This window comes from Nostoc spongiaeforme FACHB-130 (assembly GCF_014698475.1).
GTDB lineage: Bacteria > Cyanobacteriota > Cyanobacteriia > Cyanobacteriales > Nostocaceae > Nostoc_B > Nostoc_B spongiaeforme.
The window spans coordinates 1-51,405 of the sequence record NZ_JACJTB010000047.1; the positions used below are offsets into that span (position 1 = coordinate 1).

Genomic DNA, 51,405 nt, shown 5'->3' on the forward strand with positions numbered 1-51,405 from the left:
TTTACCAGCCTGGGGTCGCCGAATGTTTTCCCCTGAGACTCTTGTGCATGAATTAAAATTGGGTTTTCCATCTGTTTTTTCTCCTCACTTTCCTTGTCTTACTAATAGACATCTATTTATGTGTACAACTTAATTTAACTGGTCTGTTATGCCTGAAACCCTTGCAGCTACCACTTGTGTGTACACCGTAGGCAAGCGGGGAGGGGAGCGTTTGCGTAAGCAAATGCGGGGTGGGGTTCCGACTGTATGCTTATGCAGATGGTCGAAAGCTGGCGATAAAAGAAGGTAAGCTGGCTAAATTTGGGGTTCGTGTCCCAGAAGAAAGTGAGTATCCAACGGTTTGTCCTTTTTCAGTCGATTAAATTCTCGATGAGGATTTCTACGGGTTGTAATTGCTTGAGTAAATCAGTTTAGCAGATTTGATTAACAAACAGACTTCACAAAAGCGACAACCAAAATGGGCGGTTAGAAACCGCTTCTACACAGACAAAACCCACCTCCGTGGGTTTCAAACCATGATTTTTTGTTAGTCCCCGCAAATAAAAGATGCGTAGGCGCAGCCCGTCGTAGACATCGCTAGATATCTGCAATTAATTTTTTTATCTTCTTCATAAGAAATGCTGAAAATTTAATCAACTAAACTAAGCTTTAATTTAAATGGTTACTCTTTTGCTGCAATTGTGGACTCATGTGTAGCAATTGCTGTTTAAGCCATAATAAATGCTTAAAAATAAACAAGTTATTCAAAAATTATGCCAGATACTAAACCGCGTGACGTGCAGATACTACCAATTGCGACCGATACAACTGTAATGCGATCGCGCAGTTGGGCAAGGTTAAGATTTGAAATAGAATATGCTCTAGCTAAAGGGACTACGGCTAACTCTTATTTGATTCAAGCAGATAAAATCGCTTTGATTGACCCCCCTGGGGAGACTTTTACGCAAATTTATCTGGATGCGTTGCAACAGCGTATTGATGTGACAGCAATTGATTATGTCATTCTCGGTCACGTCAACCCTAACCGCGCCGCCACTTTAAAAGCTTTATTAGAAATTGCACCCCAAATTACCTTTGTTTGTTCTAACCCAGGGGCGATAAATTTACGTGGTGCTTTAGAAAATCCCGATTTACCAATTATGGTGATGCGGGGGGAAGAAACTCTGGATTTGGGTAAGGGACATAACCTGCAATTCATTCCTACACCCAATCCCCGTTACGCTGATGAACTCTGCACCTACGACCCCCAAACCGAAATTCTCTACACAGATAAGTTATTTGGGGCGCATATCTGCGGCGACCAAGTTTTAGATGAAGGCTGGGAAATTATCAACGAAGACCGCCGTTATTATTATGACTGCCTCATGGCTCCCCATGCGCGGCAGGTGGAAACAGCACTAGAAAAACTCGCGGATTTTCCAGCACGTTTGTATGGTACAGGACACGGGCCTTTAGTACGTTACGGCTTAATTGAGCTAACCAAAGCTTATCGTCAATGGAGTCAACAGCAAACCTCGGCTGACTTGACAGTGGCGTTAATTTATGCCTCAGCGTATGGAAATACTGCCACCTTAGCCCAAGCGATCGCCCGTGGCATTACAAAAGCTGGTGTGGCGGTAGAATCAATTAACTGCGAATTTACTGAACCAGAAGAAATCCGCGCGGCTGTGGAAAAGTCGGCTGGTTTTGTCATGGGTTCGCCAACCCTCGGCGGTCACGCACCAACACCTGTACAAACAGCTTTAGGGATTGTTCTCTCCACCGGAACAAACAATAAACTGGCGGGTGTCTTTGGTTCCTTTGGTTGGAGTGGTGAAGCCGTCGATTTAATTGAAAGCCGACTCAAAGATGCTGGCTATCGCTTTGGGTTTGATACCATCCGCGTCAAGTTTAAACCTGATGATGCGACTCTGCAATTGTGTGAAGAAGCCGGAACCGATTTTGCCCAAGCACTGAAGAAAGCGAAAAAAGTACGGACTCAAAGTGTCCCCGCGACCAATGTCGAACAAGCAGTAGGACGCATCGTTGGTTCCTTGTGCGTGCTGACAGCCAAGCAAGAAGATAGAGCCAGTGCTATGTTAGCCTCATGGGTAGCCCAAGCCAGTTTTAATCCACCAGGGTTAACTATTGCTGTTGCTAAAGAACGGGCAGTAGAACCACTGACCCACTCAGGTAACGAATTTGTCCTGAATATTCTTAAGGAGGGCAGTCACATAGGGTTGATGAAACATTTCCTCAAACCCTTCGGCCCTGGTGAAGACCGATTTGCTGGTGTCGCCACTGAAGAAAGTACAAACGGTTCCCCTATTTTGGCAGATGCTTTAGCCTACTTGGAGTGTAAAGTGCAGAACCGTATGGAATCGGGAGACCACTGGTTAGTTTATGCCACCGTGGAGGATGGTAAGGTATTAAATCAAGATGGTGTGACGGCTGTGCATCATCGTAAGTCGGCTACGCATTATTAAGTGCTGAGTGCTGAGTTAAAAGTGTTGAGTGTTTCTTACTCAGCACTTTTTTAGTAAGAATGACATGGGTAAACTTCATCACATCGAGTATAAAGAGTGATTACGATTTACTTTTGTGATGTTGGGGTGGTCTGTGTTCAAATTTCTCACTAAACTCGACTATTTATTAAAAGAAACCTTTTTAGGATTATTGCGTGGTGGCTGGATGAATTGGGCAGCCGTTAGCACTGTGGCTGTATTATTATTTTTGTTCGGCTTGAGTTTGCAAACTTCTTGGCAAGTAGAAAAACTCCTCAATCAATTCGGTAGCCAATTAGAAGTTTCAGTATATTTAGAACCAGGAGTAGAAGCCAAAAGCATCGAACATTTAGTCGTGAAAATGCCGGAAGTGGTTTCGATGCAAAGCATTTCTAAAGAAGAAGCTTGGCCAAAATTAGTCAAGGATTTGGGAATTGCAGATATTGATGGTGCGACTCAGCAGCTAGGGGAAAATCCTTTAGTGGATGAGATGAAAGTCAAAGCGCGTAACTCTCAAGCTGTACCAGTTTTAGCTACAAGTCTGGCTAAATTACGGGGAGTTGAGACCGTTGAGTATGTCGATGAAGCTGTAAAACGCATCGCTCAGTTGCATCGAGGTTTAAACTGGTTTACTGTGACAATTACCAGTATTTTGACTTTAACTGCGATCGCTGTTACTACTACCACCATTCGCCTCATTGTGCTGGCGCGAAAGCGGGAAATTGAAATTATGCAGCTAGTCGGCGCAACTTCCGCCTGGATTTACCTACCGTTTATTTTACAAGGAATTTCCTTTGGTTTAGTTGGTGGTGCGATCGCTTGGAGTTTTATTTCCGTCATCGAACAATTTTTAGGCAAATTACTCGCTAATCAACCAGAGTTTATCCAATTCCTTGCCAATGGTTTGCAACTTGCACCCACACAAATCTTATTATTACCTCTGATTCTCTTAAGTTTCGGTGCAACGGTAGGATTAATAGGAAGCTTATTTGCTGTACATCGATTTGCTAAGGCTTAGTCTCTTGTCAAAAGTTCTCTATTATATTAATCAAATGACAAATGACCAATGACCAAGGACAAATAACATGACATCTCAATGGGAATATTTATTAAAAAATCTTGGTGAATGGCAAGGTTCATTCACCAGATTTTCACCTCAAGGTGTGCTGTTGAACGATGTTAAAAGCGTAGTTTCTTTAGAAGGGTTGAATGATAATAAAACTATTCACCAAGTTGTTAGCCGCGAAGGTCAAGAAGATTTAGTTTTAGAATACAGTTCACTATCTAAAGCAACACTTTTTTTTGAAAATGGTGCATTTTCACAAGGTTCAATTCAGTTAGCACCATTTACCGAATTTGGTGCAGAACTAAGTTTAATTTATGAAAATCGCCGCGTACGTTTAGTGCAGTTATTTGATAAAAACGGTCAACTTGATAAAATAACTTTAATCCGAGAACATTTAGCCGGAACCGAACCAGTAGAACATCCTCCCTTAACGGTCAATGATTTATTGGGAGAATGGCACGGTGAAGCAATTACAGTATATCCTGACTGGCGATCGCCAGATACTTTCTCTTCAACGTTAAAATTACATTTAGATGATACTGGACGTTTAGTGCAGAGTTTAACTTTTGGCGAAAGAACTATCACTTCAACAGCGACTATTAAAGATTCAATCATTCACTTTGACCAAGACCCACAAAAGCAAGTACAAATTTTATTATTACCTAACGGTGCTTCTGCAACATCGCCCTTGCAAGTAAAATTACGTCAACCCTTATTTTTAGAAGTTGGTTGGTTAATTCAGCCTAACTTACGCCAGCGCATGGTTCGCAGCTATAACGATAAAGGTGAATGGGTTAGTCTTACATTGGTAACTGAACAAAAGGTGTAGAAGAATTTGTTTACCATTCCTACTACGAAAAATAATTATGAATTGCCCTTTGCGATCCCACTAAATGAGCGCCCCAATGAATTTCAAAATGAAAACGCCATTCCCATACTGCTTCCATAAGATAACTATGCTCGTAAAGTATAAGACCTCGTTTGAGGTCTTGATAAATATCATTTAAATCATCGATAAGACTGTTAGTTACAGGTTGATTATCTTCTATATTTAGTGGTTCAAACACATCCCAATAATTATCAATAGGTAATATCTGAAACCGCTTATAAACACTACTTAATTTGTAAGATGAGCGAATATCGTCTACTTCTTTGCCACAATTAATATCGGACAAATCAATTTCAAGTAAATCAATTATACCTAAATGAAGTTCAGCTAAAAGTTTTCGAGCCGTTACCATTTCTTGCTCTGGATCGCTGCTAGAAGCTTCTGCCCAATCACAATACTTACGAACAGTATCAGCAAATTTTTGAATTTTTGTTTTTGTATATAAATTAGACAGTTCCATAAAAGAATTTTTGCCTATTATAGGAATCCTAAATTATTTATGAAATTCTCTTTCTTCTCTTTCTTCTCTTTCTTTGTGTCCTTTGCGTCCTTTGCGGTTCGTTAAAAAGAATATTTTTTACAACTCAGATAGGATTGCTATAACAATAACTCAATTGACAGGAATGCTCCACCTTAAATCAATCTTGTAAATGAATGCTATCAATCAAAAGAATAGCCAGCAAAGAAAATTTCACTCGGCTGGTTGTCTGCATAAACAATGATATATCTTGCTGTACCTCTATCAATACTGTGCCAAAATTGATTTCTGCCATTAGGATTTGTGTTACCAAGAAGCACTGACTCTATCATTTCATGAGTGGGTTGCTCAGTTCCAAATAAAGTCATAAGTTCTGCTGGAGGTAGTAGAAAAGCAGTGTTAAAAACTTCGCCAAGTATTTGATAAAATTCTTCTCCACCTCGTAACGCTTTTTTAAACTCATCTCTTGATAGTGGACATGGCCTATCATCAACTCGAAGAATATCAAGAATTGAACGTGTGCCATCTGCCTCAGAGGCTTCTAGTGCTGCTTCAATGGAGATATGCTGCGCTCCAGGAGCAGGAGAATTTTCTGTAATCGGAAAATCAAGCAATGGTATTGCAGGATTATATCTACCTGCTTGAAATTCTCTTTGGCGGAGCTTCTGTAATGCTGCATTCAGATCAGGTTGATAATTTGTGTAGTACCAGTAAACTTCTGCACCCATAAAAATTGGTCGCTAAATTTCAGGAATGAGCAACATCATGCCCTACATTCTTACACCAAAGAACAGGGACGCTGCAACGCTTTATGAAGTAAAGTTTGATATTCTTCATCGCCAATACCGTAAGCACCAAAGCGTTCTAAATGCGGGTTCATCATTTGAGCGTCAAACAGGACAAATTGTTTTTGACGCAATCTTTCCACTAATTTGACCATTGCTACTTTTGAGCCTTCGGGGATGCGGTAAAACATCGATTCACCGATGAAAGCACCGCCAATTATTATTCCTAAAATACCGCCTGCGAGTTCATCACCTTGCCAAGTTTCAAAACTGTGAGCAAAACCTGTTTTATGCAGTAAAAAGTAAATTTCTTTTAATTCATCTGATATCCAGGTTGTTTCTCGGTTCGCACATCCATCAACAACAGCCGGAAAATCGCGGTTAATTGCCACTGTAAACCGTTCTTGATTCAAAACACGCTGCAACGACTTAGGATAGCGGAATCGCTGATCTAGAGGAATCAAAGTCCGATCGCGGCTACCATACCAACCCAAGCCATGAGCGTCATCAGCCATGAGAAAATAACCTTGGGCATATCCTTGAATAATTGCAGCGATATCATATTGCATAGATAGATCAAAATAAAATAAAAAAATTCAGAGGAACGCAATTTGATGCGATCGCCATCCTCTGCGCTCCTCTGGGATATATTTAGCATGACTCTGCATTTACCAAAATGACACAACCAATCCCATCCATTACCCTACCACCAGCTAACAACCCCCTCCTTGAAGGTGAGTGGTTACAAGAGCGTTTGTTGCGGTGGTTAGATGCAGAATTTATCCCTGAAGCAGTCAACCAAACGATTGCTCAACGAGCCGCGCAAATTTATGTACGCCAACGTATGGAAGGAGAAAACGACTTGGGTTCTCTGGTAATTGCCATTGTCACAGAGATGCAAGGGTTTGATTTTTCCAAAAGCTTTTATGGAGAGTTTGCGATCGCTAACGCCGTCAGCGATCTACTCTTAGAAAGTCTGGGTATAGACCGTTGCTGTGGTCAATAATTTTGTCATTTGTCATTTGTCCTTTGTCCTTAGCAATAACCAATGACTAATGACCCTTCGGGTTCGCCAGTTGCTCATGGGGGAAACCCCCAAGACCGCACTGGCTCACCAATGACCAATGACCAATGACTACCAACTAGACTTAACAACTCCAGGTAATAAACCTTCGTGCGCCCACTCCCGCAGAACGTTCCGAGACAGTCCAAAGTCACGGTAAACACCTCTAGGACGACCAGTTACCCAACAGCGATTGCGGCGACGGTTGGGCGCACTGTTCCGGGGTAGTTGTTGAATTTTACGGTGAGCGTCCAGTTTCTCTTCTAAAGATTCTGCCTGTTTGAACTCTTCCATCAGAGTTTCCCGCTTTTCCGCATACTTTGCGACTAATTTGGCGCGTTTTTTCTCGCGCTCAATCATACTTTTCTTCGCCATACATTCTAAATAAAGACAGCATTTTCCATTCTACAGTGTCAGAATCAATTCTAGGGATAGTTTTGATATTAAAGGGAACAGGGAACAGGGAACAGGGAACAGGGGTTTTACGAAGACTGTTACTCCGTCTCAGCGATCCTTCAGAATCACTGGCGGGTCTAGGAAACAGCTATGGCGTTATGTTACCTGCTTGAAAAATCTGTTGGGCGGTTAAAATCAGTTCTGGGAAGGTTGGAGACTGAATCAGCTCATCCCCTTGAAACTTTTTAACTTGATACTCGCCTTCATCTAACGAGAAAATCAAAATAGTGGCTTGTTTCGGTTTCCCAATAAATTCTCTACCACCCAAAGCGGCGTAATCAACAAGCCAGTATTCTGGTATTCCTATTGCTTCGTACTCGCCACGTTTCTTAAAGTAATCATCCCGCCAATTCGTACTAACGACCTCAACAATTAAAGGCACTGAGGCTCCGTAGATCACAGTAGATTGCTTTTGCCAAAGAGGTTCATTGATCAAGTTTTGCCGATTCAGCAATAGTATATCTGCTGAGTAAGCAGATTCATTTTCTGGTGGTTTTACTAGTGCTGTTTTCGGTCTAAAGTATGGCAGTTGTAAGCGTTCATACTCCACCACTAACTTAGTCACTAAAAAGCCTATAACTTCTTCATGTCCTCCCAATGGCTGCGGCATTTTAATGATGACTCCATCATGCAATTCATAACGCCCATCTTCTGGTTTACATTGAGTAAATTCTGCAAATGTGACTAGCTTGCGTTGGGCTTGAATCATTTTCCCTTCTCTTGAGCATTAAGATATCAGTTTTTCAGTACTTATCCAAATTATTTGTCAGATGTCGGACACAAATCAGCCAACTCACAAGCTGAACAAGCGGGAGAACGGGCTTTACAAATAGCACGACCATGATAAATTAGCCGAATTGACCAATTTTCCCAATCTGGTTGGGGTAATAATTTCATTAAATCTTGTTCAATTTTAATGGGTTCAGCATGTTTAGTTAAACCCAGGCGTTGACTGAGGCGCTTAACGTGAGTATCTACAGTTACTCCAGCATTGATCCCATAAGCGTGAGCTAAAACTACATTTGCTGTTTTTCGCGCCACGCCAGGTAATTTTAATAGTTGCTCCATTTGATTAGGAACAACCGAATCAAATTCAGTCGCAATCATTCGACAGGCGGCTTGAATATTTTTAGCTTTGTTGCGATAAAACCCTGTAGAACGCACCAAGTTTTCTAATTCTTCTAAATCAGCATTGGCTAAACTGGCTGCATCGGGAAAGCGACCAAATAAAGCTGGTGTAACTTTATTGACGCGCTCATCTGTACATTGTGCGGAAAGAATCGTTGCAACGAGTAATTGTACAGGTGTTGAGTAGTTTAATGAGCAAGTTGCATCTGGGTATAAATGCTTGAGGCGTTGGAGAATTTCTAACGCTCGTTGTTTTTTTGAGGGAGATTTGCGGGTGGTCATAAAAAAAGGCAAAAGTAAAAAGGCAAAAGTAAAAAAATAATTGCCTATTTACTCAGAAATTAGTAAGTAAAAAATAAATTAGCCTGCACGGGCAGGCTTGGTTTGATTAGCACCAGACTTGAGTCTGAGTGCTTTAATTTTGTACCATGACTACTGAGTAGTTAACTGGATGGTTTCTTTGACAATTAAGAAAATACCTAAACCCAAAAGTAGGACTAAGCCAGTTTGCATTACACCTTCTTGAATGCGGTTAGGTAAGGGTTTACCGCGTAAACCTTCAATTAATAGAAAAGCTAGTTGTCCGCCATCTAATGCTGGGAGGGGCAATATGTTGATAATGGCTAAGTTAATGCTGATAATTGCGGCAAAAGATAACAAGTTTGTGCTGTCATCGGCGGCTAATTTTGCACCAACTTTGACGATATTAACTGGGCCAGAAACTTGTCCGATGGTTTGTTGGAAGTTGGTAATTAATTGTCCAAAACCATTAAGTGTGCCGACAAATAATTGTTGGAAGCGGTTAGCTGCAATGCCAAAAATCTCAAAAGGATTGCTAGGGCGACGAAAAACAGGTTTACCATTTGGCCCTAATTGAATACCAACCAAGCCTTTACCATCTGCGCCTAGTGTGGGAGTTAATTTCAGAGAAACTTGTTGATCTTTCTGCTGAACTTTGAGGGAAATTTCCTGATTGGGATGGGTTTGAATTTCTTTGGTCAAGATAGCTGTGGACTTGTCGGAAGCTGGAAGTTCTTGACCGTTAATGGCTAAAACGATATCACCTTCTCTAATTCCGGCTTGATAGGCTATGGATTGTTCATTGACTGGTTGAACAATTACACCGGGTTGATAATTAAACTTTTCGGGGATGCCGACAATGCCCAATTGCAGTACTAGAACTAAATAGGCAAAGATTAAATTTGCGATGACTCCCGCACTGATCACGATCGCCCGGTCTAAAATTGGACGGTTACGCAGCAGATTCGGGTCGTTGGGTGGAATGTCACTATCTGGGTCATCATCGGGAAAACCAACAAAGCCACCCAAGGGAAAAGCACGTATAGCATATTCGGTTTCCGTTCCTTGGTATTTCCACAAAATCGGCCCAAACCCCAAGGAAAAGCGGTTAGCATAAATGCCTTGAGACCTTGCTGCTACAAAGTGTCCCAGTTCATGTACCAAAATTAAAACAGCCAAGACTGCGATCGCTGCTAAAACTGACATAAAGCAAATAAGTCAAAATATTCGGATATATTTCCTTATTGTAGTAGTTGAAGAACGGACGCTGAGACTGAATGCTGTTATATGTCCTGAAGTTCTAGCTTGAGTTTACGAGCCAGGAAGGCAGCAGAGGAGAGATTTTAACTGACTTATTTATGGGTGGGAAAAAACTAAAGTATGTTCAACAAGGACGCTAAGAACGCAAATTTATCAGAGTTTGAGAGATTTCTTGCGTCAGTCTTAATGGTATTAATTCAACAAGGCAGTTCTGATGAAACTGATTTTACAGCACTAAATAAAAGCTTGGGCATTGCTCAAAGAGCATTTGCTACTTGGACAATGCCTTCAGCTAGTTGGGTATGTAGATTTGGCTGACTCGATTTCTATTATGTCTAGCCGATGTATGAAATGATGTTGGGGTTTTTGTTTAACTTGGCGTATAACTTGTATAAGTTGTATACAAACAAGTAATCTTATACAGATTTTGGTGGTAGATTATGGCAAAGCGATCGCTCCAAGCATCAGCTGAAGGGATCAGAAAAGCAAAACAATCCTTTAAACGTAAAGGTTGGACACAAGAATATTTAGCAGCTGAGGTAGGCTTAGAGACTCGCCAAGCCATTTGGAAGTTTTTTACTGGCCAACGGATAGACCGTCATGTATTTAACGATATTTGCTTTGCCCTGGAACTGGATACCGCAGAAATCGCCCAGTCTTTCACCACAGATGAATCAAGTTTGTTAGACAGCCCTGCAAATCTGTCATTAGATATTGAGGTAGTCGTACAAAAACTGCGGTCTATTTATCACGAAAACATTCAAATGCAGTGCGGTACTGTGCAAATTTTGGATGTTGCCCAACCGATACAATTCAATGATATTTATGTAGATGTTGAGATTTTAGAAGAAATTAACAGTCGCAGATGGCTAGAAATTAAGAAATTTCCCCAGGTATGGATGAAAGAAAATAACTCCTTGGGTGTAGCTGACTGGCCGCAAACTAAAACTTCGGGAATCGCAGCAGTCAAAAAATATGACAAGCTGATGGTGCTAGGTAAGCCTGGTGCTGGCAAAACCACATTTTTGCAGGCGATCGCCAATAGTTGTAATCTAGGATTATTTCAACCTGATTATTTACCCATCTTTATCCGTTTAAAAGACTTGGCGGAAGATATTCGCGGTTCTAGTCAAATTAGTTTATTTAACTATTTATATGAATCTTTTCTCAATTTGGAAATTAGTGAACAAGAACTAAATACAGTCTTTACTCATGGACGAGCCTTAATTTTATTAGATGGCTTAGATGAAGTCATTGGTAAAGATATCAGTAAAATCATCAGCAAAATTCGTCAGTTTACAGAAAAATTTTACAAAAATAAAATAATCATTACTTGTAGACTAGGTGTACAAAATTATAAATTTTATGGCTTTACAGAAGTCGAAATTAGCAATTTTAGTCAATCGCAAATAGCTAATTTTGCCGAAAAATGGTTTCTTTCAGTTGCCAAGCAATCTCCAGCCATAGCCAAAGACTTATCCAGTCGATTTATGCAAAAGCTGGAATTAAAAGCAAATTTCCCAATTCTAGATTTAGCAACCACACCACTTTTACTGAATTTTATTTGTTTAATCTTTCAGTTTAATGAAGATTTTCCCCACAATCGTGCTGAAATTTATAAACAAATTTTAGACTTACTCCTCACGCGCTGGGATGAAGCTAAAGGTATTAAAAGAGATGAAATTTATCCTCATTTTTCGCTGTTACACAAAATTAAATTACTCAGCCATCTAGCAGCTATTACCTTTCCCCAAAGCAGTTATTTCCAACCTGAATCTCATCTGTGCCAACTAATTACAGATTATTTACTGCAAAATTTTAATCCACCTCAAGATGCCGCAGCTTTAGAAATAGAAAGTGCATCTATATTACAGGCAATTGAAGCCCAACACGGATTATTAATGCAAAAAGCACTGGGGATTTATGCTTTTTCGCATTTCAGCTTACAACAATATCTAACAGCTAAGGAAATAGTGATTAACATTAATTCGCCAACACTAGCAGAATTGATGAATCACCTGAGTAAAAAATATTGGCGGGAAGTTTTTTTACTAAGTGCAGGAATGTTAAACCCTGCTGATGAATTATTAAAATCAATGAAAAAAAAGATTGATAATTTATCTCGAAAAAATTATAAATTACATCATTTACTGACTTGGTTAATGCAAAAATCCGCCGCCGTCAACACGCCTTATCATATAGCAAGTGTGCGGGCTTTTTACTTTACTCTGGCCTTGCCTTCAGAATGTGCTTTAGCTTGTAATCAAGAATTTGCAATACTTTTGGATAATCAGCTTGCAGGCAATCTCGCCGAAGATTTAGCCTTAGATTTGGCTTTAACGCATGGATTGACTGTGAGTTTGGGCATAAATCCTGATATTTTCTTACCAAGATTTTCGGCTTTGAGTTTATCCCTTGATCTCAAGCATTTGTTAATAAATCAACCAGAACTACTCACAGCATTGCAAAACCTTAAAAATCAGTTACCTTCACCCAGCCAAGGTAGAGAAGTTTTAAAAATTTGGTGGCAAGAGAATGGCAAAAGCTGGACAGAAAGCTTACGTAATTGGATGATTACCAACCGACAAATCGGGCATAATTGGCAATTCAATCTTCAAGATTTGGAGGAGATACAACAGTATTGGGATGCTAACCAATTACTTTTAGACTGTTTGAAAACCGCAAGTGATGTTTCTCTGGACTTACGGAATTATTTAGAGACAAGTTTGTTTTTACCTGGGAAGTCTGACGATTGAAATTGTGGCTATAAGACAATATGCTTCAGTTAAGGTGATGAGAGTTGATTTCTCAATTTCTGCTCTACCTATTAGATAATGAGAAAGATTTGGGGGATTCTCCCCCAAGCCCCCGATTGGGGGACGGTTGCGTCCCCCAAACCCCCTCCAAAATTATTTTTTCGTTTTTTGTTGAGTTTCCATTTGCTGGTTTTGTTGAAATTTATTTTTCGGCGTTGCTGATTAGAAGAGTGTTTTCTGTTTCGCGCCTTTGCGCCTTTGCGCGAAACATCGATAGTTAAAGTTGCTAAAAAAGCTTAATTCATTCCGCATTTATGCAACGCCAATTTTTTTATCTGAACCGTATTGGTATATAAATCAAACTTGAGATAGGCGACAAAAATTCAGTCTTAATTCTAAATTACAAAAGTTGCGTCTAACTTCTCAAGGTTATGAAATTTCTTCGGCGTTGTTGGTGGTTGGCTTTTTTATTAATGACAGCAGGTTGTAACCAAACTCGTGCCGTTTCTGAATCTACGCCTGCGCCTCTATTAGCAGCAAATACACAATCAAAAAATATTATCCGTACTGAACCGCTTGCGCCACAACCAATTCGCATCAATTTGCAGAAGTTACCGCCACCTTTTGCTACCAAAAGCGCCTCGAAGCGCCCAGAGATAGTATCTATTCCGCAAAATCCGGTGTTGCGTGTACCACCAGGATTTCAGGTGAATGTCTTTGCGGAAGGTTTGGACGCACCCCGGTGGTTGGCTTTAACTCCCAGTGGCGATGTGCTGGTGACAGAAACGAGGGAAAACCGCATCCGTTTGTTGAGAGACAGTAATGGCGATGGTGTGGCTGATGTGAGTCAAACATTTGCGAGTGCAGACAATGGCTTAAATATTCCTTTTGGGATGGCGTTTGCGGGGAATTATTTCTTTTTGGGGAATACTGATGAGGTTTTACGGTTTCCTTACAGCAAAGGACAAAAGCAACTATCGGGGACTGGGACAAAAATTGCTGATCTTCCTGGCGGTGGTTATAACCAACATTGGACAAGAAATGTAGTAGCTGCACCAGATGGTAAGAAGTTGTATGTTTCGGTTGGTTCTCGTTCTAATGTGGATGAGGAAGAGTTACCGAGGGCTTCTGTACAGGTGATGAATTTGGATGGTTCTCAAAAGCAGACTTTCGCCTTTGGTTTGCGAAATCCTGTGGGTTTGGATTTTCATCCGGTGACGAAGGAACTCTACACAACGGTGAATGAACGGGATGGTATTGGGGATGATTTGGTTCCTGATTATTTCACCCGCATTCGGCAGGGAGAATTTTATGGTTGGCCTTATACTTACTTAACACCAAATACACTTGACCCCCGTCAAACGGCGAATGGTAAAAGTAAACGCCCAGATTTAGCAGCCCGGACTCGTACGCCTGATGTGTTATTTCAAGCTCATTCGGCGGCGTTAGGTGTGCAGTTTTACGATGGTAAGAGTTTTCCTGAAAAATACAAAAATGGCGCTTTTGTGGCGTTTCGTGGTTCTTGGAACCGCGATCGCGGGACTGGTTATAAAGTTGTATTTGTACCTTTTAATACCCAAGGACGACCACAAGGTAATTACGAAGATTTCCTCACAGGATTTTTGTTAAATCCCAGTACCCCAACTACTTGGGGAAGGCCTGTTGGTTTATTAGTTTTACCTGATGGGAGTTTATTAGTCACAGAGGAAGCTAATAACCGGATTTATCGCATTCAATATGTAGGTAATCAAAAATAGACTAAAAAATAGCAACCGCCGATACAAGCTGATATCCGCCGATAATTTTAAATAAAAATTAGTGTTTCGTGGCGGTTCATGTCTATTCCTAACAATAGTAATTCTGTAACAAGTTTATCTAATTTACCTTTATCACCATTTGGTGCGGAGGTAATTTTAGGTACTAGTCTTGAACCGCAACAATTAGCTATACCAATAGCACCTAGTCCAATCACAATGTTTGGCCCCCGTGGGGCTTGTTTAATATCAGAAAATCAGTCATTGTGGGTGTCAGATACAGGACATCATAGATTATTAGGATGGCGCAATTTACCAACGGTCGATAATCAACCGGCAGACTGGGTAATTGGACAACCAGACTTTTATCATGAAGGTCAAAATGCGAAAGGTAAGCCAGGTAGAAATACGGTTAGCGTCCCCACCGGAATTTGTATTTGTGGGCAAGGTTTAGCGGTGGCTGATGCTTGGAATCATCGCGTTTTGATTTGGCAAAATGTCCCAGAAGATAGCAATGTGCCAGCCGATTTGGTGTTAGGACAAGCGAATTTTATTGATAATGAACCTAATCGCGGTACTCAAAAAGCAACTGCCAATACAATGCACTGGCCTTATGGTGTTTTCTATCATCAAGGTAAGCTATTTGTGGCGGATACGGGTAATCGCAGGTTGTTAATTTGGCGGGAATTACCCACGGAAAATGGTCAACCTGCGGATATAGTTCTGGGACAACCAGATATGATTTCTCGTAATGAAAATGGCGGTGCTTCTGCAACGGCGGCGAGTATGCGTTGGTGTCATGATATTGCAGTGTGGCATGATAATTTAGTTGTTGCTGATGCGGGTAATCATCGCGTGATGATTTGGCAAGGTATCCCCACAGAAAATAATGCGCCTTGTGCGGTAGTGTTAGGACAAAATAGCTTTGATTTTGTAGAGATGAATCAAGGAGTATATTGGCCGAGTGGAAGTAGTTTAAGTATGCCTTATGGGGTGGCGACGACTGCGGAATGGTTGCTAGTGGCGGATACGGCGAATTCACGGTTGCTAGGATGGCAGCAGCCGGAATCTATATTATCATTGCAAGGTGCGATCGCTTCGGCAATTATTGGACAAAGTAGCTTTGCAAGCAAAAGCGAAAACCGCAATTATGGACTCCCGAAGCGTGATAGTTTGAATTGGCCTTATGGGGTAAAAATTTGCGGGAATACGGCGATAATTGCTGATTCTGGAAATAATCGGGTTTTATTGTGGGGGTTTGATGGGGAGAATTAAACGAACCGCCAAGCCGCCAAGGACGCAAAGAGAAGAATATGGTAAGTGAAGAAATCAGAGTTAGAGGTACTGTTCAGGGGGTGGGGTTTCGTCCAACTGTCTACCGTCTGGCTAAGGCTTGCGGGTTGCGGGGCGATGTTTGTAATGATGGAGAAGGTGTATTAATTCGTGTCTCTGGGAGTGAGGAAGCGATAACTGAGTTTGTGGTGAGGTTACAGCAAGAATGTCCACCACTGGCAAAAATTCAAGAGTTAGTCAGAACTCGATGTACAGAAGAGTTAAACGGTGATGATTTTGTGATTTCGCCAAGTGTCAGTAACAAAATCAAAACTGACATCACACCAGATGCGGCGACTTGTCCCCAATGTCAAAAGGAAATCTTCGACCCCTTTAGTCGATTTTACCGTTACCCTTTTACTAACTGTACTCATTGCGGCCCCCGTCTGAGTATTATTCGCGCCATTCCCTATGACAGATGCAATACCAGTATGTCTGCGTTTGTGATGTGCGGTGAATGTGCAGCAGAATACCACGATGTCGAAAACCGCAGATTTCACGCCCAACCTACAGCTTGCCATAGTTGCGGCCCTTCTGCTTGGCTAGAACGTGCTGATGGTAAACCTGTCACGGCTTCGATGTTTTCGATGATGGATGATGTGGATGCTGTTTGTACATTGTTGCAAAAGGGTGAGATTGTTGCAATTAAGGGGTTAGGTGGGTTTCATTTGGCTTGTGATGCAACAAATGAAGTTGCTGTGCAGAAATTACGTCAGCGTAAGCGTCGTTATGATAAGCCTTTTGCTTTGATGGCGCGAGATTTGGCGGTAATTGAGGAATATTGTATTGTTGGTGAGAAAGAGAAGGAGTTATTAGTTAGTTCTGCTGCGCCAGTTGTTTTGTTGCGGAGGAAAGAAGAAACGAACCGCCAAGGACGCGAAGGGCGCAAAGGAGAGGAGGGAAGAGGAGTTAAAGAAGGATTGAGTTTAAGTTCTGTAAATAATAATAGAAGCACTCAGCACTCAGCACTCAGCACTCAGCACTCTATAGCAGAATCTGTTGCACCTGGACAAAATACTCTCGGATTCATGTTACCTTATACGCCTCTGCATCATTTAATTTTGCGGCGGATGAATCGACCCATTGTGTTAACGAGTGGCAATATTTCTGATGAACCACAGTGTATTGATAATGATACGGCGTTAGAAAAATTGGGGAAGATTGCTGATTATTTTCTATTACATAACCGGGATATTGTTAATCGTATCGATGATTCGGTTGTGCGGGTAGTTGGTGAGCAAATTCAAATCATCCGTCGTGCGAGGGGATATGCACCAGCACCGATTAAGTTACCGCCAGGATTTGAGCAAGTAGCGCCAATTTTGGCAATGGGGAGTGAGTTAAAAAATACTTTTTGCTTGTTGCGTGATGGTGAGGCAATTTTATCGCAACATTTAGGTGATTTAGAAAATGCGGCGGCGTTTAATGCTTATCAGGAAACGCTGAATTTATACTTAAATTTATTTGAGCATAAACCAGAAGCGATCGCCATCGATAAACACCCCGAATATCTCTCTAGTAAACTTGGTAAAGAACTCGCCACGGCTAATCAAATTCCTCTGCATCAAATTCAACATCATCACGCCCATATTGCTGCTTGTATGGCAGAAAATGGCATTCCTTTAAATACATCACCAGTTTTGGGTATTGCTTTTGATGGGTTGGGTTACGGTGAAGATGGCACACTTTGGGGTGGAGAATTTCTGCTGGCTGACTACCGTCAATTTCAGCGACTAGCAACATTTAAACCAGTGGCGATGATAGGTGGTGAACAAGCAATTTACCAACCCTGGCGTAATACTTATGCCCATTTAATATCAGCAAATCTTTGGGAGCAATGTCAATCAAAATATACTGATTTGGAAATATTAAAATTTTTGGGAAAAAAGCCATTACAATTACTCAATCAGGTTATAGAAAAAAATATTAACTCGCCTCCAGCCTCATCAGTCGGGCGATTATTTGATGCTGTAGCCGCCGCTATTGGTATTTGTACTGAAGAATGTAGCTATGAAGGACAAGCTGCGATCGCCTTAGAATCTTTAGTTGATGTTAACATCTTAAACAATCATAAAGAAAAGCTAATTTATCCCTTTAATTTTAACTTTTCCGATAATATCTATTGTATAGACTCAGCACCAATGTGGTCTGCTTTACTCAGTGATTTGCAGCAACAAATTCCCCAATCAGTCATAGCTGCTAAATTTCACCAGAGTTTAGCTCATATTACAGTAAAAATGGTTAAGCTTCTGTGTCAAGAATATCAAATTCAGCAAGTAGTTCTCACAGGAGGAGTATTTCAAAATACTATCTTATTACAGTTAGTTACTCAACAGTTACAAGCCTCTAATATTAACGTACTAACTCATAGCTTAGTTCCTACTAACGATGGCGGTTTATCGTTAGGACAAGCCATAATTACAGCCGCCAGATTAATTACAAATTATTAACTCTTCTTCTCTGCGCCCTCCGCGCCTCTGCGGTTCATTTCTCATAAAGGGAAAATACAAATGTGCTTAGGAATTCCTGGACAAATTGTCGAAATTACCGACACTCAGAAAAAATTAGCCATTGTGAATGTTGCGGGTGTTAAACGTCAAGTTAACATCGCTTGCATCGTCGATGAACAACATCCACCCTTAGCTTGTTTAGGAGATTGGGTATTAGTTCACGTTGGTTTTGCGATGAATCGAATTAATGAAGAAGAAGCGGCGGAGACATTAAAATTATTAGCAGAAATCGCCGCTATGAGTTAGAGATTTTAACGCAGAGTTTATACAGTAAATTAGACCTAAATTGTATGAAATACGTTGACGAATTTCGGGAACCAGAAAAAGCCCACGCCCTACAAAAAGAAATAGTAAAAATCAGCCGCCAAATAGAAAAACATATTAAAATTATGGAAATCTGTGGCGGACATACTCACTCTATTTTTAAATACGGTATTGAAGCAATACTGCCCGACAATATTGAATTAATACATGGGCCTGGTTGTCCAGTCTGTGTGATGCCAAGGGGGAGGTTAGATGATGCGATCGCTATCTCCCAACATCCTAACGTGATTCTTGCCACCTTTGGCGACACTATGCGCGTTCCCGGTTCTAAAGACAGCCTCTTGCAAGCCAAAGCCAAAGGCGCAGATATCCGTATGGTGTACTCACCCTTAGATAGCTTGCAACTCGCCAAAGATAACCCTAACAAAGAAGTAGTCTTCTTCGCCCTCGGCTTTGAAACCACAGTCCCCAGCACAGCTTTTACCATCCTCCAAGCTGATGCAGAAAACATACATAACTTTAGTATGTTTTGCAATCATGTATTAGTTATTCCCGCCCTCAAAGCACTATTAGATAACCCAGATTTACAACTAGATGGATTTGTTGGACCTGGTCATGTCAGCATGGTAATTGGTACTGACCCCTATCAATTTATCGCCCAACAATATCATAAACCAATAGTTGTTTCTGGCTTTGAACCATTAGACATTCTCCAGTCAGTTTGGATGCTATTAAAACAGATAGTAGAAAATCGTTACGAAGTCGAAAACCAATATAATCGACTAGTTGAAAAAGCCGGAAATCAAATAGCACTAAAAGCGATGAATCAAGTTTTCGCTGTACGCGAAACTTTTGAATGGCGAGGTTTAGGAGAACTACCAAATTCCGGCTTAAAAATTCGTCCTGAATATAGCCAATTTGATGCAGAAGTAAAATTTACTATTCCTAACCAAAAAGTTGCTGACCATAAAGCTTGTAAATGTGGCGAAATTCTCAAAGGAGTTTTAAAACCGTGGGAATGTAAAGTATTTGGTACAGCCTGTACCCCAGAAACACCGATAGGTACTTGTATGGTTTCCTCGGAAGGTGCTTGTGCAGCTTATTACAAATACGGACGCTTCTCCAATTTCACGCAAAAAAAAGTAACTGAAAAACAAACAGCAACCCTAACTTCATAACCTAATATAAGAGTGAGCAATCCGCACTCTACAACACAAAAAATTTAGGATTGGAGTAGGAATTTATGCCTTTTGTTACAGTCAAAATTGCCCGTGGTCATTCCATCGAAAAAAAACGGCATCTAGTCGAAGCTATTACTAATGCCCTGGTTACATCTTTAGATACCAAACCAGAATGGATAACCATTCACATTGATGAATTTGAACGTGAAAATTGGGCTGTCAACGGTATCTTACACTGTGATAGACATCGCGGTAGACATGACGAAACAGGTAGATAAAACTAGTTAGAAGGCAGGAGGCAGGAGTCAGGAATTAGGAGATATTAATAGTTATTTAATAAACAACTTTTTATCTCTATCACCTGTAACCTGTCGCCTATCACCTGTCACCTATTTATCATAAATTATTTTAATCAATTCTATATGGATTTATCATCATCAAATCAATTACAAAATCCCCTGTTGCAAAAAATTGCACAAGCCCACCGTCGCCAATCAAAAATTCGAGATAGTCATATAAATTTAGCACATGGTAGTGGCGGTAAAGCCATGCGTGATTTAATTGATGATGTCTTTATCCAGAGTTTTGATAATCCAATTTTGAGTCAATTAGAAGACCAAGCCAGCTTTAATTTAGCCAATCTTTTACAACAAGGAGATAGACTCGCATTTACCACAGACTCTTATGTTGTAGACCCTTTATTTTTCCCTGGTAGCGATATTGGAGAATTAGCAATTAACGGCACAATTAATGATTTAGCAGTTAGCGGTGCAAAACCTTTATATCTTACCTGTAGCGTAATTTTAGAAGAAGGACTACCCATAGAAACTCTACGGCGTGTAGTAGCCAGTATGCAAGCCGCCGCCAAAAATGCAGGCGTGCAAATTGTGACAGGTGACACAAAAGTTGTGCATCGTGGTGCAGCTGATAAATTATTTATTAACACTGCTGGTATTGGTGTCATTCCCACAGGCGTGAATATTTCAGCACACAATATTCAACCAGGAGATGCCATTATTATTAACGGTGAAGTAGGAAATCATGGTACAGCAATTTTAATCGCCCGTGGTGAATTAGCCTTAGAAACTGATATTAATAGTGATTGCCAACCCTTATATAGTTTAGTAGAAACCATCCTCAAAGCTTGCCCCGAAATTCATGCTATGCGGGATGCAACACGCGGCGGTTTAGCCACAGTATTAAATGAATTTGCCCTCACATCTAATGTTGGCATTCGCCTGGATGAAAAATCAATTCCTATTAGAGAAGAAGTCAAAGGGGTTTGCGAAATTTTAGGTTTAGACCCCTTATACTTAGCCAACGAAGGTAAATTAGTCGTAGTAGTAAAACAGGAGAACGCCGATAAAGTTTTATCAGCCATGAAAACTCATCCTGCTGGCAAAGATGCTTGTATAGTTGGTGAAGTTATCGCCTCACCTCCCGGTGTTGTCTTCCTCAAAACGGTTTTTGGTGCTGAACGAATTGTAGATATGTTAGTAGGCGACCAACTACCAAGAATTTGTTAAGTATTACCCTCTTCTTTGCGCCTCTGCGCCTCTGCGTGAGACAAAAAATTATTTGTTAATGTATGCACGAACTAGGAATAACCCAAAATATAGTAGCCATCGTCACCGAACACGCCAAAGGCATGAAAGTGCAGAAAGTAGTCTTAGAAATTGGCAAACTTTCAGCCATTATGCCAGATGCGATTAAATTTTGTTTTGATATTTGCTCTAAAGGCACACTTTTAGAAAATTCCCTATTAGAAATTATCGAAATACCAGGATTAGCCAAATGTCGTCAATGCGGTGCGGAAATTGCTCTTGATAAGCCTTTTGGTGTTTGCCAATGTGGTAGTGTGCAACTTGATTTAATAACTGGCGAAGAACTCAAAATTAAAGAAATAGAAATAGAGGAAATATGTGTGTAACTTGCGGTTGTTCTGATGATGCTGAAGGTAAAATTACCAATCTCCAAACAGGTGAAGTTAATCACCATCACGACCATCATACCCACACCCATACCTTACCCGATGGCACTGTGATTACCCATACCCATCATCACGATGAAACACCACAAATTCATGCCAAAATTCACGGCACAACCATATCTTTAGAACAAGACATTTTAGCAAAAAATAACTTATTAGCAGCCCAAAACCGGGGATGGTTTAAGGGTCGAAATATTCTCGCCTTAAATTTAATGAGTTCTCCCGGTGCAGGGAAAACAACATTATTAACTCGCACAATTAATGATTTAAAACAACAATTACCCATTAGTGTAATTGAAGGCGACCAAGAAACAACTAATGATGCTCAAAAAATTAAAGAAACAGGCTGTAAAGTTGTCCAAATCAACACAGGTACAGGCTGTCATTTAGATGCGTCGATGATAGAAAGAGGTTTACAACAACTCAACCCACCACTAAATTCTGTGGTGATGATTGAGAATGTTGGTAACTTGGTTTGTCCGGCTTTATTTGATTTGGGAGAACAAGCAAAAGTTGTAATTCTTTCTGTCACTGAGGGAGAAGATAAGCCGCTAAAATATCCCCATATATTCCGCGCCAGTGAGATGATGATTCTCACCAAAGTTGATTTATTGCCTTACGTGCAGTTTGATGTGGAACGTTGCATTGAATATGCAAAACAAGTTAACCCAAATATACAAGTTTTTCAGGTTTCGGCGATGACTGGTGAGGGTTTAGATAATTGGTATAAGTGGCTGACGGCACAGGTGGGGAGTTTGTCTATCTTTCTTTTGTAACTCTGGGAGGAATAAAATCAGAAAAGAGGTCTGAAAGACAGGTGGGGAATTAATAAACTAAAATATTTTAATATTTAGCCCAAATCTTACTATATTTTGGGCTATTTTTATAGGCTTTTTCTTAACATTCAACACTTCTGGGTTTTAGCTATCACTGTCCATGTAGAAAAGTCGAAGTTTTTACTGACTTAATCCAGACAGAGGACACCGATCGCCACCGCTTTATGCCCGATTGCACAAACTGTCTATTTACGCCTACTTGTAATTTTCAAATCAATTTCCAAATCACGAATATATTCAGTAATCATGTGCTTCTTAATCGTCACAGGTGTATAAGGCTTAACTGGTATTCCGACTAGAGACAAGATTGTGGATATTAAGCGCGTTATTAGCGTTAACATAAACTCAACAATCAATATTAGAAGGACAATTGTATCTTCTCCCCAAAATGTTTTGACTTTGCGGTGACGATTCTTTGAAAAATAAACTAATTTATTGATGTGACTAAAATCGAGAAGAACTGGAACTCGCGGTGGTAAACGCGGTACAACATCAATACCGTTCACAATCCGATGCGATCGCCCGTCAAACTTCTGAGCGATCTTTTTTGCTAGAGCTTGTTGAACAGTCCTGGGTGAGCCAAAGGTGTAGAGTGCTGTTATGTAAAAACTCTTTTCATACACCAGTGATTTGTAAGCTGCCAATGTAGCTAAAGCCCCGCCCAGACTATGCCCTGTAATGTAGAGTGCAGTATCATTAGGTTGCTGATATAAGTCAAGTAAGGCATTGCTTACGCCTGGAAGACCAAGCCAATTGACCTTTTGATTTGGCTCGTTATAAAGGTCTTCAATTTCTTTGCTTACAGCCGTACCCCAGATGTTTTCAATACCTGCCACAAAGCCTCCGTGGGCATAAAGTTTAGGAAGTTTGGCAATGGAATTTTCCTTAAGACCTGCATTTTCTAACAGGTTTTCATCAGGAAATAGTCTTTTCACAAAATTAATATCAGTCAGGATATCGATAGAGTCTTCCTCTGTTCCGCGAAAAGCCAGTACTGCAAACTTGCCGCCTCCATCCACACCTGGATGAGTTGCTAAAAATGCCTGTGTGCCTTGAGTATCAAAGAAAAGAATGCTATCGAATCCCACATCTTTTAACTCAAAGGCAACAGTAATTTTATTTTCATAGACTAAGTTTGAGCATTGAGCTAACCACCAGGCAATGCCTGAATCATAGGCTGATTTACCCGCCGGGAAAGGCACTTTCAATGGCAGAATCGGTGTAGCAAAACCTTGCTCTAATCGCAGTCTATCTTCAAGTCTACGAAAATACTTGCAAAAGTAGGGCATAACAATATCCTCTTGCACAAGAAATATTGAGTGCATTCCCTACCTATAAATTGTTTAGGTAGAGTAAGCAAAACCAATATAAAACGCGAAACAACAATACAGTAAATCTACCATTCATAATACAATAATTGTAGGTATTCCAGTACTATGAATGGTAAAAAAGAAACCAAAGACACAGAAAGAATCAGAACTGATGTGTGGGAATTGGTGGCAACAAAAAACCAAAAACATTAGATAATTTTCGCAGTGGAAGAATATCGGAAGTATTTAACTCCATTGCTTCTCATTATTAATGCTCAGTGGTTTGATATCACTGGTTTAACAGCAAATCAAACAATGTCTGCGATAGAACGAATAATTCATCAAAACGTAAGTAAACCCAACCCAAAACATCCCGCAGGTTGCAAGTAAATGAGGTACAAAACTGGAGCATGAAATATAAAAATTCTTCCTCTTGCCTCAGAAAGTTTTTTCAAGATGATTGTTTTAAAACATCAAGAAGTACAATGATTGTGAACACGATTGATTAGTTAGGGTTGGCGATCGCTATTATGAGCAAAGCCAGGATTCTCGACCCATCTGAGAGCTATACTTTCAGAAAATACGCCGAATTAGCCTATGATAGTAGTGAGCGATCGCATCTTCTTGTTCTGCTAAACTTTAAAGCTAGTGGGAAATAAGTTGTGGCAGATTTTAATCACTAAACATTTGGACTGCATAAATTTGGCCATTTTTGCCAACAGCCATACCATAGCCAAATTTTTTATATTCCTGTCGGAGGAGATTTTGGCGGTGACTGTTGCTATACATCCAACCGCGTTGAAAATCTTCGACTTTACCGTAAGTTAAACCTAAACCTTGCACACTATCTTGAATAATATTTTCGCCAACTGCCACACGCCGATTACCACCAATTTGAATGTAGCGATCGCTGGGATTTTTCCCATCTAAAGAAATATGATTAAAATACTGCCGCTCTAGCATATCTTGGGCGTGGAATTGTGCAGCGAGTGATAGTAAAGAGTCTGCCGTTAAAGGTTTTAAATTATTTAAAGTGCGATCTCGATTGACCAATTCTAAAGCAAACTGTCTTAACTCTGGCTCAGAACGTAACTGTTCTGCATTCCAAATGGTAACTTGCGTCCGGCCGATTTTCCAATCAGCACCACCATTGCCGTTATACAGACCTTGTTTGAGTAGTCCAAAAGGGGAAAGTTCTGTCCAAAAATAATTAATATCGATTGGATCTCCCCGCAAAGCCTGACGAATAAAGTATGTAGTTGGTCTAAATGCCAAAACCAGCATAAATAGAACAACGTATTTCCACCAAACGTTGACTTTGCGTTTTGTATCCATTGCCTTGATTTAAAATGAGCGATGCACAAACTACTTAAACGGTCTTACATCTACATATTGCCTGATTAAGTAACAATTTAGCACTGATGATTGCTTTATAGCGATCGCCAGTAGTCAAAAAAACATAGATTTCCACCATACCTAAATTTAATCCCAGAATTCACCCAGAGCCGTCAATTGGTCGCGGTATTCAATCCGAATTACCCAATCTTCAGGCCATGCAGCCATACCTAAATATGCTCCAGCAAAAGCACCCGCTAAACAAGCAATTGAGTCGGAGTCGCCTGCTGTCAGTGCAGCACGTCGCACTGCGGCTAACGGTGCTTCTGGAAAAAACAAAAAACATAATAAACCAGTAGCAAAAGCTTCCTCAGCTACCCAGCCTTCGCCTATAGCCAAACAGGGGTCAATGTCGCGGCTGGGGTTGACTAAGGCTGCGTCCAGACGGTCAAGCACTGCTAAACACTCATCCCAACCACAACTAATAAATTCTATTGGTGTATTTATCCCTGGGCGCTGCCATAAATTCCCCAGCCAATCAGCATGATAAACTGAACGCTGACTTAAGGCATAGTTGCGAAGATAAGCCGAACATTCTTGCGGTTCACCGCCCTTGACAAAATAAGTGATTGCTGCTGCCGTTAAATCAGAAGCTGCCAAGGCAGTTGGATGACCATGCGTTAATGCGGCTTGAAATTGAGCAACTGCCGCACGGGTTGTATCATCTGTGGATAATAAACCGACAGGTACAACACGCATATTTGCACCACAGCCTTTAGAATTTGGCCTAGTTGCTTGCTGCCAAGGCAACCCTGCTTCCAGATATTCACAAGCCTGTAAGCAAGTCATTCCTGGAGCGCGATTATTGTCGGGACTGTGTAACCACTCCACAAAAGTACGTCTAAGAACAGGTTCCAAATTAGCTAGACTCAAGTTTGCAGTATCAACCTCAACTAAAGCTTGCGCCACTGCCAATGTCATTTGTGTGTCATCAGTGACACGTGCAGGATTCCCCACAATTTCTTGCAGCCCATTTGGCGGAAAGCGACGACGAATTTCTTCCACACTTAAAAATTCTGTAGCAGCACCCAAAGCATCACCACAGGCAAGCCCAAATAAACATCCAGAGGCACGACGCATAACTAACATTTTTTAATTACATTTTTAATACATAAAAGCTACAAAATCCACCTTTACCCTTACGAATTTTGGATGAGCCAATCTCAACTCCAAAATTACTTTACTAATACTGAAGTTACTGCCACAAATATTATCCCTACTCCCCACTCCCTATTCCCTACTCCCACCATAGGTTACTATCTTTGACTGCACTTGGTATAAGTATCCGCATTTTGACTGAATTTATTAGCCAAGCAATCCTTTTATAGCTCACTAATTCTCTGTATCTCTGGAGTTAATGTTGTTTAAAGACGGCAAACACCACATGGTGATTACGGTTCACCCTAATTACTGGATGTATTAATTCTCATAAATTAGACGAAGTGAAAGCAAATTAATCCATGAACCAACTAGACAAAACTTTAAAATTAACCGTCCCAAAGCAGGTTCGGGAAACCACCCTTCATGGACTGGCTATACAAGCTCAGTATATATATCAGCAGAAATTGGGGCTATAACCCCAACGCAACCGAGCTAAAGGTCATTGATGCTGAAGTAACTGCTTTCATAAAATCAGTTGGTTCAAGATTTAGTCCTTATATTCCCATTCATTCATTTGTAGTTATACGGAGCCAGCACCTAACATGGCAAAAGTAGTTGGAATTGACTTAGGAACAACTAACTCCTGCGTGGCAGTGATGGAAGGTGGTAAACCCACGGTTATTGCTAACGCAGAAGGTTTTCGCACAACACCATCAGTAGTAGCGTTTGCGAAAAATGGCGACACCTTGGTAGGACAAATTGCCAAGCGCCAAGCAGTCATGAACCCCGAAAACACTTTTTACTCGGTTAAGCGGTTCATTGGTCGCCGCTTCGACGAAGTTACTAACGAAGCTACAGAAGTTTCTTATAAAGTGTTGAGCAGTGGCGGTAACGTCAAGCTAGACTCTCCTGGCGCTGGTAAGCAGTTCGCCCCAGAAGAAATTTCCGCTAAAGTTCTGCGTAAACTCGTTGAAGACGCAAGCAAATATTTGGGTGAAACTGTTACCCAAGCTGTAATCACAGTTCCGGCATACTTCAACGACTCTCAACGTCAAGCGACCAAAGATGCTGGTAAAATCGCTGGGATTGAAGTATTACGGATTATCAACGAACCTACCGCCGCTTCTTTGGCTTACGGCTTTGATAAGAAGAGCAACGAAACTATCCTGGTATTTGACTTGGGTGGTGGTACATTCGACGTATCTGTACTCGAAGTAGGCGACGGCGTATTTGAAGTATTAGCAACTTCTGGTGATACCCACCTTGGTGGTGATGACTTCGATAAGAAAATTGTTGACTTCTTAGCAGAACAGTTTAAGAAAGACGAAGGTATCGACCTCCGCAAAGACAGACAAGCATTGCAACGTTTGACTGAAGCTGCTGAAAAAGCCAAAATTGAACTTTCCAGCGTGACTCAAGCGGAAATTAACTTACCATTCATCACCGCTACCCAGGACGGGCCAAAACACCTGGATATGACCCTGACTCGTGCTAAGTTTGAAGAGCTTTGCGCTGACTTAATCGACCGTTCTCGTATTCCTGTGGAGAATGCGCTCCGCGATGCTAAGTTAAGCAAAAATGACATCGATGAAGTGGTGTTAGTTGGTGGTTCTACCCGTATTCCCGCAGTCCAAGAGTTGGTGAAGCGGATATTGGGTAAAGAACCTAACCAAACTGTTAACCCTGATGAAGTGGTAGCAGTTGGTGCTGCGATTCAAGCAGGTGTCTTGGCTGGTGATGTTACTGGTATCTTGTTGTTAGACGTAACACCATTGTCCTTGGGTGTTGAAACCTTGGGTGGTGTAATGACCAAGATTATTCCTCGTAACACCACAATTCCTACCAAGAAATCTGAGGTATTCTCTACTGCTGTTGATGGTCAAACCAACGTAGAAATTCACGTCCTCCAAGGTGAACGGGAATTTGCTAATGACAACAAGAGTTTGGGAACCTTCCGCCTTGATGGTATTCCTCCCGCGCCCCGTGGCGTACCTCAAATTGAAGTGGTATTTGACATCGACGCTAACGGTATCCTCAACGTTACCGCTAAGGACAAAGGTACTGGTAAGGAACAGTCCATCAGCATTACTGGTGCTTCTACCTTAGATAAAAATGATGTTGACCGGATGGTGCGAGAAGCAGAACAAAACGCTTCATCTGACAAAGAGCGCCGTGAGAAAATTGATCGCAAGAACCAAGCTGACTCTTTAGCATACCAAGCTGAGAAGCAACTGCAAGAATTAGGTGATAAAGTTCCTGCTGCTGACAAAACCAAGGTTGAAGGTTTGGTGAAAGACCTGCGGGAAGCTGTTGCGAAGGAAGATGATGAGCAAATCACCAAGCTGATGCCAGAATTGCAACAAGCACTATTCGCAGTTGGTAGCAATATCTATCAACAAGCTGGTGGTGCTGCACCTGGTGCTGAACCTCAAGATGGCGGTGCTTCTAGTTCTTCTGGTGGCGGTGATGATGTAATTGATGCAGATTTTACTGAAAGCAAATAATTCCTCCAATGATGTAGGGAAGGTGAGACATTCCCTACTCAATATTTCCCATCCACGCATTTGCCTGGGTGGGGATTTTTTTATGTGGGGATTTGGTATGGCAGATTTTACTTGGGAAGACGATAAGCAGGTGGTGGTGCGTCAGGGCGATCGCAATTTGTGTACCCTGAATTATAGTCAGCAAAGTTTGGTATGGCGACAACGGCTGACTGGTTCAACATTTAGTGTTAAGGGCGTTGAGTTTGCCCATAGCCTAGTCAGGCTTTGTTTGTATAGCCCCTAATTTCCAGTTTCTTGGGTTTATATGCAGCTTGATTATATAAAGCAATCTGGTTTGGGAATAATAAATCCACGGTAGAAAAGTTCCAGACCAGAGACATATGTTAAATGTAGTAGTTGGCCATAGTAATGATCCTGATTCTTTATCAGCAATTTCTGAAATTCTAGAGCAATGTCAAGAGAATTTAAACGGTAAACTTCCTCAAGCTGGGATTTTATTTGCTGCAATTGACTTTGATTATGCACTCATATTGCAAGAAATTACCAAAGCTTTTCCTAGTATTGAATTAATTGGTGGTACTACCGATGCTGAAATTTCCTCATTATTACAATTCCAGCAAGATTCTATAGCTCTAATGCTATTTTGTGCTGATGAAATTGAAATTTATGCAGGATTAGGTAGAAACTTATCACAAGACCCAATTTTAGCTACTCAACAAGCTGTAGAACAAGCAAAGTCCAAAATCAAAAATCAAGCGAGTTCTCAATTATGCTTGACTTTTCCAGAAAGTTTAACAGTTGATGGTGTAGCAATTGTAGAAGGACTAAAACTAGCATTGGGGAAAGATATTCCGATTTTTGGTGGCTTAACTGCTGATCAGTGGAAATTTGAAAAGACTTATCAATTTTTTCAAACAGAGATTCTGAGTGATGCTGTTCCCGTATTGATATTTTCTGGCAAATTCTTGTTTTCTCAAGGAGTAGCTAGTGGTTGGCATCCTCTCGGTAAAAAAGGCAAAATTACCAAGGTAGATAAAAATATTCTTTATGAAATTAATCATAAACCTGCATTAGATTTCTATCATCATTATTTAGGTGGTCTGCCTCCTTCTGGGGAATATCCTTTAGCGGTATTTGAATCAGAAACAGAAGAGTTTTATATGCGTGCGCCTAGTGTTTATGATCCTGAAAAAGGCAGCATTACTTTTTTAGGAGAAATACCAGCAGATGTTTTTGTTCAAATAGCACAAGCCAGCCGTAATGAGATTTTAGATGCGGCAAAAACATCAATTACAAATGCGTTAAATAATTATCCTGGTAAACAGCCGGATGCAGCTTTATTTTTTTCTTGTGCAGCGCGTCGGCTACTGCTAGGTACGCGCACTATCGAAGAATATCAACTTGCTCAAGAATTTTTAACATCAGATATTCCAGGTTGCGGTTTTTATACGCATGGTGAAATATCACCTTTAAATGGTGGCGGCGAAACTAGACTACATCATGAAACTTTTGTCACTCTTTTAATAGGAAGACATTAAATCATCATGCCATCAGAACATGAGCAAAGAATCAAAGAGTTGGAAAAAGCTAATCGTATTCTCCAGAAAAAGCTAGAGCGTTCTGAATCTTTAAGAATTGCTTTAGAGGAAACTAATGAAAAGAAAGAGGCATTATTTCTGAATGTAATTGATGAATTACGTGAGTCACAAAAAACTTTAGAAGAACAAAGCCGAGATTTAGAAGAAACTTTAAAAAAATTGCGTGCTACGCAAAGCAAATTAGTAGAATCTGAGAAGATGTCGGCTTTAGGAATTTTAGTAGCTGGGATTGCCCATGAAATTAATAATCCGGTAAATTTTATTTACGGTAATATTAATTATGTTGCTCAATATGCCGATGATATTTTAGAACTACTCAAATGCTATCAAGAATCTTATCCAGAGCCGAGTTTAAAAATAGCAAATAAAATCAAAAGCATGGATTTAGACTTTATCAAGAAAGATTTCTTACAAGTTATAAATTCTATGGAAATTGGCAGTCAGCGGATTAGTGAAATTGTACGTTCTTTACGTAGTTTTTCCCGCTTAGATGAAGCAGAAGTGAAAAAGGTCAATATTCATGAAGGCATTGATAGCACCTTAATGCTACTGCAAAATCGCCTCAAGTCTCAAACCAATTATCCAGAAATCACGGTTATTAAAGAATATGGCGATTTACCAAGGGTAGCTTGTTATGCAGGTAAACTTAATCAAGCCTTGATTAATATTATTAGTAATGCTATCGATGCTTTAGAACAGAAAATCGATTATCTTCAGCACAGTTATTATCCAACAAATGGTATAGCTACACTACCAATATTAACTTTTAATCCTACAATCAAAATTACTACAGAATTAATAGATAACTGGATTTCAATTCGCATTAGTGACAATGGAATAGGAATTGATGAAAAAGTTACTGAAAAAATATTTAACCCATTTTTCACTACTAAACCAGTGGGTAAAGGTACAGGTTTAGGACTTTCGATTAGCTATCAAATTATTGTTGAAACTCATCAAGGTCAAATAGATTGTAAATCAATTCCAGGTACGGGTACAGAATTGATTATTATGATTCCTCAACAACGATTGTAGTTTTTATATAAATAAAATAACGATCGCAATTATCAGTAATGCTAATTTTTAGCGATCGCCTGTTATTCACTAGGTAAATTATCAGGGTCAATGCCAAGCGATCGCAAATGTTGAGCTAACTTTTCGGCTCGTTCTTCTGCTGTGAGGTGGCGCGTACCTTGTTCATCATACCAAGACAGTAATTCTTGGGGAATGCCACCAACTACACCTTGATATCTGCCGATACCTAAGCCGACTTCTGACATCCAGTAAGGTTCACCAATTTGTAATTGATAGTTACCATCTACCAACTTATACACTTCAAATGGTTGATGTTGGTCGCGTCGCCAGTATTCGGGATTGTAAATTACGTAGTACAGTACGCCGAGTTTGGCATAGATTAGCATTTTAGCGTCGTATTCTTCTCCTGGTGTATGAGACACCATTTCTATTACCAAAATAGGAACTACTTCGTTTTCTTCCCAGACGGCGTAACTTTTGCGCGACTTACCACCTTTTCTCCGTTCTACTCCCACGCTTAAAAACGCATCTGGTACTACTGGCACTCTGGGGTTAACTCCCGTGGTGTGATAAACTGCCATATCTACACCAAAGTACCAATCTTGGCGATTTGCCCAAATAGTGTTGAGTAAAAATAATAAAATGTTGGGCAGTAAGTTTTGGTCTTCGTTATCCACTGGTGTATCGTCTGAGCATGGCAGTTCATCAGTGCTAGGTAACGCATTTTTGAGATCGGGGGAAAGCATAACCGTTATCTCGCTGGCGTTGGATTTATTAATTATAGGAAAAATTCTTCTCTGGGGTAATCAATAACTTCAGATGTCTTCTGTATCTTCTATGTTTTGAAAAATGCTTTCTATATCCTGCGCTCCATGAAGAATACGAACAATTTCTATATCTTGTTCCATAGAACGATAAAAAATGTAAAAACCCAGTTTTTGCCAAGAAACTGGGTTTAAAGATGAGTAAATGATGATTCTACAACCAATCTCGATAAGCAGAGATTTCATTGACACTAATTTCTAGCGGCCCACCTTTACCAAAGGGCGGATAAACTCTGATTTTGGCATTAGTTGTAAATCGCTCTAATCTATTACCTAATTGGGGAATATTGCTGACTATATGCCAGTAAGATACAATGTCAGGGCAGTCAATTACTAACATAATTTTTGCATTTTTATCAGTAAGATACCACTGACAGTTATTGAGTAAAGCTTGAGTAATGCGATCGCAACTGTAATAAAAACATCTGCCAATCGATTGCTCTAGCTCTAAGTGCAGCATTCCATCCTCTTTTGTGACCTCAGTTGGTGGTAAGTCATCGGGTGGAAGCTGGTTTAATTTAGACATAATTGCGTACCTCTTGGTTGTAGCACTGCAAACTGTCGATGTTTTTTTGCATATCAAACGATGCGGGTTTGAGTGCTAATGTACCTAGATTCAATTCGTCCTGAAATTTTTTGATTTTGTCTCGACAAGTAATCGCATCACCAATGATTGAATTTTCAATCAAATAGTCTTCGTCAAAACAAATATTTGTCCGTTCAAATGGTTTATGTCCGGTGGAACTATTCTGCATTACTACTGCCGTATTAGCTTGCATTTTTTGGCTAAATTGGCGGATAAAAGGCATGGCTTCATTCACCGCAGCTTCGTTGGTTTTACCCACAAAAAAGAACCGCGCTAAGACAAAATTATCTGCACCACTAGGATTAATATTACGGTATTCGTTGACGGTTTTTTTCAATCTCTCTAGCGCGAAGGGTGGCCCCCCCATTAAGCTAAAGGAATTTTGTGCGGCGAATTCGATGCTGGAAGTATCACCACTAGCTATATATACCGGGATTTGCTGTTGCAAAGGTTTAGGGTATACTGTGAGGCGATCGCATTGATAATACTGCCCATAAAATGAAACTTCTTTTTCATATAACAGCTTATGAATCAATGCCATAGCCTCTAACATTCTGGCGCGAGATTCTCCCATTGAAATCGCAAAATGTTTATTTTGCTGTGGAAAAGGCCCGCCTTTGGCAATTCCAAATAATAATCTGCCATTACACAAATTATCCAAAGTCGCAATATCTTCTGCTACCCGAATCGGGTTGTAAAATGGCAGTAAAACCGCCGCAGTACCTAAGCGAATTGTGGAAGTGACACCTGCTAAATGCGCCATCAATAACAGCATCGAAGAACTGATATTGACTTCACTAAAATGGTGTTCACTTACCCAGGCTTCGTCAAAGTTTAAGCTTTCGGCTTGTCTGACTAAAGCGACTTGCTCAAAAATTGCACGGCGGTAATTTTGGTGATGATTTTCGTAATTGCAGAAAAGTCCAATTTTCATTAGTTTACTATTCTTAGGTTGCTACCATTTGCAACTCCAACCACAGGCGTGGATCGGTATCTTTAAGCGTCGATTTGGGGTCTCGAATCAAGCGTTTGGCATTCATACAAACTACTTGGACTAATCCCATATTGTCGGCTATGTCTCTGAGAATTTTTTGCTGTTCTCTAATGTGGGGCAACATTTCTTCAGAGCAATAAATACCTATGTATTGCAAACGTCTAGGCGGTCTTCCCCAAAAACAGGTGATGACTTTCACATGACACCCGTCTAATAGTTCTCCAACCTTTGGATAATACTCGCTGATAATTCGTTTGAATTCTTGAGCGATGATATCTTCAGTAATCATTTTAGCTGATGTTTCTGTAGCTTTCATCACGCTATTTAATATAACACATATTTGTCAACCAAGCATGACATAAAGTGTAGTTTATATTGCATTTAGTGTTAAAAAATATATAGAAAATATGGTAAATATATTTTATTTTTGGAAGTGAAAAATAGTTAATTCGTTTAAATTTAATATCCCCGATTTCTTTAAGAAGTCGGGGATATTAAAATCAGAACTTTTGATAGATATTTGAAGTAATCAAGTTAATTATCGAGATTTTCTCTCTGCTACTAATACTTCAGCAATTATTTCTGGTAAATCACCAAAGTCAGAAAATCCTTCTTTAGCATTGATGGGAGAAACAAAAGTATAGCTAGGGTCACATTCTCCTGTATCATAAACTTGAATAAACCATCTATCAGGAAAACCTTCTACACCCAACTCGACAATATACCAATACTCGCCAGCTAAACGCGATTTGATAATAGTAAACCACTCTCGATATTCGTCACGAATATTCCAGTCTGCTAAGAGAAACTCTAACGCTATATGTCCAGCATCAGTAGCCGTCAGTAGCATGATTACTCCTTGTTAGGCACTTCATTCAGATTTTGCAGCTTCGGAATTATTGAAATCAGGATATAACCCTAATTGCTTGGCAAGCTCACGAGCTACATGAAATAAAAATTTAGCGCCATCTTGATTACCATCGTGAGCAAACATTGTGGCTACTTTTGCCATTGCTTCGATGAGGTTAGCATCAACTAATTCTGAATTTGCTTCTAAAACTGCTGGCTCTTGGCCATTAGGACATTGTAGTAATTGATCGATTAAATCAAAATATTGAGCTTGCCGTTCTTCAGTCATAATATTTTGTAATTGTGTGAGGTGAATTGATTATTGTTCAATACTTTGTCGCCAAAGTCTTTCTAACATTTCTACTTGTTCTTGAAATACGGCGGCGCGATGCGCTAGATACCTGTCGTATACAAGAATTCCTAACCCAATACATACAGGGGTTAGCAAGATAAACCATTGGAGAATAATGGCAAGTTTATAGATAGAATCTGTTGTTAGCGGTTGGTTCACGATGTAGCGATCGCAATTATTAATACCAGCCGTTACCGGGGGATACAAGGCTTGATTGACTTCGTTAATCTTATTAACTTCACAAGTTAAATTCTGTGCCTTAACTAACTCTCCATGCTTTTCCCAAACAACTCTCAGGACTACCATTGCTGGAGAAATTACGATTAATGTTACTAGGCAAACAGTAAGAACATTGAGAATTTTGACTTTCATCCTTGGGGTAGAGGCTAGGGGTTAGGAGTTAGAGGTTAGATAAGAGAGTTTTATATAGTTAGTGGTTTTTAGATCCCCGACTTCTTTGAGAAGTCGGGGATCTATTTTGTAGATTTAATAACTAATGAATAATTACCTAATTTTTTTAATTTCTATTTTTATACTTATCGAATTAACGCCGTCTTATCTGAAAATGTCTGGTTAAGAAGTCCCCCCTAGTTCACTAGCAAGCTAGGGAATTTCGGGGGGTAGAGGGGAATCTCTGCGTAAATCCTATATGTTTTATATCAGTTGCCTTAGAGGGTGGCTGTTTAGTTGGTGTGGATTAAGTTTATTAAATTGATTAAATTTGTACTCAAAACCTCAAACCTTTGCTGCGTAAGATTTATAAAAATTGTTAGGGGTATAGGGTCTAGTATTTTCGGGCAGAGGGGCTAGTGTTGATTAGTAGGGGTGCTGGAATTTCTGCACTCAGCTTTAAAGCTGGACTGGCTATAGATAAAAACGATTTTTTTAGATAAGTTTTGATGAATATTTTTTGTACTCAAGATGAAGATTTTAGGCTTTAAATAGCAGTTTTTGGGCGTAATTTCAATTAATTAATGATTAAATATCAAGGTTTAATGAATTAAATCTATCGCTGTATATAACTGACATTTTAGAGCCTTATATCTGGAAAATTGGATATTTGAGCAAACTGTTCAATACGTTGTTGATTTGATTGGTAATGTATTGAAAAATATGAAATGAGTTTTTATATGTTTTCTAGACGCAAATCAACTAATTAAGTTCCTCTAAACAAACTGATGTTTAGTGTTGAGCAATACTTAAATGCTGCTATTTTCAGTCAATGGTCATCAAAAATACGAATTTAGATGTAAATTAACCAAAATTATTTATGTGTGTTACATATTTATGCTTTATTGAAAGTAAATAGTTTTGGCGATCGCTTAACCCAGCAGTTACCCAAAAATGATAGTTATAAGTAATTAGGCCGCTTTAAAATTAAAGGTTTAGGAGTTAATTTATGCGAATTGCTAAAGATGTTACAGAACTAATCGGTAAAACTCCCTTAGTTCAACTAAATAAAATTCCCCAAGCCGAAGGTGCAGTGGCGCAGATAGTTGCCAAACTCGAAGGAATGAACCCAGCCGCTTCTGTGAAAGACCGGATCGGCGTGAGTATGATTAATAGCGCCGAAGCCGAAGGGTTAATCACACCAGGAAAAACCATTTTAGTCGAACCAACCTCTGGGAATACTGGAATCGCCTTGGCAATGGTTGCCGCCGCCCGTGGTTACAGCTTAGTTTTAACTATGCCAGAAACTATGAGCCAAGAACGGCGCTCAATGCTGCGTGCTTATGGTGCAAAACTAGAGTTGACACCAGGCCCAGAAGGAATGCGGGGCGCAATTCGTAAAGCCGAGGAAATTGTAGCGAATACACCCAACGCATATATGCTGCAACAGTTCCGCAACCCAGCTAACCCCAAAATTCACCGGGAAACCACCGCCGAAGAAATTTGGGAAGATACAGACGGGGAAGTTGATATTGTGATTGCTGGGGTTGGGACTGGTGGAACAATTACCGGAATTGCTGAAGTATTGAAGCAACGTAAACCCAGTTTACAAGCGATCGCAGTTGAACCAAGCAATAGCCCTGTCCTCTCTGGCGGCGAAGCAGGCCCCCATAAAATTCAAGGTATCGGTGCAGGATTTGTCCCCGACGTACTGCGCTTGGAACTGGTTGATGAAGTCATCAGAGTTAGCGATGACCAAGCGATGATGTACGGACGCAGGTTAGCCAAAGAAGAAGGGTTATTATCAGGGATTTCTTCGGGTGCGGCTTTGTGTGCTGCATTGCAAGTAGCAAAACGACCAGAAAATGCTGGTCGTTTGATTGTGATGATTCAGCCTTCCTTCGGTGAACGTTACCTCAGCACAGCAATGTTTCAAGATTTGAGCCTTAGTTAAGAAGGCAAAAGTTAAAAGGAAAAAGTAAAAAGTGAAGAGTAAATAGTCAAAATAGAAAATAAACTCTTTTGCCTTTTGCTCTTTTACTTTTTACTTCTTTTTGCCCTTTGCCTTTTTACTTTTTACTTAATTTAATGTTTACAATTACCATGACCGTGGCCGTGTTCATGGTGGTGATTACCACCGTGGGCGCAGCCTTGCAAATCCTTACTCATCAGGTCTTCACTCATAGCTTGGAAGGATTCATCAACAGGTTTTAAGCCAATCCAAGCATCAAGTTTTTCGACTTCAAAACCAACTTCGCGGCGATCGCCTACTTGAATTAAAGGGCGGCGAATTAATAGCGGGTCACGCAACATCTGTACCAATGCGGTTTCCGCGTCGATATTTTCGGGAACAATCTCGCCTGATTTTACCTTGGGTGCAGCCCGATTAAACCATTCAGATACAGGGCGATTACCAAAAAATGACCGTAAACGCTCAATCGTCCAAGGTTCAGTTAATAAGTTGTATGAAATTACTTCATGACCAGCCGCCGTTAACAACACTTTTTGTCTAGTACCATTTTTACAGCCTGGTTTTTCATAAAAAATTACTCTTGCCATTGTGCTTGCTCCCAATCCACTTTATGGTTTAGGACTTACGCAGATTCCCCTCTAATCTGGGAAGAGGGGCAGGGGGCAGAGGAGAAAATACTCCCCCTTGCTCCCTGCTCCTTGTCTCCCCTGCCTCCTGGCTCCTGCCTTCTTTAAAACTTTCGTGCTGTATGGGTAACTAAATCAAACTCAAATCTTTGTTTTGGATCAGTTTCCCCATAAATATTGAAAGTCACAGTTGGTTCATCACCGACTGCTTGCACGCTGTGAATTGCATCAGGAGTGAAACTCACAATATCTCCAGGAGATAAAATTATTTCTCCTGTTTGTTCAATTTTAGCTGAAGTTGTTGAGTTATCTGTACGTTGCCAAACAGTGTTTTTTTCTTGACCTTTTAACACCGCGACAACTCCCCAAGTGCCATGATTGTGTATTGTTGAAGTTGTCCCTGGTGCAAAAGTTACTGTTTGGACAGTTAACGGAAAACCCAATTCATCGTATAAGAGAAGTACAGAAGTTCCTGTTTTGGGACAAGGCTCTAAATGTTGACTTCTCACCCAGTAGGAATTGGCAATTAAGCGCCTCACCAACATCCTAATTTCTGGTAGACGGTTAGATTCATCCTCAACACCATTGAGAACATCTTCCACCTCAGTTAAAAAACGATAGAGGCGATAATTTTCTCGCAATAAATCCCATGCTCTTACAGATTTACAAATTTGATACTGACCGTCTCCAGTAAGTAGCCAATCCCTACCTTGCATAACTTTTAGAATCTAAATTGAGAAGTGGAAGGCATAACAATTACTGGTGCTGCATACCAAGGAGAGTTAGTTTCAGGAAGACTTATAGGGGATAAAGGAACAGTATTGGGCAGGGGATTTTCGGGTAGGGTAAAGGTGGAAAGAGGTCGAGCAAAATAGAAATTGTTCATCATGGTTTGTAAATTTTGATCGTTGAGTGTTGGTTAGTATGGTTCATTTGTCATTTATCATTTGTTTTGATCGTTACTAATAACCAATGACCAAGGACTAATGACAAGTGACTATTCAATCTTCTTCCTCGGCTGGACGTGTCAAAATATCCAGAAGGATACCAGCACCATAATCATGTTTGGTGTCAATTTCTTGCACCCTGATGCTGATTTCTTTGGCTTGTTCGATGTTTCCTAACTTAGCTAAAACCAAACCAGTCGCAGCATAAGCATTTAAGTACAATCTGATTTGGTTTTCTTCCCTCCGATTTATGAGTATGGGTTTTAGCTGTTCCCAATTTTCAGGAAAATTTTCTGCTTTTTTAATTTTATCTAATAATTTGGTTGTTGTTTGCAAGGCGAGAGAATAATTATTTTTGTAGTAAAAATATCTATAAGCTGAAACTAAAATGTCTGTATTTTCTCCGGCTTCGGTGATGGCTTGTTGCATATATTTCTCGGATTCAGAATTATTATGCCAAGCATCAGCCGCTAAGATTAGTAATTTTTTGACATTTTCTGGTACTTGAAACCAAGAAAATCTGTTGGTATCTATTTGCATAATTGTAGATGGGGAGTGGGGAGTAGGGAGTAGTGAGTGGGTTAATTTACTACTCCCTACGCACTTTTAAAACTGTGTGAGAATGTACAACAAAGAAAACAGAACAATCCAAATGATGTCTACGAAGTGCCAGTAAATTTCTGCCATTTCGATGCCGGTGTGTTTGGTGGCGGAGTAATGACCAGGACGTTGCGATCGCTTCAATACTCCTAAAATCAATAACAGTCCCACAAATACGTGCAATCCGTGGAAGCCTGTCATGATATAAAAGCAGTTAGCAAAGATATTGGCTGTCATGCCATATCCCAAGGTTAGGTACTCATACACTTGACCTAACAAAAACATTGCGCCCATAACGGCGGTCACTTTGTACCACCATTGCATTCCGGCGACGTTATTCTTTTTAATCGCCATATCACCAAAGTGAATGACGAAACTGCTAGACACCAGAATGATGGTGTTAATTGTCGGTACAAGTAATTCTACTTCTGTACCTTCTGGCGGCCAGACATCTGTAGTGCCGCGAAAGAACAAGTATGTGGCAAAGAATCCGCCAAACATTAAAGATTCGGAGATGAGGAAGGTTAATAATCCCGGAACTCGCAAATCTGGATGATGTTCGGCTTCATGTCCTTGATGTTCGCTGGGTGTGGCGACTGTCATATTTTTACCATCTGAATTTTCAGGGGGGAATTTTGACCTCTCCCCTAACCCCTCTCCTCATAGGAGAGGGGAATCTATCTGACTCCCCCTTCCCTAGTAGGGAAGGGGGTTGGGGGGTTAGGTTTATAATTACGCACTCACTTCAGGTGTTGTGGTGGGTTGTGCTTCGGGGCTATGGCCGTAGTCGTAGGGGCCGTGAGTGGCTACGGGTAAGACTTCCCAGTTTTCAATCAATGGGGGTGAACTGGTTGTCCATTCTAAGGTTAAAGCCCGCCAAGGATTATCACCTGCAACTTCGCCTCTACTCCAACTCCACAGTATGTTGATGGTAAAGGGAATGACTGATAAGCCTAAGATGAATGCGCCGATGGTACAAATTTCATTCAAGCTAGTGAATTGGGGGTCATACATGGCGACTCGCCGGGGCATACCTTGTAAACCTAATTCGTGCATCGGTAAGAAGGTGAGGTTTGTCCCGATGAAGGTGAGGGCAAAATGAACCCGTCCCAAAAATTCGTTTAGCTTGTGTCCGGTCATTTTGGGGAACCAGTGATATATACCTGCGTAAATACCAAATACGGAACCACCAAATAAGACGTAGTGGAAGTGTCCAACTACATAATAGGTATCGTGGACGTGAACATCAAAGGGGGCTGTTCCCATTGTTACGCCGCTTAAACCACCCATGACGAACATCGACAATAAGCCGATCGCAAATAGCATGGCACTGGTAAAGCGGATTTTGCCACCCCACAGGGTCGCAACCCAAGCAAATATTTTTACGCCAGTGGGAACAGCAACGATGAGGGTAGAAATAGTGAAGAACATCCGCATCCAACCGGGTGTACCACTGGTAAACATGTGGTGTACCCAAACGAATAATCCGACGACGCAGATAGCGACGCTGGAATAAGCGATCGCTTTATATCCGAAAATTGGTTTACGGGCGTGAACGGGAATCACCTCGGACATGATGCCGAAAATTGGCAGAATCATCAGATATACTGCCGGGTGAGAATAGAACCAGAAAAGGTGTTGATAGATAACAACGTTACCGCCTGCATCTGGTTTAAAGAAGGATGTGCCGAAGTTGATGTCAAATAATAGCAACACTAAACCCGCAGCTAACACAGGTGTAGAGAGAAGTGCTAGTACGGAGGTGGCTAAGATTGCCCAGCAGAATAAGGGTAGTTGATCCCATTTCAGGCTGGGGACTTTCATCATTAAGATGGTGATGACAAAGTTTAGGGAACCCAAAATTGAGGAAGTACCTACTAAGACAATTGCCAAAATCCATAGAGATTGGGCAACTGGCGCGGTAACTAAACTCAGTGGTGGGTAAGCTGTCCAACCTGATTGGGAACCACCAAACAGGAAACTCAGCAACAGCAATAATCCGGCTGGTGGGTTTAACCAAAAAGCGATCGCATTTAGTTTGGGAAATGCCATATCTCTAGCACCAACCATCAACGGTACTAGATAGTTGCCAAATCCCCCAATCGCACTGGGAACAATCCACAGGAAAATCATGATTGTCCCGTGGTTAGTCATGAAGGCGTTATACAGATTGGGATCGAGAATATCCGCATCTGGGGTGGCGAGTTCGGCGCGAATGGCGATCGCCATCAATCCACCGATGAGGTAAAACAAAAACGCCGTGACTAGATACTGAATCCCGATCACCTTATGGTCAATGTTGAAGGTGAAGTAGTCGTACCATTTCCATTTTTTGGGATGTGCGGTATGGGTAACGGCTACTTGTGGATTTTTATCGGGCGGTGTGTTCCGAGGTAAGTCTGTTTGTGTCATAAGTTTGTCCTTTGTCATTTGTCATTGGTCATTTGTCATGAGTCATTTGTCATTTGTCATTCGTTCTTTACCGTTGACTCTTGAACAAAGAAGCCTAAAGTAATGAAGGATAAAAAATTTCATACTTCATACTTCACACTTCATACTTTCTATTGACCTTTGACTATTGACTCTAGAGTTGCTGCACTCACGCCCAGATGTTGGATATGAGGCGCAAGGAACTCGGAGGGTGATAAGTCGGCGGGATTAACAGCGATCGCTTTTTGCAAGTCTGGTTTTTGGGCGAGTTGGGTTTCTTTCAACCAACTGTCGTATTCTTCTGGTGTGTGGACGATGACTTGCGATCGCATGGAACCGTGATAGCCACCACAAAGTTCCGCACACACGACGGGATAAGTACCTGTTTTAGTGGCGGTGAAGCGCAATTGAGTGGGGATACCAGGAAGTGCGTCTTGTTTCACTCGGAATTGCGGAACCCAAAAGGCGTGAATTACATCCTGGGCTGACAAATTCAACTGCACATCAGCACCTACAGGAATATGTAACTCACCAGTGGTAACGCCACCATTGGGATACTCGAAAATCCAAGCAAACTGCATTCCGGTAACGTTCACTACCAAATCCGCAGGTTTGCTTTCTCCCCGACTCGCACCAAGGCCAATGCTTGGGGCTGAAGTTGGTTCTGGGATATCATTGAGGGTAGCAGCTAGGGCAGTTCCAGAACTATGGGCAACATGAGCCGGAGAATGGGCGTGACTTCCTGGTTCCAAACCACCCATCTGATTAAAGACATCTACGCTATAGATGCCTAAACCAATCACAATCACTGATGGGATAGCTGTCCAGAAAATTTCTAAAGGAACATTGCCCTCTATTGGTAAACCATCGGTTTCGTCACCGCGACGGCGACGAAACTTTACTAAAAAAATCAGAATGGTGCTTTCTACAACCAGAAATAAAGCGATCGCAATGGTAAACATGATGTTAAAAAATCCGTCTACCAAGGGTGCTTGTTGTGATGCTTGTTCTGGTAGTAGTGCGTGATTTTGACCAACCCAAACACTAAACGCTGTAACTGCCATACCAGCAACTAGCGTCCATAGTGAAACAGGAATTTGTTGCATAAAAGCTCCTGTAAGGATGAAGTTTGAAGTGTGTAGACGCGCAGCGAATTGCCGCAGGCTAGTATGAAATCTGAAGTAGGAAATTTATCTTTGTAACTTCATTTTTTGATACTTCAGTAACACACCTAACTTCACGATTAAAATCAGTACAAAAGCTTATAATCAAATTTTGTTGCTATTTGATTTTTGACTTTTGAGTTCTACTTATTAATGTTGTATCTTACATAATGTAAAACTTGGGGGAATTTTCCAAATCTCTTCAGATCCTTCCCCCAAAAACTTAACAATATTTCTCATGAATTAGACAAGAGTACCTTCTAGTTCTACAAGCAGTAATAGTTGTTGTCAGAGGGTACTATTAGTTCTCATTTTGAACATTCAAAATAGCAGCAAGTATGATTTAGTTAATAAGTAACAATTTACAATTTACGCATTTGTTTACTATGAACTTTTTCACCAGTTCTAGTAGTTATAAAAATTCCCCTCAATTTACCTTGCTGAGTACCCCCTCACCAAAACAACAACTTTGAAGCTTCCGCAAATATTTAGTTGTTTAATTCTGCATGGGTGTAGCAGTTTTTAGGGCAAATCCGAGAGCAAGCTTCACAACCAATGCAGTTCTCTGGATGAGCAACTACCATGACTTTGCGCTCGATTTCATCATCTTCCTCATCTTCGACAAATTCACCTTCTTCATTGAGTGCTTTTAAATCCAGCACACTATACCCACACACCTTAATACATCTGCCACAGCCGATACATTTATCTTTGTCAATCTCCTGGGCAAATTTAGGTGTCCAGGTTTTACCTCCAAATGTCAATCCTGTTAGTGCTGCCATGAATAAACCTTCGGCGATTTCGCCAATCTAATCGTTTGTACTTAATTTCATACTAACTTAATCTAATTGTTTTGTTTTGTTGTGAAACGATTAATTTTTCTTTCATTAAAGTTTGATGACTTTTAATCTATTTTCAGGTTTATTTTGATTATTTAAATGAGACTTTATAGCAATAATTATCATGTTTTTTGATAATATTTTTAGTATTCAATTATTCTTGTATGCCAAAATCCCCGACTTCTTCAAGAAGTCGGGGATTTGAATTGCCGATATTTAGTTAAATCAATTACCTTAAAGTTAATTACTGCCTGAATTAATAATGCAATTCTTTTGCAGTTTTTGACCGATATCAAAAAGACAGTAAATCACTATACAAAACTTATGTTCTTTCATTACATAAATATATTTGCAATTTGTATTAGCAATGTATTGTTATTTAGCAATAAAAATGCCCAAATCGATAGAGTAGCAAGTGGTTTGAGCATTTCAATTAAAAATGTGATTTTTGTAGCAGCAGTTAGCTTGATATTAAATATTAAAATTATTAATAAATGGAATTATGCTAAATGATTGTGTGTATAAAAATTCAGCAAAAAACCTTGGGTTAAGGTTTCGATGCCAAACATTAAAGGTTGGTAATTAAAAAAATATGAAAGCTTAAGAAAATTTCCTAAGCTCATGATGAACAAAATCATCTAAATATTTATGAAATTTATAGTTAATGAACAATAAAGATTCGGCTGGGCTGAAAAGCCTGATTGAGCCTCTACTTGGATACTAAGTCTGAATATGGATGTGGGCAATTATCGCAGCAAGAAAATTTACTTCTTGCTAGGTAATTAATGTGGTTGCGAGTGATAAATAAACAGGACACATCCAGGGGGAGACTTGAGCCAAACATCTCAACGATTAGGTGGGAAGAAGTTTTATGCCGTATACAATTCCTAACAACAGTTGCGTTGGATGTGATAACTGCCGTCCCCAATGTCCTACGGGTGCGATTCAGTTAGAAGACGATGAATATTGGATTGATCCTTGTCTGTGTAACAATTGTGAGGGCTATTATCCAGAACCGCAATGTGTAATAGCTTGTCCGACAAATTCTCCCATACCGTGGCAAGCAAAAAAGGGGAGATGCAAAGTCGAACCGCGAGATGCTACCAGCCCGGATTTATTTTCTAATGGGAAGAATAACCCTTTTGCTTCAGCGATCGCAATTTGGGAGGCGTGTAATGTATTGGCTCAACGCACATCCTTAAATTGGGAACATGATGCAGAAGGATATTTATGTTACAGCAGACAAGTCAGCCAAGGCAAAGGTGCGATCGCCTTTCACATTCAACATCCTTTCCAAGTTAGCGATCGCATCACTAATTTAGAAGCGATTGAGACAATGGATATTCGGGCGGCTTGTATCCATTTAATATTTGCCGCCTATGCTACAACCTTAGAACAACCTTGGGAGCAAGAATTTTCTCTAGATGAACGGCAAATAGAAAAATACTTGGGGCTAGAAAAACGCAAAGACTTGAGTAAAACTGCCAAACTCACCTTAATGAAAAATCTTGTCCAACAAGCTTGTTCACTGTTAATATCTATTGACTGGCCGCAACAAGGGCGCGTCAAAGGATTTTCAGTTACTCAATCTCGCTTGTGGCACTTAGTCCATATCCAACACCACTTCCAAGAAGATGACATAGGATGCAAATACCTAGTTGGGTTAACTTTCAAAATTAAAGCCGGAGTTTGGGCGCAGTATTTCTTAAACAAACAAGCCTGTAAAGAGCGCACAGCTTTTTATCAGTATGGTAGTTTGCCAAAAACCTTGTTAACTACCGTCATGAGTATTTGGCAGCAACACGAAGGCGCAGTTAGACTCATGCTGTGGTTACTCTTTAAAACTAAGATGGGTAGAGAACAACGCATCACTGTTCCTACCTTGTTACGCATCGCCTATGGAGAAGAAAAAGTTACCTTAGCCTCCAGACAGCGAGAAGAACGTAAACGATTACTGCGGACATTTGAAAGTGACTTAGAAGTGTTGAACCATTTGGGAATCAAACCCATGTTTGATCCTGTAACTTACCCGCCAGAAATTCAACCATTGTGGGCGAAGTTAATGGCGATACCCGAAGATCCCGACGAAGCCTTAGAATTTTGGATTAACGATGGTGGTGGCGAAACCCGCTTAACAGATTCCGGCCCCCGTGGCAAATGGAACCTGCTGATGAACGCGCGGATTTTGTCATTTGAATTACCGCCAGAATGGGAACAGCAAATTTCTGACTCAGAAAAGAAGCAACGACGCACTATCAAAAACCGGAGACGAGTCAGACTTACAGGCGATTTAGTTGGCGAACAGATTTTAGAAGCCCGCAAAAATTTAAATCTCTCCCAACGGGAATTAGCCAAACTCACCGGCAAAAGCCAAAGCTGGATTCGAGATGTCGAGAATGGCCGTCTCAAAGCCAAAATCGAAGACCAAGCACTGTTACGCAAGGTGTTGAATCTCGCTTAACGCAGATATATATGAATAGACACAGGTGACAATGTGCATCTGTGTTTTTATATTTGGTGTTGCTGACGAGATGATTTTTATCTCACGCAGAGGCGCAAAACATTTAGAAACGGTAGCTTGGGTGAAGCAACAGCGTAATACCAATTCACAATTCGCAAGTCGCAATTCGCAATTAAAAAACTTAGATAAAGTAAGCCTCTCAGGGTTTACATCTGTATCAGATTTTTCGTGAAATGGTATAACCCAACAAAATCTTGATGATGTTGGGTTCCATTTCATTCCACCCAACCTACACCTGAACTAGATCCCTGACTTCTTGAAGAAATCGGTTATCTGAATTTTTCACTACGTAGGGACTTGTACAATTGAAGCGATCGCACTTCCCAAATGAGTAAAACGTTCTTCTCTCAATTCATATATCAAAGTATTGATATCAAAGTTGGTTGGTAATTCTGCGTCTACAACTAAGATTCCATCTTTGCGATAGAGGTTTGCTTGGTTGGGGTTGAGTTGAGTATCTTCTGCTAGTTCTTGCTGACTGAGAGTTGTAATTTTTTCTGTAATGGCTTGCAAAATAAATTGCTCAGTTGATATTCCCTGACTACTTGCCCATTTTTCAATCTTTTCTTGTAGTTGGGGCGGAAGGTTCATAAATATTGTTGTGATTTTGTCATGATATGAACTAGGTTAGCATTGCGATTCGCCTACCGCAAAACCATCGTATCTTTATTGTTGATGAGAGCGATCGCTTAATCTCATTCTTTTTCTAAAATATTTTCTATATCTTGCCCTGCATAGAGAATTCGTACAATATTAATACTTTCATCTTTTTCAAAGTAAAAAATTAGATACTTTTTAAATCCTTTAACAGCCCATTTACGTAAACCTTGCAAACGAATATTTTCTACAAGATAACGACTACCCATTCCAGGCATTCTAGCTAACTGTGCAAATGTTTCCCTTACAGAGTCAAAAAATAACAGAGCCGTGTCGGGGTTTTGTTGAGCAATGTAAGCAAAACACTCATCAATATCTAAACTTGCTTTTGGTGTAATGACTATCTTTTTTGTCATTATTTTTCTTCATGCAGCTTATTTATTAAGTGTGTGCGTTTTTGTTCCCACCATTCGTCATTCACTTCTATTACTTCTCCACTTTCAAGTCCAGCAATCAGAAGTTCTTCTATGTGTTCTTGTGTCTGGCGTTTTTGGTCTTTACTGATTAACGCTTGTAAATATTCGCTTACTGAACCGTAACCGCCTTTGGTAACTTGTTCTTCAACAAAAGCTTTCATTGATTCAGGCAAAGAAATATTAATGTTGCTCATAACTTTGGTAGTTCAGTTGAACTTTTATCTATGTTATCAGAGTTATGAGGCGTTGTTGTTAAGAAAAGTTTTGGCGATGCCTACGACGATGCTTCTTTATTTTTGACGAGAGCGATCGCCTAGCGCAAAATTATCGTATCTTGATTGTTGATGAGAGCGATCGCTGCATTTACAACTATTTTTTTTCTACTTTTAAGCTACGTTTTATAATTAAACTATGGCTGATATCGTTCGTCAAAAAACTCTGAAAGTCTACGCTACAGAAGATGGCAAGGAGCCTTACACCGAATGGTTGGAAAACTTGAAGGACTACACGATCCGTTCAAGGATAATCCGACGGATAGAGCGACTTAAGCAGGGTAATTACGGGGATTGCAAGTCAGTTGGAGATGGCGTGCTTGAACTGAGGTTTTTCTTTGGCAGTGGCTACCGCGTTTACTTTGGAGAATCTGCGAATGATCTGGTAATTCTCCTGTGTGGTGGCGATAAGGATAGCCAAGACAAAGACATAGAAAAAGCTAAAAAATATTGGGAGGCTTATCAGGAGGAACAGCATGAGCAAGAAACTGAGAAACCATGACGAGATTGTGTTTGAGCAGATGCAAAACCCGGAAATGGCAAAGGCTTACCTGGATGTTGCTCTTGAAGAGTACGAGCAGGATGGCGATATTGCGTTTTTTCTGGAAGCACTGCGAAACGTGGTGGAAGCACGGGAGGGGATGACGCGCCTTGCAGAAAAAACGGGTTTGAACCACCAGAATCTTTACCGAATTTTGTCGCCAGAAGGCAACCCCGAACTGCGAACCATCAGCCTTATTCTGCATCATCTCGGCTATCGCCTGAGTGTGCAACCAATTCAAAGTTGAAAATTTATTACGAAGGTGGTTATAGGGAAGTAAAGTAATTGCAGAGTTCTTGCGATCGCGTCGTGCCACTTTGTTGAACTTGCGGCGGACATATTATAAGTGATTGAGTGGACTGGATATGATTAAAGAGAGATTACGAATTACGAATTAATTTTATTATTTTTTTAGCCAATTGTCACAATCAATAAAATAGTAATCTTAATATTACTAACAACCATTGAAAAAACTTACCTAACCACCGTATCAAAATACCAACGGGAGTTAACTGGCGTTGCAGAATTGCCAGATTTTGTTGAACTGTTACTGTAAAGGGATGATTATCCCCTAACATCCGTTGACACATCGCCAAGGCTTCTATGTACAAAGGTTCGGCATCGCTGTACCGCCCTTGGTTACAGTAGAATGCAGCTAAATTGTCCAAGCTTGAAGCAACATAGACATGATCACCTGTAAATAACCGCTTTCTCATCTCTAAGGCTTTAATTAAAAAAGATTCGGCTTGGCTGTACTGCCCTTGGATGTTATAGAGCCCGGCTAAATTATTCAAGCTTTGTGCGACATTGGGATGATCGCCTGTGAATAACCGCTTTCTCATCGCCAAGGCTTCAATGTACAGAGGTTCGGCTTGACTGTACCGCCTTTGGTTATCGTAGAGTACAGCTAAATTGTTCAAGCTAGTTGCGATATTGGGATGATCGCCTGTGAATAACCGCTTTGTCATCGCCAAAGCTTCAATGTACAGAGGTTCGGCATCGCTGTACCGCCCTTGGCTTTTGTAGAGTAGGGCTAAATTATTCAAGCTTTGTGCAACATCGGGATGATCGCCTGTGAATAACCGCTTTCTCATCGCCAAGGCTTCAATTAACAAAGGTTCGGCTTGGCGGTATTGACCTTGGATGTTATAGAGTCCGGCTAAATTGTTCAAGCTGAGTGCGACATTGGGATGGTCGCCTGTGAATAAAACTTGGCAAACGTTGACGCATTCCTGAATCCAAGGTTTGACTAATTGATATAGTCCTTGTCCTTCATAAAATCCTGCTACTCCCACAAATACCCGAATTACTTTATCATTCGGAACTGATGCTGGGGAATTTATCTGTTGTTCTTTTGGTTGGGTTACTTCTGCAATTATCCGTTCTCCCAAGTCTTCAATGTGGGGAATAACATATTTAACACGTTCGATATTTTCAGAAGTTGCTTGCTGGGGAATGGTTTGAGCTACGGTTATCATCGCAGTGGCGAAGGTGGTTTCTAAAACTGATTTCATCTCGCCAGCGTTGGCTAACTGTTCTTGCAAAAACCACCGCACTAAGGCATGAATTTTATAATATCCTTGGCTGTCTTCTACCTGTTGCAGCAAGTGACGTTTGTAGAGTTGTTTTTTCGCTTCGTTGATTTCATCTGCTGATAAACCTAACCCCCCTAGCCCTCCTTCCCTACGTTCGCGCAGCGTGTCGAAGACAGGGAATGGGGGAATTAAAGCCTCTACCCCCGTGGGGGAGAGGTTTGGAGAGGGGTCATCTTCATCATCTCCACCAGTCGCCACCCACACCACCAAATCCCATAAAATAGACTGGGGCGCAAATAAACTCAAAAATCTGCCTAGTTGTTGCGTCGGTGGTTCAAGTTCTTCCCAAGTTAAAGCAAAGGCGGCTTTCACTCCCAGTTGGGTTGAGTTGAGAGTTTCCCTGTCTTGTAAAGCTGCTTCTGCTAACTTGCGTTGTTGCAATCGCTCCAACATTATATGTAGATGTAAATCTGGGTCTTGTGCTAAATAAGCACCGACTAACTCTATCCCCAAAGGCAAATATTCTAAAAATTCACATATTGCGTCGGCTGCTTCTGGTTGGTTGTCTACTCGCTTGTCTTTCCCCAACAATTTTTTTAACAGTTTTAATGCTTTCTCTGGTGAGAGAACATCTAAGGGAATCTGTTGAATCAAGTTTGGATCTAAATTTCGCAGGCGAGTTGTCACCAAAACCCGAAAGCGTTTATCGCTGGGGACAACTCCGCCCAGGTTGTCTAAACTGGTGACATCATCAAAAACAATTAATATAGGTAATTCAGCTTGGGGATATTGCAACCAACACCAAGCAACTTGTTCTTGTAGGGTTAACAGTCTTCCGCCTTGTTCTTGGGGTATCTCGAAATTAAGTTGCACAAAAAAACTCAAAACTTCCGCCGCGAGATTACTGGCTCTGTCATTAAACCAAACAATACCGTCATAATTATTTTGATATTGTTTGGCGTATTGGGTGGCAAGTTCTGTTTTACCTACGCCTCCCATCCCTGATATTGCGACATCATCACCACGCTGTAAGTTTTCATGCACTAGTGTTAGTTCTGTTTCACGCCCGACAAAGTGAACAGAACCGCGTGGTATATGTTTTGTGGGGGTTAACTGTTTTTGTCTTTCTATAACTAAATTTTCAATGACTCCTTTCCCACCAGGAAAAATAACCTGACCAATTTTATCGCTTAACTTTTTAAAGTCTTCAGGCATATATGGTTAAGTTAAATGGCGTTAAATTGAGATGATGTTTGTCAGCTATCAATTTGTATGAAGATCCCCCCTAGCCCCCCTTAAAAAGGCTACGGTGTACACACATCCTTACACAGAGCAAGTTTCCAGCCCTGAAAGAAGTATTCAAATTGACGTAGCCCACAAATCAAAGTAGAAATGCCGGGAGGTTTTTGAGAACGAT

Annotated in this window: 53 protein-coding genes; 25 read left to right on the plus strand and 28 right to left on the minus strand. The window is 40.5% G+C overall.

Features of this window, described 5'->3' with window-relative positions:
* The first annotated feature begins 230 nt into the window (after positions 1 to 230).
* The 4 genes from H6G74_RS30960 to H6G74_RS25340 all read left to right on the plus strand — a co-directional run bounded on the left by H6G74_RS30960 (position 231) and on the right by H6G74_RS25340 (position 4,378).
* Entirely contained in the window at positions 231 to 362 is a 132-nt protein-coding gene (locus tag H6G74_RS30960; protein ID WP_449289976.1) for a hypothetical protein, read from the plus strand.
* A 390-nt stretch (positions 363 to 752) separates the two neighbouring features.
* The gene (locus H6G74_RS25330) at positions 753 to 2,465 is read left to right on the plus strand and encodes a diflavin flavoprotein (protein ID WP_190970277.1); all 1,713 of its coding nucleotides are present in this window, start codon (positions 753 to 755) and stop codon (positions 2,463 to 2,465) included.
* A gap of 133 nt (positions 2,466 to 2,598) precedes the next feature.
* Positions 2,599 to 3,501, plus strand: coding sequence for a cell division protein FtsX (locus tag H6G74_RS25335; protein ID WP_190970278.1), 903 nt, complete (start codon positions 2,599 to 2,601; stop codon positions 3,499 to 3,501).
* 67 nt (positions 3,502 to 3,568) lie between these two features.
* Positions 3,569 to 4,378, plus strand: coding sequence for a DUF3598 family protein (locus H6G74_RS25340; protein WP_190970279.1), 810 nt, complete (start codon positions 3,569 to 3,571; stop codon positions 4,376 to 4,378).
* Positions 4,379 to 4,400: 22 nt separating this feature from the next.
* On the opposite strand, the gene H6G74_RS25345 is transcribed toward H6G74_RS25340, so the two are convergent.
* The 3 genes from H6G74_RS25345 to aat form a co-directional block, all read right to left on the minus strand.
* A complete protein-coding gene (locus H6G74_RS25345; RefSeq protein ID WP_190970280.1) occupies positions 4,401 to 4,898 on the minus strand; it encodes a DUF5063 domain-containing protein in 498 nt (165 codons plus the stop codon).
* Positions 4,899 to 5,098: 200 nt separating this feature from the next.
* On the minus strand, positions 5,099 to 5,644 hold the full coding sequence (locus tag H6G74_RS25350; protein ID WP_190970281.1) for a hypothetical protein: 546 nt from the start codon (positions 5,642 to 5,644) through the stop codon (positions 5,099 to 5,101).
* Positions 5,645 to 5,694: 50 nt separating this feature from the next.
* Complete coding sequence (aat, locus tag H6G74_RS25355) at positions 5,695 to 6,270, minus strand: leucyl/phenylalanyl-tRNA--protein transferase (RefSeq protein ID WP_190970282.1); 576 nt, start codon at positions 6,268 to 6,270, stop codon at positions 5,695 to 5,697.
* Positions 6,271 to 6,377: 107 nt separating this feature from the next.
* Between aat and H6G74_RS25360 the strand changes: the two genes are divergently transcribed.
* Entirely contained in the window at positions 6,378 to 6,707 is a 330-nt protein-coding gene (locus H6G74_RS25360; RefSeq protein ID WP_062291975.1) for a hypothetical protein, read from the plus strand.
* A 129-nt stretch (positions 6,708 to 6,836) separates the two neighbouring features.
* On the opposite strand, the gene rpsN is transcribed toward H6G74_RS25360, so the two are convergent.
* The 4 genes from rpsN to rseP form a co-directional block, all read right to left on the minus strand.
* Entirely contained in the window at positions 6,837 to 7,139 is a 303-nt protein-coding gene (gene rpsN, locus H6G74_RS25365) for a 30S ribosomal protein S14 (protein ID WP_190592192.1), read from the minus strand.
* A gap of 169 nt (positions 7,140 to 7,308) precedes the next feature.
* Positions 7,309 to 7,929, minus strand: coding sequence for a Uma2 family endonuclease (locus H6G74_RS25370; RefSeq protein WP_190970283.1), 621 nt, complete (start codon positions 7,927 to 7,929; stop codon positions 7,309 to 7,311).
* 50 nt (positions 7,930 to 7,979) lie between these two features.
* Entirely contained in the window at positions 7,980 to 8,630 is a 651-nt protein-coding gene (nth, locus tag H6G74_RS25375; protein WP_190970284.1) for an endonuclease III, read from the minus strand.
* A 150-nt stretch (positions 8,631 to 8,780) separates the two neighbouring features.
* Positions 8,781 to 9,854, minus strand: coding sequence for an RIP metalloprotease RseP (gene rseP, locus H6G74_RS25380; protein ID WP_190970285.1), 1,074 nt, complete (start codon positions 9,852 to 9,854; stop codon positions 8,781 to 8,783).
* Positions 9,855 to 10,028: 174 nt separating this feature from the next.
* Between rseP and H6G74_RS25385 the strand changes: the two genes are divergently transcribed.
* The 11 genes from H6G74_RS25385 to hypB all read left to right on the plus strand — a co-directional run bounded on the left by H6G74_RS25385 (position 10,029) and on the right by hypB (position 22,471).
* On the plus strand, positions 10,029 to 10,226 hold the full coding sequence (locus H6G74_RS25385; RefSeq protein ID WP_190970286.1) for a hypothetical protein: 198 nt from the start codon (positions 10,029 to 10,031) through the stop codon (positions 10,224 to 10,226).
* A 122-nt stretch (positions 10,227 to 10,348) separates the two neighbouring features.
* On the plus strand, positions 10,349 to 12,664 hold the full coding sequence (locus tag H6G74_RS25390) for an NACHT domain-containing protein (RefSeq protein WP_190970287.1): 2,316 nt from the start codon (positions 10,349 to 10,351) through the stop codon (positions 12,662 to 12,664).
* A gap of 431 nt (positions 12,665 to 13,095) precedes the next feature.
* Positions 13,096 to 14,421 carry a PQQ-dependent sugar dehydrogenase gene (locus H6G74_RS25395; protein WP_190970288.1) on the plus strand — a complete coding sequence of 442 codons (1,326 nt, stop codon included), beginning with the start codon at positions 13,096 to 13,098 and terminating at the stop codon, positions 14,419 to 14,421.
* A gap of 78 nt (positions 14,422 to 14,499) precedes the next feature.
* On the plus strand, positions 14,500 to 15,693 hold the full coding sequence (locus H6G74_RS25400) for a hypothetical protein (protein WP_190970289.1): 1,194 nt from the start codon (positions 14,500 to 14,502) through the stop codon (positions 15,691 to 15,693).
* Between the two features lie 38 nt (positions 15,694 to 15,731).
* Positions 15,732 to 18,200 carry a carbamoyltransferase HypF gene (gene hypF, locus H6G74_RS25405; protein ID WP_190970290.1) on the plus strand — a complete coding sequence of 823 codons (2,469 nt, stop codon included), beginning with the start codon at positions 15,732 to 15,734 and terminating at the stop codon, positions 18,198 to 18,200.
* Positions 18,201 to 18,260: 60 nt separating this feature from the next.
* Positions 18,261 to 18,506 carry a HypC/HybG/HupF family hydrogenase formation chaperone gene (locus H6G74_RS25410; protein ID WP_190970291.1) on the plus strand — a complete coding sequence of 82 codons (246 nt, stop codon included), beginning with the start codon at positions 18,261 to 18,263 and terminating at the stop codon, positions 18,504 to 18,506.
* Between the two features lie 44 nt (positions 18,507 to 18,550).
* Positions 18,551 to 19,702 carry a hydrogenase formation protein HypD gene (gene hypD / locus H6G74_RS25415; RefSeq protein ID WP_190970292.1) on the plus strand — a complete coding sequence of 384 codons (1,152 nt, stop codon included), beginning with the start codon at positions 18,551 to 18,553 and terminating at the stop codon, positions 19,700 to 19,702.
* A 65-nt stretch (positions 19,703 to 19,767) separates the two neighbouring features.
* A complete protein-coding gene (locus H6G74_RS25420; RefSeq protein ID WP_015111665.1) occupies positions 19,768 to 19,983 on the plus strand; it encodes a tautomerase family protein in 216 nt (71 codons plus the stop codon).
* 144 nt (positions 19,984 to 20,127) lie between these two features.
* Positions 20,128 to 21,231 carry a hydrogenase expression/formation protein HypE gene (hypE, locus tag H6G74_RS25425; RefSeq protein ID WP_190970293.1) on the plus strand — a complete coding sequence of 368 codons (1,104 nt, stop codon included), beginning with the start codon at positions 20,128 to 20,130 and terminating at the stop codon, positions 21,229 to 21,231.
* A gap of 62 nt (positions 21,232 to 21,293) precedes the next feature.
* Positions 21,294 to 21,635: a hydrogenase maturation nickel metallochaperone HypA/HybF gene (locus H6G74_RS25430; protein WP_190970294.1), complete on the plus strand. Its 342-nt coding sequence runs from the start codon at positions 21,294 to 21,296 to the stop codon at positions 21,633 to 21,635.
* Positions 21,626 to 22,471, plus strand: coding sequence for a hydrogenase nickel incorporation protein HypB (hypB, locus tag H6G74_RS25435; RefSeq protein WP_190970295.1), 846 nt, complete (start codon positions 21,626 to 21,628; stop codon positions 22,469 to 22,471). The genes H6G74_RS25430 and hypB overlap by 10 nt, the downstream gene beginning before the upstream one ends.
* Positions 22,472 to 22,716: 245 nt before the next feature.
* Here the strand turns inward: hypB and H6G74_RS25440 are convergent, their stop codons facing one another.
* On the minus strand, positions 22,717 to 23,838 hold the full coding sequence (locus H6G74_RS25440) for a lipase family protein (protein WP_190970296.1): 1,122 nt from the start codon (positions 23,836 to 23,838) through the stop codon (positions 22,717 to 22,719).
* A gap of 533 nt (positions 23,839 to 24,371) precedes the next feature.
* Here H6G74_RS25440 and H6G74_RS31645 point away from each other — a divergent pair.
* Positions 24,372 to 24,500: a hypothetical protein gene (locus tag H6G74_RS31645; protein ID WP_277927183.1), complete on the plus strand. Its 129-nt coding sequence runs from the start codon at positions 24,372 to 24,374 to the stop codon at positions 24,498 to 24,500.
* A gap of 13 nt (positions 24,501 to 24,513) precedes the next feature.
* Here the strand turns inward: H6G74_RS31645 and H6G74_RS25445 are convergent, their stop codons facing one another.
* Positions 24,514 to 25,176, minus strand: a complete 663-nt coding sequence (locus tag H6G74_RS25445; RefSeq protein WP_190970297.1) for a CAP domain-containing protein — start codon at positions 25,174 to 25,176, stop codon at positions 24,514 to 24,516.
* Positions 25,177 to 25,323: 147 nt separating this feature from the next.
* Positions 25,324 to 26,316 (minus strand): ADP-ribosylglycohydrolase family protein, encoded by a 993-nt coding sequence (locus H6G74_RS25450; RefSeq protein ID WP_190970298.1) that lies wholly within the window; start codon positions 26,314 to 26,316, stop codon positions 25,324 to 25,326.
* A gap of 623 nt (positions 26,317 to 26,939) precedes the next feature.
* Here H6G74_RS25450 and dnaK point away from each other — a divergent pair.
* From dnaK to H6G74_RS25470, 4 genes are all read left to right on the plus strand, one after another.
* Positions 26,940 to 28,841: a molecular chaperone DnaK gene (gene dnaK / locus H6G74_RS25455; protein ID WP_190970299.1), complete on the plus strand. Its 1,902-nt coding sequence runs from the start codon at positions 26,940 to 26,942 to the stop codon at positions 28,839 to 28,841.
* A gap of 82 nt (positions 28,842 to 28,923) precedes the next feature.
* On the plus strand, positions 28,924 to 29,124 hold the full coding sequence (locus H6G74_RS25460) for a hypothetical protein (RefSeq protein ID WP_190970300.1): 201 nt from the start codon (positions 28,924 to 28,926) through the stop codon (positions 29,122 to 29,124).
* A gap of 97 nt (positions 29,125 to 29,221) precedes the next feature.
* Positions 29,222 to 30,379 (plus strand): FIST signal transduction protein, encoded by a 1,158-nt coding sequence (locus H6G74_RS25465; protein ID WP_190970301.1) that lies wholly within the window; start codon positions 29,222 to 29,224, stop codon positions 30,377 to 30,379.
* A 6-nt stretch (positions 30,380 to 30,385) separates the two neighbouring features.
* Positions 30,386 to 31,474, plus strand: a complete 1,089-nt coding sequence (locus H6G74_RS25470) for an ATP-binding protein (protein WP_190970302.1) — start codon at positions 30,386 to 30,388, stop codon at positions 31,472 to 31,474.
* 62 nt (positions 31,475 to 31,536) lie between these two features.
* On the opposite strand, the gene H6G74_RS25475 is transcribed toward H6G74_RS25470, so the two are convergent.
* The 7 genes from H6G74_RS25475 to H6G74_RS25505 all read right to left on the minus strand — a co-directional run bounded on the left by H6G74_RS25475 (position 31,537) and on the right by H6G74_RS25505 (position 35,451).
* Positions 31,537 to 32,220 (minus strand): Uma2 family endonuclease, encoded by a 684-nt coding sequence (locus tag H6G74_RS25475; protein ID WP_190970303.1) that lies wholly within the window; start codon positions 32,218 to 32,220, stop codon positions 31,537 to 31,539.
* A 232-nt stretch (positions 32,221 to 32,452) separates the two neighbouring features.
* Positions 32,453 to 32,824 (minus strand): hypothetical protein, encoded by a 372-nt coding sequence (locus H6G74_RS25480; protein ID WP_190970304.1) that lies wholly within the window; start codon positions 32,822 to 32,824, stop codon positions 32,453 to 32,455.
* Complete coding sequence (locus tag H6G74_RS25485; RefSeq protein ID WP_190970305.1) at positions 32,817 to 33,818, minus strand: LLM class flavin-dependent oxidoreductase; 1,002 nt, start codon at positions 33,816 to 33,818, stop codon at positions 32,817 to 32,819. The genes H6G74_RS25480 and H6G74_RS25485 overlap by 8 nt, the downstream gene beginning before the upstream one ends.
* Before the next feature lie 13 nt (positions 33,819 to 33,831).
* Entirely contained in the window at positions 33,832 to 34,194 is a 363-nt protein-coding gene (locus H6G74_RS25490; protein WP_190970306.1) for a hypothetical protein, read from the minus strand.
* 222 nt (positions 34,195 to 34,416) lie between these two features.
* Positions 34,417 to 34,728 carry a hypothetical protein gene (locus H6G74_RS25495; RefSeq protein WP_190970307.1) on the minus strand — a complete coding sequence of 104 codons (312 nt, stop codon included), beginning with the start codon at positions 34,726 to 34,728 and terminating at the stop codon, positions 34,417 to 34,419.
* A 21-nt stretch (positions 34,729 to 34,749) separates the two neighbouring features.
* Positions 34,750 to 35,016 carry a hypothetical protein gene (locus H6G74_RS25500; RefSeq protein ID WP_190970308.1) on the minus strand — a complete coding sequence of 89 codons (267 nt, stop codon included), beginning with the start codon at positions 35,014 to 35,016 and terminating at the stop codon, positions 34,750 to 34,752.
* A 30-nt stretch (positions 35,017 to 35,046) separates the two neighbouring features.
* Positions 35,047 to 35,451 (minus strand): hypothetical protein, encoded by a 405-nt coding sequence (locus H6G74_RS25505; RefSeq protein WP_190970309.1) that lies wholly within the window; start codon positions 35,449 to 35,451, stop codon positions 35,047 to 35,049.
* Between the two features lie 1,027 nt (positions 35,452 to 36,478).
* On the opposite strand from H6G74_RS25505, the gene cysK reads away from it, so the two are divergent.
* Complete coding sequence (cysK, locus tag H6G74_RS25510; RefSeq protein ID WP_190970310.1) at positions 36,479 to 37,423, plus strand: cysteine synthase A; 945 nt, start codon at positions 36,479 to 36,481, stop codon at positions 37,421 to 37,423.
* A 131-nt stretch (positions 37,424 to 37,554) separates the two neighbouring features.
* On the opposite strand, the gene H6G74_RS25515 is transcribed toward cysK, so the two are convergent.
* The 7 genes from H6G74_RS25515 to fdxB all read right to left on the minus strand — a co-directional run bounded on the left by H6G74_RS25515 (position 37,555) and on the right by fdxB (position 43,989).
* Positions 37,555 to 38,028 (minus strand): ArsC/Spx/MgsR family protein, encoded by a 474-nt coding sequence (locus H6G74_RS25515; protein ID WP_190673658.1) that lies wholly within the window; start codon positions 38,026 to 38,028, stop codon positions 37,555 to 37,557.
* A 143-nt stretch (positions 38,029 to 38,171) separates the two neighbouring features.
* Entirely contained in the window at positions 38,172 to 38,783 is a 612-nt protein-coding gene (locus H6G74_RS25520; protein ID WP_190970311.1) for a cysteine dioxygenase family protein, read from the minus strand.
* A 285-nt stretch (positions 38,784 to 39,068) separates the two neighbouring features.
* Positions 39,069 to 39,554 (minus strand): hypothetical protein, encoded by a 486-nt coding sequence (locus H6G74_RS25530; RefSeq protein ID WP_190970312.1) that lies wholly within the window; start codon positions 39,552 to 39,554, stop codon positions 39,069 to 39,071.
* A 66-nt stretch (positions 39,555 to 39,620) separates the two neighbouring features.
* Positions 39,621 to 40,217: a cytochrome c oxidase subunit 3 gene (locus H6G74_RS25535; RefSeq protein ID WP_190970313.1), complete on the minus strand. Its 597-nt coding sequence runs from the start codon at positions 40,215 to 40,217 to the stop codon at positions 39,621 to 39,623.
* 129 nt (positions 40,218 to 40,346) lie between these two features.
* Entirely contained in the window at positions 40,347 to 42,026 is a 1,680-nt protein-coding gene (gene ctaD / locus H6G74_RS25540; protein WP_190970323.1) for a cytochrome c oxidase subunit I, read from the minus strand.
* Positions 42,027 to 42,175: 149 nt separating this feature from the next.
* Positions 42,176 to 43,150: a cytochrome c oxidase subunit II gene (locus H6G74_RS25545; protein WP_190970314.1), complete on the minus strand. Its 975-nt coding sequence runs from the start codon at positions 43,148 to 43,150 to the stop codon at positions 42,176 to 42,178.
* Positions 43,151 to 43,695: 545 nt separating this feature from the next.
* Positions 43,696 to 43,989, minus strand: coding sequence for a ferredoxin III, nif-specific (gene fdxB / locus H6G74_RS25550; RefSeq protein ID WP_190970315.1), 294 nt, complete (start codon positions 43,987 to 43,989; stop codon positions 43,696 to 43,698).
* Between the two features lie 928 nt (positions 43,990 to 44,917).
* Here fdxB and H6G74_RS25555 point away from each other — a divergent pair.
* Positions 44,918 to 46,507, plus strand: coding sequence for a helix-turn-helix domain-containing protein (locus H6G74_RS25555; protein WP_190970316.1), 1,590 nt, complete (start codon positions 44,918 to 44,920; stop codon positions 46,505 to 46,507).
* Between the two features lie 345 nt (positions 46,508 to 46,852).
* Here the strand turns inward: H6G74_RS25555 and H6G74_RS25560 are convergent, their stop codons facing one another.
* From H6G74_RS25560 to H6G74_RS25570, 3 genes are all read right to left on the minus strand, one after another.
* Entirely contained in the window at positions 46,853 to 47,158 is a 306-nt protein-coding gene (locus H6G74_RS25560) for a hypothetical protein (RefSeq protein WP_190970317.1), read from the minus strand.
* Between the two features lie 104 nt (positions 47,159 to 47,262).
* On the minus strand, positions 47,263 to 47,580 hold the full coding sequence (locus H6G74_RS25565; protein WP_190970318.1) for a type II toxin-antitoxin system RelE/ParE family toxin: 318 nt from the start codon (positions 47,578 to 47,580) through the stop codon (positions 47,263 to 47,265).
* On the minus strand, positions 47,580 to 47,834 hold the full coding sequence (locus H6G74_RS25570; protein WP_190970319.1) for a type II toxin-antitoxin system ParD family antitoxin: 255 nt from the start codon (positions 47,832 to 47,834) through the stop codon (positions 47,580 to 47,582). The genes H6G74_RS25565 and H6G74_RS25570 overlap by 1 nt, the downstream gene beginning before the upstream one ends.
* A 217-nt stretch (positions 47,835 to 48,051) precedes the next feature.
* On the opposite strand from H6G74_RS25570, the gene H6G74_RS25575 reads away from it, so the two are divergent.
* Positions 48,052 to 48,414, plus strand: coding sequence for a type II toxin-antitoxin system RelE/ParE family toxin (locus H6G74_RS25575; RefSeq protein ID WP_190970320.1), 363 nt, complete (start codon positions 48,052 to 48,054; stop codon positions 48,412 to 48,414).
* Complete coding sequence (locus H6G74_RS25580; protein WP_190970321.1) at positions 48,389 to 48,700, plus strand: addiction module antidote protein; 312 nt, start codon at positions 48,389 to 48,391, stop codon at positions 48,698 to 48,700. The genes H6G74_RS25575 and H6G74_RS25580 overlap by 26 nt, the downstream gene beginning before the upstream one ends.
* Before the next feature lie 181 nt (positions 48,701 to 48,881).
* On the opposite strand, the gene H6G74_RS25585 is transcribed toward H6G74_RS25580, so the two are convergent.
* Entirely contained in the window at positions 48,882 to 51,203 is a 2,322-nt protein-coding gene (locus H6G74_RS25585; protein ID WP_190970322.1) for a tetratricopeptide repeat protein, read from the minus strand.
* Positions 51,204 to 51,405 lie beyond the last annotated feature (202 nt).

Coding starts and splice junctions, on each gene's coding strand:
- H6G74_RS25330 (WP_190970277.1), top strand. CDS start 753: ATGCCAGATACTAAACCGCGTGACGTGCAGATACTACCAATTGCGACC.
- H6G74_RS25340 (WP_190970279.1), top strand. CDS start 3,569: ATGACATCTCAATGGGAATATTTATTAAAAAATCTTGGTGAATGGCAA.
- H6G74_RS25345 (WP_190970280.1), bottom strand. CDS start 4,898: ATGGAACTGTCTAATTTATATACAAAAACAAAAATTCAAAAATTTGCT.
- H6G74_RS25350 (WP_190970281.1), bottom strand. CDS start 5,644: ATGGGTGCAGAAGTTTACTGGTACTACACAAATTATCAACCTGATCTG.
- aat (WP_190970282.1), bottom strand. CDS start 6,270: ATGCAATATGATATCGCTGCAATTATTCAAGGATATGCCCAAGGTTAT.
- H6G74_RS25360 (WP_062291975.1), top strand. CDS start 6,378: ATGACACAACCAATCCCATCCATTACCCTACCACCAGCTAACAACCCC.
- rpsN (WP_190592192.1), bottom strand. CDS start 7,139: ATGGCGAAGAAAAGTATGATTGAGCGCGAGAAAAAACGCGCCAAATTA.
- H6G74_RS25370 (WP_190970283.1), bottom strand. CDS start 7,929: ATGATTCAAGCCCAACGCAAGCTAGTCACATTTGCAGAATTTACTCAA.
- nth (WP_190970284.1), bottom strand. CDS start 8,630: ATGACCACCCGCAAATCTCCCTCAAAAAAACAACGAGCGTTAGAAATT.
- rseP (WP_190970285.1), bottom strand. CDS start 9,854: ATGTCAGTTTTAGCAGCGATCGCAGTCTTGGCTGTTTTAATTTTGGTA.
- H6G74_RS25385 (WP_190970286.1), top strand. CDS start 10,029: ATGTTCAACAAGGACGCTAAGAACGCAAATTTATCAGAGTTTGAGAGA.
- H6G74_RS25390 (WP_190970287.1), top strand. CDS start 10,349: ATGGCAAAGCGATCGCTCCAAGCATCAGCTGAAGGGATCAGAAAAGCA.
- H6G74_RS25395 (WP_190970288.1), top strand. CDS start 13,096: ATGAAATTTCTTCGGCGTTGTTGGTGGTTGGCTTTTTTATTAATGACA.
- H6G74_RS25400 (WP_190970289.1), top strand. CDS start 14,500: ATGTCTATTCCTAACAATAGTAATTCTGTAACAAGTTTATCTAATTTA.
- hypF (WP_190970290.1), top strand. CDS start 15,732: ATGGTAAGTGAAGAAATCAGAGTTAGAGGTACTGTTCAGGGGGTGGGG.
- H6G74_RS25410 (WP_190970291.1), top strand. CDS start 18,261: ATGTGCTTAGGAATTCCTGGACAAATTGTCGAAATTACCGACACTCAG.
- hypD (WP_190970292.1), top strand. CDS start 18,551: ATGAAATACGTTGACGAATTTCGGGAACCAGAAAAAGCCCACGCCCTA.
- H6G74_RS25420 (WP_015111665.1), top strand. CDS start 19,768: ATGCCTTTTGTTACAGTCAAAATTGCCCGTGGTCATTCCATCGAAAAA.
- hypE (WP_190970293.1), top strand. CDS start 20,128: ATGGATTTATCATCATCAAATCAATTACAAAATCCCCTGTTGCAAAAA.
- H6G74_RS25430 (WP_190970294.1), top strand. CDS start 21,294: ATGCACGAACTAGGAATAACCCAAAATATAGTAGCCATCGTCACCGAA.
- hypB (WP_190970295.1), top strand. CDS start 21,626: ATGTGTGTAACTTGCGGTTGTTCTGATGATGCTGAAGGTAAAATTACC.
- H6G74_RS31645 (WP_277927183.1), top strand. CDS start 24,372: ATGAGCAAAGCCAGGATTCTCGACCCATCTGAGAGCTATACTTTCAGA.
- H6G74_RS25445 (WP_190970297.1), bottom strand. CDS start 25,176: ATGGATACAAAACGCAAAGTCAACGTTTGGTGGAAATACGTTGTTCTA.
- H6G74_RS25450 (WP_190970298.1), bottom strand. CDS start 26,316: ATGCGTCGTGCCTCTGGATGTTTATTTGGGCTTGCCTGTGGTGATGCT.
- dnaK (WP_190970299.1), top strand. CDS start 26,940: ATGGCAAAAGTAGTTGGAATTGACTTAGGAACAACTAACTCCTGCGTG.
- H6G74_RS25460 (WP_190970300.1), top strand. CDS start 28,924: ATGTGGGGATTTGGTATGGCAGATTTTACTTGGGAAGACGATAAGCAG.
- H6G74_RS25465 (WP_190970301.1), top strand. CDS start 29,222: ATGTTAAATGTAGTAGTTGGCCATAGTAATGATCCTGATTCTTTATCA.
- H6G74_RS25470 (WP_190970302.1), top strand. CDS start 30,386: ATGCCATCAGAACATGAGCAAAGAATCAAAGAGTTGGAAAAAGCTAAT.
- H6G74_RS25475 (WP_190970303.1), bottom strand. CDS start 32,220: ATGCTTTCCCCCGATCTCAAAAATGCGTTACCTAGCACTGATGAACTG.
- H6G74_RS25480 (WP_190970304.1), bottom strand. CDS start 32,824: ATGTCTAAATTAAACCAGCTTCCACCCGATGACTTACCACCAACTGAG.
- H6G74_RS25485 (WP_190970305.1), bottom strand. CDS start 33,818: ATGAAAATTGGACTTTTCTGCAATTACGAAAATCATCACCAAAATTAC.
- H6G74_RS25490 (WP_190970306.1), bottom strand. CDS start 34,194: ATGAAAGCTACAGAAACATCAGCTAAAATGATTACTGAAGATATCATC.
- H6G74_RS25495 (WP_190970307.1), bottom strand. CDS start 34,728: ATGCTACTGACGGCTACTGATGCTGGACATATAGCGTTAGAGTTTCTC.
- H6G74_RS25500 (WP_190970308.1), bottom strand. CDS start 35,016: ATGACTGAAGAACGGCAAGCTCAATATTTTGATTTAATCGATCAATTA.
- H6G74_RS25505 (WP_190970309.1), bottom strand. CDS start 35,451: ATGAAAGTCAAAATTCTCAATGTTCTTACTGTTTGCCTAGTAACATTA.
- cysK (WP_190970310.1), top strand. CDS start 36,479: ATGCGAATTGCTAAAGATGTTACAGAACTAATCGGTAAAACTCCCTTA.
- H6G74_RS25515 (WP_190673658.1), bottom strand. CDS start 38,028: ATGGCAAGAGTAATTTTTTATGAAAAACCAGGCTGTAAAAATGGTACT.
- H6G74_RS25520 (WP_190970311.1), bottom strand. CDS start 38,783: ATGCAAGGTAGGGATTGGCTACTTACTGGAGACGGTCAGTATCAAATT.
- H6G74_RS25530 (WP_190970312.1), bottom strand. CDS start 39,554: ATGCAAATAGATACCAACAGATTTTCTTGGTTTCAAGTACCAGAAAAT.
- H6G74_RS25535 (WP_190970313.1), bottom strand. CDS start 40,217: ATGACAGTCGCCACACCCAGCGAACATCAAGGACATGAAGCCGAACAT.
- ctaD (WP_190970323.1), bottom strand. CDS start 42,026: ATGACACAAACAGACTTACCTCGGAACACACCGCCCGATAAAAATCCA.
- H6G74_RS25545 (WP_190970314.1), bottom strand. CDS start 43,150: ATGCAACAAATTCCTGTTTCACTATGGACGCTAGTTGCTGGTATGGCA.
- fdxB (WP_190970315.1), bottom strand. CDS start 43,989: ATGGCAGCACTAACAGGATTGACATTTGGAGGTAAAACCTGGACACCT.
- H6G74_RS25555 (WP_190970316.1), top strand. CDS start 44,918: ATGCCGTATACAATTCCTAACAACAGTTGCGTTGGATGTGATAACTGC.
- H6G74_RS25560 (WP_190970317.1), bottom strand. CDS start 47,158: ATGAACCTTCCGCCCCAACTACAAGAAAAGATTGAAAAATGGGCAAGT.
- H6G74_RS25565 (WP_190970318.1), bottom strand. CDS start 47,580: ATGACAAAAAAGATAGTCATTACACCAAAAGCAAGTTTAGATATTGAT.
- H6G74_RS25570 (WP_190970319.1), bottom strand. CDS start 47,834: ATGAGCAACATTAATATTTCTTTGCCTGAATCAATGAAAGCTTTTGTT.
- H6G74_RS25575 (WP_190970320.1), top strand. CDS start 48,052: ATGGCTGATATCGTTCGTCAAAAAACTCTGAAAGTCTACGCTACAGAA.
- H6G74_RS25580 (WP_190970321.1), top strand. CDS start 48,389: ATGAGCAAGAAACTGAGAAACCATGACGAGATTGTGTTTGAGCAGATG.
- H6G74_RS25585 (WP_190970322.1), bottom strand. CDS start 51,203: ATGCCTGAAGACTTTAAAAAGTTAAGCGATAAAATTGGTCAGGTTATT.